This is a genomic window from Streptomyces sp. DSM 116795, assembly GCF_055792905.1.
This window is the reverse complement of record NZ_CM147707.1, coordinates 4,348,237-4,405,538: the sequence shown is the minus strand read 5'-3', so window position 1 is coordinate 4,405,538 and position 57,302 is coordinate 4,348,237. Positions and strand designations below refer to the sequence as shown.

Genomic DNA, 57,302 nt, shown 5'->3' with positions numbered 1-57,302 from the left:
CGCCGGGCGGACGATCAGGTCGTGGCCGATCCTGCGGCGTCCCTCCAGAGCCTGCTCGACGGCTGCCAGCAGCTCCGCTCCGGGCTCGGCCGAGCCGTAGCCGTCGACTGCGACGTGCGCCTCCGACAGGCTGCCCGTCCAGCGGATCTCGGCCGCCGCGCGCTGCACGCCGCGTACCTGCGCCGCGAGGTGGGCGTAGTCGTCGGCGGTGACGGCGCGCAGCCGGCTGCGCTTGAGCGTCAGCGGCGCCAACTGCCGTACCTGGTCGACCGCTTCGGGATCCGTCCCGCCCGTGGCGGGCAGCGGATTGCGGACGCCCGCGACGGGCGGCGGCTCGGCCGCGTCCGCCGCGTCAGGGTCGCGGCAGAGGACGAGGTGGCCGATCGCCTCCGCACCGACGTTGCCCGCCGGACCGCCGCCCGTGCGGTAGTGCAGGGCGAGCCTGCTGCCCGGTTCCGGCACGGCTCCGTACAGACCGTCGCCGAAGCGGAGGGCCAGGCGTCCGTCGTCCTCCAGCTCGCCGGTGAAGTGCCGGTCGTACGGGCCGCTGTCGAGCAGGTCCCGGCGCGGTTGCCACACCTCCGCACGGCGGTCATCGTCGCCTGCGTCCGCGCCGGCAGCGTCCGCCACGGCGGCCACGGCGGGGAGCGCGGAGCGCGGGTCCTGCACGGACGCCGCCGCGGGGCCGTGCAGCACCGGGTCGTCCGGGTGGAGTCCGGTCGCGTACGCGGACCCCCAGGTCTGGGCGATCTCCCAGGCGATGCGCCCGTCGAGCACCGTGCCGGCGCGTGCCCGTGCGGTGAGGACGGCCAGCCGCCGCAGCTTGGCACCGAGGTACTGCTCGCTGCCGTGCAGCAGTTCGCGCAGGGCCGCCTCCGGGTGCTCTTGCAGCGCGAGCTGTTCCAGGACGCGCAGCCCGAACAGGACGGTCAGCTCGGCGACTTCGTCGTCCGAGAGGCCGTCGTGGTCGCGGGCCGACCGCCACAGTCCGGTGAGCCGCTCCCGTACGGCCTCCGGGATGGCGGCGAGCCGCCGGGCCTGACCGCCGGCGATGTGACGGGGCTCGGGATAGGGCACGGCCTGCACGACCGGGGTGTTCTCCAGTACGGGCCGAGGACGCGGCACGATGCCCGGGTAGACGGACCGGGCGAGCAGCGTCCGCAGGGCCGCCGCCTGTCCGTGCACGGTGGCGGGGAGAACGCTCCCCCAGCCTCCGGCCGGGGGTGCCCCCACCCCCCGCAGCCCGGCGTTCTCCAGGCCGATTCCGGCGCGTGCCGTGTCCTCGGCGCCGAGGAGCGAGTACAGCTCGCGTACCGCGTCCGGGGTGAGCCGGTGGCCGTGATCGGCCTTCCGCAGCAGGGAGTTGACCAGCCGCGCGGGCGGGTTGCCGGCCTGCCGGTCCGCGCAGCCCGGCTCAGGCTCGCAGGACGGCAGCACGGCGGGCTCGGTGGGCAGCACCACCGTCTCGGGCTGCGCGCCGCCCCAGGTGAGGGAGCGGCCGTGGTCGGCGAGGACGGTGTTGCCGCGGGCCACGGTGACGTCGCCGACGGGCTCGCAGTCCGGGCCGGCGACGGTGGAGAGCACCAGCGGGAAGCCGGGCGCGTCCTCGGGCGCCCAGGTGACCTCCAGCACGGGCTGGCCCACGAGTTCGTCGACGGCCTCGGTGACGGAGGTCAGCCGCACCGGCTGCCGGTGGGCCGGGTCGGCGTCCCCGGGGGTGCCGGTGCGCGGGCCGCGTACCTCCTCCAGGACGAGCAGGTCGCCGGGGCGCAACCGGAGTGTGCGGCAGGTGTGTTCGGCGTCGGCCCACTCGTCGCGCAGGGTCGCGGAGGTGGCGCCCCTGGGCAGGAAGCACTGCTCGTCGCCCCAGGTCCACAGCCGGATCGCGTTGTGCGCGGGGTGCAGGTGCAGGGACCGGTCGCCGAGGGGTTCGAAGATCTCGGCGGCGCCGCGCTCGTCGAGGGCCGCCAGCTGGTCCTCGTCGAGGACGGTGCCGGGAGCGGGCGGCTCGTGAAGTCCCGGCGTACGCACGTCGATCGCGGCGAAGCGGTAGCTGTCCGGGGGCAGCACGAGCGGCTCGGCGACCTCCAGGGTCACGAAGGCGCGCGCGTTGCAGCCGTCGTGCATCGGGTAGTCGATGAGCCGCACGTGGCGGCGTACGGAGACGCGGCGGCGCGCCGTATCCAGGTAGGCCTCCGTCGCGACCGCGTCCTGCTGGTAGCCGATCCGGTCCGCGGTGTGGGCGAGCAGCTCGACGAGGGTGGTGCCGAGGTCGGCCGCGTGCCGCTCGCGCCAGTCGGGCGCGGTCAGCGCAAGCCGGTCGAGCACGACCTGGCGGAGCGTGTCGAAGTCGCGGGCCGTGTAGTCGATGACGGGAGCCGGTGCGCCACCGGGTGTCCCCGTGTCCTCGGGTGCGCACTCCGCGTCGTCGTCGGCGCAGTCGAAGGGCGACGGGCAGTCGGCGCCGAAGCGGAACTCGGCGCTGTGGTAGCGCTGGTCGAAGCCGGGATACGGCTCGCTGCCCGGGCGTCCACCGGGGCCCTCGGCGACGAGGGAGAGCCGGTAGTGGGACGTGTCGCCGGTGCGGTCGAGGACGACCAGCAGCCGGTCGTCGAGCTCGGGGTCGGGCTCCCGCTCGACCGTGACGCTCTCGGCGGTCAGGCCCGTGATGCGGCGTCCGCCGTCGATGCGGACGTTGCCGGGGCGGATGCCGTGCGGTGCCTTGCCGAGGAAGGTGACGGTGAGGGTGCGTCCGTCGTCGCCGACCTCGACCCCGTCCACGCCGCCGAGCCGGGCGGCACGGATCTTGCCGCGGCGGGTGTCGGTGCGGCAAGTCAGTTGTCGCTGGGGGCCGTTCATGCGGCTGCCCTCCCTTCGAAGGTGTCGTCGCGACGTGTGCCGCCGGCGCCGCCCGCCGTGCCCGCGCGGATGACATAGCGCAGCCGGACCCGCACGGTCTCCTCCTCGCTGGTGACGTCGATGCCCTCGACCTCGATCAGGTCGCCGAGCCAGCGCTGCAGCGCGCCCTGCACGGACATCTCGACGGTGGCGGCGAGTTCGGGGCTGTTGGGCGCGAACGCCAGGTCGAGCAGCCCGCATCCGAAGTCGGGGCGCATGACGCGCTCGCCGGGGCTGGTGAAGAGCAACTGCTCGATCAGGTCGCGCACATGCTCGTCGTACGGGGCGTGCGCGGTGCGGCCACGCCTGTCCGTACGGAACGGGAAGGCGATGTCCGTACGCGGCCTGCGCGTGCTCCGGTTGAACATGCCCGGGTCGTGCATGCTCATCGGCAGCTCACTCCCTGCGGTGCGTCGCCTGCGACGGGCGGACCGTGCGGCACGAGAGCGGCGGAGAAACACTGCGCGGCCGTCGTGCTCAGCAGCACCGGCCGTCCGCCGGCGAGGATCCGGGCGCCGCCTCCCGTGTCCGCGGTGAACCGGACCGTCGTGCACGGCTGGGGGCGTCCGCCTTCGGTGTGGGGACAGCCCGTCACCGTGAACATGTCCGCGGCGGTGGCCACTTGGGCTCCGGCGACGCGGACCGTTCCGCGGCTGCCCGCCTCGGCGCGGACGCTGCCGCCGTGCGGGCAGCGCAGCGCGGACGCCGTGGTGAGGGGGCTCGCTGAGCCCCCGGTGTCGTAGGACACGGTCTTTCCTCCCCCTGCGCGGCCGGCCCGCGCACTGTGCGGCAGTTGCTGTCGGACGGCACGGATCAGCGATTCCGGAACACCGTCAGCCCGCCCTCGTTGATGTCGACCTCGCTGCCGGTCACCGAAATGGACGCCCCGTGGCCGCTGTTGATGACCACGCCCTTCTCGTCGATCTGCACGTACGCACCACCCGGCGCCTTCAGCAGAATCCCCGTACCGCCCGGCACGTCCGACATGACGATCTTGTGCTTGCCCTCGGTCTCGATGACGACCGGATGGCTGCCCGGCAGCTCCTTGCGTACGTCCGGCGGCAGTTCCTCGGCCTCGCCGTACCAGCAGCCCGTCCAGACCGGGAAGCTCGGATCGCCCTGCTCGAACTCCACCCACACGCCCGAGCCGGCCTGCGGCAGCACGAACTGCCCCGCCGCCTGGCCCGTGAACGGCAGACACGGCAGTGCCCACGTCGACGCCTCGTCCCCGAGCACGTCCGGCACCTGCGCGGTGATCCTGCCGATGCGCAGCGGGTCCTCGTTGTCGACGACCCGGCCCCGGTACTTGCCGAGGAAGCGGTTGTTCTGTGCGGGTGGCATGCGGAGCGCTCCTTGGGTGGCTCGGTGGTGCTGCTGTCTCAGGGACGGACGCGGTCGCTGCGGGCGATGAGCCCCTCCCGGGACAGCGTGAAGTTCTGCCGGAAGGACCCCGGTTTGAGGTGGTGGGTGACGCTCTTGACGTAGTAGTCGCCGTCGTACGTACGTCCCGCGCCGCGCACCCCGACCAGCTCGCGCGGGCGCAGCACATAGCCGTGACGGTTGACGTCGAGGTGCCCCGAACCGGAGATCGCGTCGGCGGACGTGGCGGCACGGGCGAGGGCTTCCGCCTCCGCCTGCGCGGGGTCCTTCTTCGCCGTGCCGGAGAGGGTCTTGCGCTTCAGCGCGGGCGTGGGCCGCAGCCCGAGCGGCGGACGCAGCGGGTCGATGGGCCGCTGCGGCAGCAGCCGCGACTCCCGGTTGCGCGGGTCCTGCACCCGGGCCTGCGGCTCCTCGCGAGCGGTCCCGTCGTAGGCGAACGTCAGCTGGTCGACGGTGGATTCGGTGTCCATGTTGACGTTCAGCGCGTGCTGACGCTGCCCGAGGCGCTGTTCGGGACCCCAGTAGGCGGTGGACCGGCCGGGACGCGGGCCGGGATCGAGGTAGAAGGTGTAACCGTTCGCGCGGGCAAGGTCGTTGACGTAACTGAGGTCGGTGCCTGTCTGGTAGTCGACACGCAGTTCGCGGCGGGGCTGCTGCGGGATCTGCTCGCGGACGATGCGCGGGTCGATGCCGTAGTCGGCGTAGTGGCCGAGGATGCGGGCCACCCGCTGCGACGGGGCGAGGTTGGGGAAGCGGTCGGTGCGCTCCTCCAGGTCCATCAGCAGCGTGAGGTCCTCGCCGGTGACCGTCAACGTCGACTGGCCCGGCCGGTTGCTCGCGCCGACCTCGTGCCGCACGATCAGCCCGTCCAGCAGCACGGACGGCGTGCCCTTCACGGTGACGGTGACGATCACGCGCGTACGGGGGCTGAAGAACCCCTCGGGCAGCAGCCGCTGGATGATCGAGCCGCCCTTCGTCAGGTCGAACGCCATCTGGAATCCGCTGCGTTCGCCCGACGTCATCGTGATCTGCGCCGACAGCAGCGCGTCGGTGACCTCCGGCGGTACGGGCTTGGTCAGCTTCGGCCCCATCAGCAGCCCCAGATGGACCGGACCGCGGCCGATCGGCTCGTCAGCCATGCGGCGACCCGCTTCCCGGGAAGCCGCCCGACAGCGGGATGCGTATCTCCCGGCCCGGCTCCTCCGTCAACTCGGCAGGGTCGAAGACGGGGTTGGCGTCGGCGATGCGCCACCACTGGCCGGGGTCGCCGAAGTACCGCTGCGCGAGGTGGTCCGGCCGCTCCCCCGCGGCGACGGTGTGCACCGCGTAGTCGTCGTGCTCGGCCGACTGGGCGTCCAGGGGCGGCAGTAACCGCCGCTTGGTGTACCGCACTTCGGTGCCGTCCGGCATGCGGTGCACGCCGATCTCCGCGTCGTGGTAGCGGCTGTCACTCGGATACGGGTGCGCTCCGGGTATCCGGTCCAGCGCACTCTCGTACGGCTCGATCCCCGCCATGGTTCCTCCCCCTCAGCTTCCGTTAGCCCCTGCTCGTCCCGCTCGCGGTGAACGCACTGCCGCCGAGCCCGAGCGCGCCGATGCCGCCGCGGGGCGCGATGCCCGCCAGCCGCTCCTTCTGGGCCAGGTGCGCCATGTACAGCTCGGCACCCCGGTGCCCAGCCGGCAGATCGCTGACCGACAGCACCTTCATCCCGATGCTGAGCGCGGCCCGCATCGGATTGAGATTCACGTCGAACGCCGACTCGTTGACGGACAGCTCCGTCAGCCGCACCGGCATCACGCGCTTGCTGCCCCAGGTGAACAGCGTGAGGGGCTTCTCGATCGGACTGATCTCGATCGCCCCCTTCTTCGACAGCCTGCTGTTCTCCCTGATCTGCGCGGTCGTGGGATGCACGAGCATCTCCAGCGCGGCCAGTTGGGGATGGATCCCGTCGGGCGCCGCGATCTCCAACTGATCGGTCGAGTCGATCTCGGCCGTGAACTTCCACGTCTCCTGGGCCGGCCCCTTGAGCCGCATCGCCTCGTTCTTGTCCCCCTCGCCCTGTCCGTCACCCCCACCCCCGGCGGACTGCGGCTGCAGCGACCGCTCAAGGGTGTCGGGATTGAACTGCATCACGATCACGCGCTGCGGCGTGCCCCGCTCGGGGTCGACGATGACGATTCCCGAGCGGATGGGGCGGGGTATGTCTGCGAATCGGGTCATGACGATCTCCGTTCACTCGAAAACAATCAGAATGCCCGATCCATTTTCTGCAGCAGCCTCATGGAACTGCACTACATCCATAAACGCAGATCGCATTTTCTCTCCCCGCTCAGGATCCAGCGACCATCCATCCGGGGGGATATTCATGCTGTCCAGAAATTCCGGATCAAAGAATTCCATGAACTCATCGACAGTTATATCGGACAGGTTCTCATGATTCTCCTCCGTCTCATTCGGACTCTGGTACCGAATCGGCCCGAACTCAGATTGAACCATCGTGGGCGAGCCTCCCATGAGGACATTCTCGTAAGGACTGGCCGGGAACGTGACCCCTTTGGCCAGAGCCTCCTCCTTCGGGATCGGCGGCTCCCCGGCGAGGGTGAAATGAAACCCCGGCCAGGTGTCACGCAAGGTGATCTCCCTCAACTTCCCTTCTGCCGCAGAATCCAGAATCTCATGAACAGCTGATGGGCTCTCAAGCACGCCGGACCCTGCAACTTGCAGCGGAACCTCGACAAAGCGAACGTTCAACATGCCAGCACCAATCACAACCACGGCTCAGCCGCACAGACGGCTTCGCGAACATCCAAATACAGCGCGGCAGCCGAACGAACCGCGATAGCGAGATCATCTTTGTCAGAAAACCGCAGTGCCAACTCCTGCGAGGGAAATTCGACGGGATCGCTCCGGCCTTCATCCACCATGTCTGCCAGCATGGAGAAGGTTGCTCCCACGACCCCTGATTTCGCCCGCAGGTACGTGTGTGCTTCGAGCAGCGACCCGCGCACCTCGAAGCTCAGCGTGAGCGCATATCCGTCCCGCTGCTCCCTGTGCCGGAAAAAATTCTCCGACTTCATATAGTCGAAAGACAGAGAGATCCCGTTCAGCGCCTCGCCCAGCTCGCGCTGCCCGACGCTGTCTTCGCCCGGCGCCACGCGCCCCACGCGTTCCCGGCACAGTTCGACGTATCGTTGATCAAAGTCAATGTCACGAAGCAGATCGAGAAACCTGTCCTCGTTGTCATCGGGGTTCATTTCGACGACCTCTCCCTTCCGTCAGACCGAGCGAACCCGTGCATCCTCATCGTTCCCGCCGATAGCGTATATGAATCGGTGGCTTACGCCGGCTTGCCAACTCTTCAAATTCCCGAGCCTGGGGAAGGTTCCTATTGGATTCTGGAACTTCCAAGTATAGATCACCTTCCAGCTTCTTACCGTCCAAGCTCTCATGCTTATCGCTACGGATCTCGGTGCCGGGACTGTATTTTATTTCAATCTCATCCAAATGCTTCTGCATATCCTTCTCGGTCATGACATCAAAATCAATGGCCTTACGAGATATGATCTCTCCCGGCTTTCCGTTCCGCGGAGGCCGATAGGAATCCACACGGAACCTCTTCGCATCCTCTTGTTTCTTCCTGAGGGCCCTGTCCTCTCTCGGATTGGTTTTCCGGGAGACCTTCGCGTCCAAGTTAGGGCGGACATTCACCTCGTGCGCGTGCCGCCTCATGTCTTCTTCCGCGGTCTTATTGAACCTGTTCCCCCGCGCCGTCGGGCCAGTCTCCTGCATGTGATCGCTGGCGACCTTCCAGTCCGCGCGGTCCCGAGTAACGATCTTCTTGTCCTTGTTCCTCGGGGCGTTGCGTTCCTTATCCTTACGCGCCACATAGTCTTGATATCTCTTCTCAGTGGCCGCATTACGGAAGGCGCCCTTCTCATCAAGCTCGTTGGCCCTGACCTCGGCCACCTGAGCGTCGCGGTCCGAACCGTCCTTGGCGGTCTTCGGGTCTACCCCTTCCTTCGCTTCATCCTGCTCCTTGTGACCGCCCTTCTTCGTGCCTTTTTCCTTCCCCGAGGGCTTTCCTGTCCTCCCCTCGGCACCCTCATCCTCTTTTTCTTCCTCGGAGATCTGCTTGTCCTTGATCTCTCCTGGCGTCTTCTTCGACTTGTCCCAGGGGTTGAAGTCCTCGTCGGGGTTGAGCCGCGCATGAATGTCCCCCGCGTCTCGGCCTCGCAGTTCAAGGGCGGTCAGGCGGTACCAAGCCCGCATCCCGGCAAGGGTGCTGTTCATGACCGTGCGGAAGATGCCCTTGATGAGCATGGCCCGGAGCGGGGGCCGGATGCGGGCGACGATCTTGGCCAGGCGCTGGCTCTTCGACTCCTGGGAGTTCTCCTTCTTGCGGGTCTTCTCGCGTTTGCGTTCCTTCTCCTGCCGCTTCTGCTCCGCACGCCGCTGGTGCTGCTTCTTCAGCAGGTCGCGGCGGCGCTTGTACGCGTCGCGCATGCGGCGGGCCCTGTCGTTCAGCTTGCGGCCCAGGTTGCGGCCCTTGCCTGCGAGTCGGCGGCCCGCCCGACGGGTCCTGTTCAGGGCCGACTTGACGGTCTGGCGGGCGCGGCGCATGGCGCGGCCCGGGCGGGATTCGCCGTCGCGGCGGGGCTGGCGCTTGCTGCCCTCGGTCTCCTTGCGGCGGTTGTCCCCGTCCCGGTCGTCGCGCCGACGGTCGCGGTCGGGACCGCGGCCGTCGTCACGGCGCTGGTCCCGGTCGCGATCCGGGCCGCCGTCCCGGTCCGGGCGCTCGTCGCGGTCCGGGCGGCGGTTGCCGTCACGCCCCGGTGACCCCGGGCGGTTGTCGCTCGGGCGGCGGGAGTCCGTGCGGCCGCCAGGGCGCCTCGTGTCGCGGTCCGTGCGGTCGCGGCGGTCCGCGTCACTGTCCGTACGGCCGCGCGCCCGGCGGCGGTCCGGGTGCCGGAGCGTGTCGCGGGCGGCGCCCCTGCGAGGGCCGTCACCGTCGCGACCCCGCAGCTTGCGGTTGGCGTCGCGCATCCGCCGCCGCGCGAGGTTGACGTCCTTGCCCTCCTCGCGGCGCTCCTCCCGGCGGTCCTTCTTCTCGTCCTCCTTCGCCCGGTCCCGCTGCTCCCCACGGCGGGGCTTCTTCTCCGGAGCGGGCCGCTTCTCCGGGCGGGCCTCCTTCTCCGGGCGGGAGGACTTCTTGGGCGGCGCCGGCTTCTTGCGGGGCGAGCGGGGCTTGTTGGCCCGGGGTGCGGGCCTCTTCTTCTTGCCCATGTTCTTCGCCATGCCGCTCAGCGACCTGCTGACCTTGCCCATGTACTTGCCGACGCCGCTGATCAGTGCCTCGTAGATGAGTTCCAGCAGCGCGACGACGCCCGCGGCGACGGTCTTGGCGAAGAGGATCGCGGCCTTCGCGCCGCCGCCCTTCACGGCCTTCAGGTACTCCATGAACGTGCCGAAGGCGCGCAGGATTTCGCTGAGCGCGCCGTATGCCGTCTTCAGCGCGTCGATGACGGCCATGACCCACCCGGCGCCCGGAATGAGCTTCGCGACGACCTTGGTGACGATCAGTTCGCCGATGATGAGCGGGAGTTGGGGGACGGCGGCGTCCCAGGCCATCTTGGCCATCTCCTCCTTGCTCACGCCGCCCTTGGTGAGGGTGTTGAAAGTCTCCAGAGGGATGCCGATGATCTCCTGGACCTTCTGGTTGAACCACTCCTTCACCGCGGCCTTCACCTCGTTGAAGAGGTGGTTGCGGGCGCCGCTCTCCGCCGAGGCCTTCGCGTTGCCGAGCCAGCCGCCCGGGTCGGTGACGATGTCGCTCGCGATCTGCGCCCATTCGCCGAGGCCCTTCAGCAGAGCGCCGCCGTACTCCATCGCCTTGGTCGTCACGGTCTCGGCGACGTCGACCGCGGCCAGCATCCCCTTCTCGAAGAGGTCGAGGCCGGCGAGCAGGACCTTCCCGAGTCCGTCGAGGAGCTTGCCGATGCCCTTCTTCAGCGCGTCCGCGGCCTCGTTGACCTTCTTGACGGCGGCGTCGCGGTAACCGTCGATGGTGTTGCGCCACTTGTCGCGCATCGCCGGGTAGTCCTTGAGGAGTTCGTCCCCGAGGGCGATGAGCGCGTCGGCGAAGTCGTTGATCTGTTTGACGACCCAGTCACGAGCCTTGTCGATGAACTCGAAGACCTTCTTCTTGAACTCGTCGATGATGCCGGTGACGAGCTTGCGCGCTGCCGCGAAGATGCCCTTGATGGCGTTCTTGAGCTTGGCGAACTGCTCCTTGACCCAGTCGATGCCCTGTTCGACCCAGCTCTTGGAGTCGTCTTTGTCCTTGTCGCGCTTGTTCTCGGCGTCCTTCTCCGCACCCTGGCGCTTCTTGTCGATCTCCTTGTTGTCGTCCTCGGTGCGCTTGTGGACCTTCTCGTCCGTGTCCTCCTTCTTCTCCTTGATGTCTTTGCGGGCCTTGTCGTATTTCTTGCCCTTCTTGTCGTCGATGTCCTTGGTCTTGTCGTCCTGCTCCTTCCTCCACTTCTCACGCGAGTCGGACACCTCGGAACGGCCCTTGTTCCTGGCGTCCTCCTGCGTCCTGCTGTTGGCGGAGACCTCCCGCCGTACGTTCTTGTCGTGACGCTGCTTGTCCTCGCGGGCCTTCTTCTCCTTGTCGGTCCGCTCCTTGGACATCTGCTTCTGACCCTGCGCGAAGCCCCGCTTGATCTGCGGACCGCGGTCGTGTGCGGCCACCGCGGACACCGCTTCCACGGTCACCGGTCCACCGGCGCCCGGTGCCTTTCCGCCGCCCGGGGCGCCGCCCTTCGCGTCCTTGTCGCCGCCCTTGCCGCCGTCGACCTTGGCCTCGAGGGTCTCCTTCGGGACGTCCGGGTAGATCTGGTCCTCGCCCATCGGACGGGCGGCGTCCTCCCGGCCGGCCTTGTGCAGCTCCTCGTTCTTCTCATCGAGCTTCTTCTGCTGCTTGTCGGTACGTTCGGGGTCGGCGTCGGCGTCCGTCGGCAACTTCGGTGCGTCACCTACGCGGGTGCCCTGGAGGCCCTCGTCGGTCGTCTCCACCCCGTCGATGGAGTCGACGACCTTCCCGGCAAGCCCCTTCAGCAGCTCCCAGCCGATGTCCCACCAACTCGGCTCCTCCGCCTCGGCCTCGGGCAGCTCTCCCTTGGGCTTCTGCTCCCCGTTGATCTCCGGGGTCTTGCCCTTCGCCGCGTCGGTCTTGGCGACCTTCTGGTTGGTGTACTGGCCGGGTGCCGCCGGTTTCGGGCCGCCGCGCAGCGTCTTGGGCGAGCCGGAGGGACGCTCCATCTTCGGAGGGGCCTTCTTCAGGCTTGCCCGCTCCTTGCCGACCGACTTGTCGACCGCGCCGTCGACGCCCTTGATGGTCTGCAGCGCCTGGTGCGGCTTCAGCTTCCCGGCGGCCGCGAGACCCGCCTCGGGCGTGGAGTTGGAGACGTCGGGTGCCGGGCCGTCCTTCTTGCCCTTCAACGGCGCGGGACCGCCGCCGCCTCCGCCCTTGGGGGCCTTCGGCGCCGGGCCGCCGCCCTTGCCCGCCTTCGCCGACGCCGCCTTGGACGCATCGGCCTTGGGCGCTGACGGCTTCGACGGGGCGGACTTCGCGGCCGCGGGCTGCGCGGACTGCTTCGGGGCGGGCTTCGCCGCCTTCGCCGCCTTGGCCGCCTTCTTCGCCTCCGGTTTCGGCTTCTCCTGCTTGGCCGGCGCGTCCGCCTTGGGCTCGGCGGCCGCCTTCGGCGCGGACGACTTGCCCGCGGCCTGCGATACGGCCGGGACGCCGCCGCCCGGCTGCGAGCCGCCGTCTGCGCCTGCTCCGGGTCCTGCGCTTTCGGGCACCTTGGGGGCGGCCTGCGCGGAAGCGGACTCCTCGCCCGCGGCCTTGTCCTCCTCGGTGGCCTGGCCCTTGCCCGCCGAGGCCTCCTTCGTGGCCCCGTCGTCCTCGGCCTTCTCCCCGGACTTCCCCTCCGGCTTCTCCCCGGAGGACGAACTGTCCGAGGATTCCGGCTCCTTGGTGCCGGAGTCCTTGCTCGCGGAGTCCTTGCTCGCGGAGTCCTTGCTCCCGGACACCTTCTCCCCGGACTCGGCAGACTCCGTACTGCTCTTGTCGCCGGACTTCTCCCCAGGCTCCTCCCCGGACTTCTCCGCTGAGGAACCGGAATCCTTGCCGCCTTCGGCGGTCCTGCCCTCCTGCGGGCCGCTCTTCGCACCGTCCTGCTTCTCGCCCGGCTCCTTGCCGGAGCCGCCGGACCCGGTGGCCTGGCCGCGCTTGTCCTCGTCGGCCTTGGCGAGTTCCTCGGAGGAGCCGTCCTTGGAGACCCCGCCCTCGCCCCGCTCGCCGGACCCCTCTGCGGAGTCCTCCTCGGCGCGGCGGGACCCGTCGTCGCGTTCGCGGTCCTCGGCGCGGTTCCCGGCCCGTTCCTGCTTCGCCTCCGCGTCGCCGCCCGGGCCGCCGGGCTCGCCGTCCTTGTCGTCCTTGCCGTCCTTGTCGTCCTTGCCGTCCTCGGTGTGCTTCCCGTCCGGCCTGCCGGTCTCGTCGCCGTCCTTCTCGCCCTCGCCGTCCTTGTCCGCGCCGGCCTCGGGGTCGGGACCCACCTCCTGGTCGGCGGTCCTGCCGGGCTGCAGGTCCTTATCGGCCTCGGCGTCTGCCTCGTTCTGCTCGGCGGGGCCCTTCGCGACCTCTTCGGCGTCCTCCTCCTGGCGGGCGTCCTCGACGGCGTCGGCCTTCGTCGGCGGGGGCTTCGGCACGCTCGGGACGCCGTGCTTCCCCGCGACGCCCTGTGCCGCGCCGGGCTCCTTACGGTCAGCGTCCACGGGCTTTCCATCGACGGGCTTCCCGGAATCCGCACCGGCCCGACTGCCTTGCTGCTGAACGGAGTTCGTACCCGTGGCGGAGGCGTCCTGTCCGCCGCGCCCAGATGAGGCCGAGCCGCCCGCGGGGGCGGTGGCCGGTGTCATCCGGTCCGCGGTCTGCACGCCGGATACGTCCAAGTCGTCCTCGGGAACGTGGTCCTGAGGCTTGATCTCGGTGTCCCAGGCGCTCTTCTCGTCCTTGTCGCCGTCCTGCTCGTCGCCTTGCTCGTCGTCCTTGTCCGCGGCGTCGTCGCCGAGACCGGCCGTCTCGTCCTCGCCGTCCTGTTCCAGGCCGAGAGGTCCGTCGTCCTCGGAACCGTCCTCCTCGGCGGCGCGTTCGTCGTCCTTGCCGCCGCCCTTGGGGTGCTTCTCGCCGGGTTCCGCGTCGCTGCGGTCGAGGCCGCCCGCGGTCTTCGCGCTCTGCTTGCGGTTCTCCTCGTCGGCCTTGTCTTCCTTCTCGTCCTCGCCGCCCGCGCCGTCACGTTCCCGTTCGGCGGTGGACTCGGCCTCCTTCTTGCCGGCTTCGCGCTCCTCCTCCGCACGGCCGCCCGAGTCCTTCTCGTCCTCCTTCTTCTGCTCCTCCTCGTCCTTCTGCCCGGACTCCTCCTGCTCCTTCTTCTCTTCCTTCGCCTCGGAGTCCTGGCCGTCCGTCTTCTCCTGCTCGTCCTTCTCCCGGGCGGCGTCCTTCTGTGACTTCTCCTCGTCCTCCTTCTTCTGCTCCTCCTTCTCCTGTTTCTGCTGCTTCTGCTCGTCCGCCTCTTCGGCGTTCTGCTCGTTCTCCCGCTGCTTGCCGTCCTGTTCGCGGGCGCTGCGACCGTCGACGGACTCCTGCTCGCCGGACTCGGTGCCGGTGCCCTTGCCGGAGCCGTTGGAGCCCTTCGGACCGCTGGACTTGCCGCTGCCGCCGCCCGCGTCGCGTCCGGGCACGTTCTCCCGGTCGGGGGCCTCGGCCTTGCGGCGCTGCGTGCGCTTGCGGCGCTCGTCCTTGGCCTTCTCCTTGTTCTCCTGAGCGGCCTGTACGTCGGCACGCTTGCGCTCGCGCTCCTGCTCGACCCCTTCGACGGCGTCGGGTATCGCCTCCGGGACGAGGGCCCCGTCCATCGGCAGCGGCCCGTCCTGCTCCAGCTCGTCGGCCAGGTCCAGCAGCCGCCCGTAGTCCGGCGACGTGAGGCGCACTTCGAGCCGGTCCAGCACCGAGTCCTGCAACTCGGGTGCCATGCGGGCCAGTTGGAGGCGTACGCGTCCGGAGGCGTCCGACGGGTCGCCGCGCAGCGACCGCAGTACGTTGCCGACGAGGCGCTCCACCAGCCCCGCCGGGTCAAGCTTCTCGGCGCGCATGCGGTCCGCGTCGACCGTGGCGTAGCGCATCCAGGCGGGGGTGACCTCGCCCTTCTCGACGTCCACGGGCCGCGCCGGCTGCGGGGCGTCCGCCGCCGCGGTCTCCTCGCGCATCAGCCGCTGCGCCGCCGACTCTGCCTCCTGCTCGGCGGCCTCCTGCGGCAGGCTGACGGCGCCGAGGTCGCGGCCGGCCGCCAACGGGCCCGCGCCGTAAGGGTTCTGGACGGTGTGCATCAGCTCGTGCGCAAGCAGCCGCTGCCCCTCCGCCGTGCCGGGCGCGTAGGCGCCCTCGCGGAAGAAGATGTCCTGGCCGACGGCGACGGCGTCCGCGCCGAGCATGCCTGTCAGCGCGTCTGCGTCCCGGTCGGTGTGCAGCCGCACGCTGCCGAGGTCGTGGCCGAGCTGCTCCTCCAACTCCCGCCGCACGCCCACGTCCAGGGGCTGCCCGGCGCCGCTGACGATGTCCTTCGGCTCTGGCGTACGGGACTTGGCGGCGCGCTCTCTGCGTTTGCGCCGCCGGGCCTCGTTCGCGCTGCGCTGCTCCTCGGCGGAGACGTGAGTGCTGCTCACCGGCGCCGCCCCCCGTCCGGTCCCGGCCTCCGCGCGGGTGCGCGCCCGGGCGCTTCGCCCTCGCCCGCGAGTCCCGCGTGTACGGAACGGGCGAGCGCCTCGCCGAGCCGCCCCGCCGAGACGGTCGCGGGCAGCGGCGGCAGCCCGGCGAGAGCGTCGAGGGCCGGTGGCTGCCCGCCGCCGTCCGCCAGCGGCACGCCGTGCTCCCGTACGAGGCGGGCCAGCTCGGCCTCGAAGGAGGCGAGGACCAGGTCGGGGTCGCCCTGGAAGCCGTCGAGCGCCAACTCGCCTATCTCGATGCGTACTTCACGCGGCGTCCCGGCCGTTCCCCCATCCGCGCCGCCACCGCCGTGCACGCCGTTCAGACCCATCCGCGCACCTCCGAAGGCGTCAGCGAGCGTTCGAGCTTCTGGTACTCGGTGCGGGCCGCGGCGAGCATGTGCCGCATCTGGAGCGCGTCGCCCTCCTCCGCCGCCAGGAAGGCGCCGGACAAGGCGATGTTGCGGATGGAGCCGCCCGCGACGGTGAGCTGCGCGAGGGCCTCGGCGTCCACGTCCTTCACCGGGGCCTGCGAGGGCAGCACCCGGCGCCAGATCTCGGCGCGCTCCGAGTGGCCGGGGAAGGGGAAGTCGGCGACGAAGCGGATGCGCCGCATGAAGGCCGTGTCGAGGGCCTTCTTCATGTTGGTGGTGAGGACGGCGAGGCCGCGATAGGCCTCCATGCGCATCAGCAGATAGCTGACTTCGAGGTTGGCGTACCGGTCGTGGCTGTCCTTGACCTCGCTGCGCTTGCCGAACAGGGCGTCCGCCTCGTCGAACAGCAGGAGCGCGCCGCCCAGTTCGGCCGCGTCGAAGACCTTCCGCAAGTTCTTCTCGGTCTCACCGATGTATTTGCTGACCACTTGGGACAGGTCGATGATGAACAGGTCGAGGCCCAGCTCCTTCGCCATCACCTCGGCCGCCAGGGTCTTTCCGGTGCCGGAGCTGCCCGCGAAGAGCGCGGTGACGCCAAGTCCGCGGCGCAGCGTCCGCGCGAAGCCCCACTCCTGGTGCACGCGGGCCCGCTGGCGCACGTGCGCGACGATCTCGCGGAGAATCTTCAACTGCCGCTCGGCGAGGACGAGATCGTCCCAGCCCGCTTCCGGCTCGATGCGGCGGCCGAGGCCCTCCAGGCCGATCCGCGCCTCGGCCAGCCCGGCCTGCCAGGCCAGCGCTCCGGCCTCGGGCACGTCGGCGCCGGTCCCGGGTGCGTCCGCGCCGGTGCCCTCGCCCCTTTCACCGGGCAGATCACGGCGTACCGCGACCGCCGCCGACCGTACGGTGTGCGGCGGCAGCTGGAACTGCGCGGCCAGCGAGTGCAACTGCCCCTCGTCCAGGCCCGGTACGCCCTCGAAGGCGTCCCGCCACAGCCGCTGCGACTCCGCGTCGTCGAGCTGGGGCACGGCGACGCGTTCGCCGCGCGGCCGGTCCGTGCGGCGTGGTTCCGCGCCCGCCACGGCGAGCGGCACGGCGGCGGAGGCGATGAACGCCTCGGTCGCCGCGGCCTGTTCACGTGTCTGTTCGGCCGTCTCCAGCAGCAGGGCGGCGGGCAGCAGTACGGCCTCGCGCTGCCACAGGCGGGCGAAGGCGTCGCGTGCCGCGGGCTCGGTGGGGACGTCCTCGGCGGACATCGCGTACAGCCCGAGTCCGGCCCGGGCCGCGGCCGTGGCTGCGATGTCCTCACGGGTACGCAGGTCTCCGCCGACCAGCTCCACCCGGAACGGCGCGTCGGGACGGCGGACGCTCCAGCCCGCCGCGACCCGCTCCGCGGCCCGCTCGTGCGGTGCGGGCAGGTCGTCGGGCGGGGCGGCACGGCGGAGCATGCCGTGCAGCCGGGGATCGAGATACGGCGAGCCGGTGAGGAAGTGCAGGATGCGCTCGTCGAGCCGCAGCCGGGAGGTGGTCAGCCGGGTCTCGTCCGCGAGTTCGACGATGCGCCAGCGGCGCAGCGGCGCGACGGGAGTGAGCGCGCTCCAGTGGGCGTCCGCGAGCGCGGCGAGGGCGAGGGAGAACGTGGGGTGGGCGCGGTCCGGGTCGCCGCAGGCCGCGGCGCACCGGGCGGCGGTGGTCGCGTCGAGTTCGGCGGCGGCGCAGAGCAGGACGACGTCCTGCTCGAAGGAGCTGAGTCCGAAGGCGGATGCGAGCGCGGCGAGCGGAGCGGGCACGGCGGGCTGCGGGCCCGGGTGCTCGTGCGGCTGTCCCGCGCCGCCGCCGGACCCCGCTCCCCCGCCGGTACGCGGGCTCCCGCCCGTACCCGCGGCTCCGCCGGCCGCTCCGGTCGCGCCGGCCGGTCCTGTGGCACCGGCACCGGCGTCGACACCGTCACCACCGCCGCCGGGAGTACGGACGCGCCCGGCGTGCGCGTCGACGCGTGCGAGGACGCCGGCCACAGCCGCGGACAGCTCCGCCGCGTCGGCCGTCTTCCCGTTCCCGCCCCCCGTGTCGCGCACTGCGCCTCAGCTCTCCCTGCCGTCGGAGTCGTCGTTCGTGGTGCCGCTGTTCCCCGCGCCGCCGCCCGGGCGGGTCTCCGAACTTCCCGTGCGGGACTGCTTCTTGGCGGCGGAGTTCTTCGCCGCCGGACTCTCGGCGGACGTCTTCCGCGCCGCCGGTTCCCTGGCCGGCTTCCCGGCAGCCTTCTTGGCGGCGGCTTTCACCGCGGGCTTCTGCGCCGTCGCCCGGGCCGTGCTCTTCTTCGCGGCGGGCTTCTTCGCGGTGGGCTCCTTCGCGGCGGGCTTCTTCGCCGCACTCACCTCGGGCTTCTCAGCCGCGCTCCGGCGGCCCGGGGCCGCCCGCCGTGCCGCGGTCCCGTCCGCGGAACCCGTACCGGACACGTCCGCCCGTGCTCCGGCCGCGCGTGCTCCGGCCGCGCGTGCTCCGGCCGCGCGTCCGGCTTCGCCCTCGCCACCGCCGTCCGGCGCCACGGACACGCCGGGCGCTCCCGCCCCGCCCGTACCGCTGCCCGAACGGCCGCCCCCCGCAAGCGGATCGGGCCCGCTCTCCGGTACGCCGGAGGCGCCGACCGTGACCTCTGTCCGCCGCACCGGGCGGCTCCGCTCCGGCTCCTCGCGGCCCTCGACCAGGACCAGCGACGCCTGGTAGGTCATCGACAGCGCGTACGGCGTCTGGTGGAGCATCCCCCACAGCTTCGAGGTCTCGTCGATGTCCATCTGCAGCGGCGTGAAGCGCACCTTCTGCTCCGCGGCGGCAAGGTCGCTGCCCTCCAAGTACGGCCGCTCGCCCGCCTCTTGGATGACGTCGGCCGGCAGGACGGGGAACTCGCGCATGATCCGGGCGACACAGCCGATGAGCCGCTGCCCGACCAGCTCGCTCTCCTCCCCGTACGCGCTGATCACGTAGTGCAGATCGAGCGCCGCCACAGGCTTGTTGACCAGCGTGCCGTCCGACGAGCGGGTGGGCAGGTCGTGGTTGCGCATCGACGGGTTGTGGGTGACCTGGTACAGGAAGACTGTGATCGTCGGCTCGGTCGGCGGATCGGCCGGGGGCTTGCGGCTCTCGACGGAGACGGCCATGTCGATCTCGGGACGCAGATTGCTCTCGATCAGCAGCGCCAGTGCCTGCGTCACATGGGCGACCGCAAGTGCGTTGCTCATGGGTTCAGTTGCTCCTCTCCCCGTTCCGGCCGCGTGCGAGATAGTCGTCGAGGCTCACAGTGGGTGCCGCGCGGCCGGTCTGCGGCCGCCCCGGTTCGCCGGCACCGCCGCGGCCCGCGCCGGGCGGGGTCGCGGCGCTCACTTCGAGGCGGCCGATCTGCACGTGTACGACGCGTTCCGCCGGGCGCTGTGCGCCGCGTCGCGCCGCCGCGGCCTGCTGCCGGACGCTCCGCGCGGCCGCGTTGTCGCCGCTTCCAGGACGTACGGACGGCGGGCGCCCGGCCGGTTCCCCGCCGCGGGCGACGAGCGCCGGCGCGGCGCCCTGCGTCCGTGCGCCGGACTCGTCCTGGCCTGCGTCACGCCCGCCGGACCGCGCCGCCCGCCGCGCCTGTGCGTCGGCGACGGGCCGCAGCGGACGGGGAGCGGGCCGCAACGGAGCGGTCTCCGGCGGCCGTCGGTCCCGTTCCGGCTCCCGGGGTTCCCCGGAGGGTGCCGGTGTGTCCCGGATGACGGTGTGCCGTTCCGTGCGGATCTCCCGCACCCCGCGCGGCACCGTGCCCTCGTCCGTACGCACCGGAAGTGCCGCCGGAGCGGGCGCGGCCGAGTCCGTGAGTCCGTCGTCCAGGGGCTGCCGTTCGCGCAGCGCTTCGACGCGCTCGTACGGACCGGCCAGCCGGGGCCGTACCCGTACGGGCCGCGTGGTGCCCTGCGGAGAGCCGGCAGCGGCATCGCCGTCACGGGCGCCCGGCGGCGCCGGGGGCGCGGCGCGCACGACCGGCGCGTGCCGGGCCAGCAGCCGGTCGAAGTAGTCAGACATCAGCGCACAGCTCCAGGTAGTAGCGGCGCCGCGCCGGGCTGAGCGCCAGGACGTCCGGCTCGGTCCAGCCGTAGGCGGTGGCGAGCAGATGGACGTCGAGGAGCAAGTCGCGGGCCCAGGCGTCCAGTTCGGTCCACAGGTAGGAGGTGATGTCGAGTTCGGCGGGGTTGCGGACGCCGCACTCGGGACAGGAGATGTCGAGGGTGATCTCGGCCGACGGGTCGGCCTCCTCCGCCGCGGCGGCGATCCGGTCCCGTACCGGTTCGGGCAGCAGGCCCGGCAGGCGCTCCGCGGGCACCTCCGTACCGTCCCTGCGTGCGGTGACGGTGCAGGACGCGACGAGCAGACCGCGCGCGGCCGCTGCCGGGTCGTCCGCACCCTCCGCCCCGGCGGCCGCGGCCTCGAGGTCGGCGACGGCGGGCAGCCGGAAGTCGATCTCCCAGCCGTCCGCCGTCACCCGCAGCGGTTCCCGCGACCGCGGGGGCCGCGCCGCCAACTCGCCCGCGTCGAGGTCGAATTCCATGGCCTCGCCGCACGAGGCGCACTCCAGCAGCACCTGCATCCGGTCGCCGAACAGCCCGCGCCGCAGCGCGTACAGATCGGCTTCGCGCTCGCCCACCGGGACCCGCGGCAGTTCGCCGGGACCGGCCTGCGGGCGCGCCGCCCGGTGCAGGATCCGCGCACGCTCCGCGCCGGGCCGTGTGAGTGCTTCCTCCCAGACCGACAGCAGCCGTGCGGCTTCCGGGTGCGCCATCGCCGTTGCTCCCCCCCGTCCGGCGTTCAGGCGGGGTGGGTGAAGGAGGGCTCGGCGGGTTCGGGGACCTCGTAGTCCCGCTCCCATCCTTCGCACTCCAGCTTGAGGCTCTGGATCGCGACCGCGTTGGCGTTGGCGTCCATCTCGCCCAGCACCTGGTATTCGCTCGGCCAGGACCGGTAGAGCTTGTGCGAGACGGCCACCTGGCCCGCTTCGTTCAGGACCTGGATGACGATGTCCTTGCGGAAGTCGGCCAGTGACACCTCGGAGCCGAGCCCTGCTCCGACCTGCCACACCTTGTTGGCCCAGCGGTCGAACTCGGGGTCGTGCGTGACTCCGCGCTCCAGGGTGACGCCCTCGAACTCGGAGCGGCCCGGGGACTTGCGCGGGGTGCTGGGGTCGCCGCCGTGCCGGTGCTTGACGACCTCGGTGGTCCGCTTCATCGGGCTGATCTTGCTGATGCCCGCGACCGTACGTCCGTCCCACAGGACGAGGAACTTGAAGTTCTTGTACGGGTCGAAGCGATGGGCGTTTATCTGGAACTCTGCCATCGGATTCCTTCGGTTCCTCGGTTACTCGTCTGCTCGGCCGCCTGATCACCTGCATGCCGGCTTGCCCGCGTGCAGGGCCGGGCGGCCTGCCCGTCAGGCCGTGAACTGCCCTGCCATCTGCTGGACCTTGACGATCACGAACTCCGCCGGGCGCACCGGTGCGATGCCGACCACGGCATTGACCACGCCGTTCTCGATGTCCTCGTCCGTCGTCGTGTCGTGGTCGCACTTGACGAAATAGGCCTCGCGCGGGGTGCCTCCCTTGAAGGCGCCCTGCTGGAAGAGCGTGTGCAGATACGAGGAGACGTTCATCCGGATCTGCTGCCACAGCTGCTCGTTGTTGGGCTCGAAGACGGCCCAGCGCAGCCCGCGGTGGAGGCTCTCCTCGATGTGCAGCGCGAGCCGCCGCACCGGGGTGTACTTCCATTCGCTCTCGCGCGCGTCCGAGCCCTCCAGCGTGCGGGCGCCCCAGACCACGGGGCCGACCAGCGGGAAGGTCCGCAGGCAGTTGACGCCGAGCGGGTTGAGCAGCCCGTTCTCGCGGTCGGTGAGCCGCACCGACAGCGAGTGCACGTCGGCGAGGCGCGCCTCCGTGCCCGCGGGCGCCTTCCAGACCCCGCGTTCGGCGTCCGTACGGGCGATGACGCCGGCGACGGCGCCGGAGGGCGGGAAGGACCGCAGCCGCCCGGTGAGCGGGTCGGTCATCTGCAGATGCGGGAAGTACAGACCGGCGTGGCTGCCGCGTACGGGCTCGAAGGCACCGATGCCGGTGCGCACGGAGTCCACCGACGACCAGGCGGCGGGCGCGTCGGCGAGGAGGTAGACGCGCTCCTCGCGGCACAGCCGCTGGGCCGCCGCCAGGACGGTGACCATGTCCTCGGTGGATTCGTACGCCGCGAGTTCGGGCAGCGCGAGCAGATTGACGTCGTCGACGTCGCGCAGCGCGTGCAGTCCGGACTTGCGGGCCTCGCTGCCGATGAGATCGCGCGGCCCGGGGGCCTCACCGTCCTCGCCGCCCTCCAGTGCGAACACGGGCGGGTTGACGGAGGCTTCCAGGCCCAGGTCGTTGGCGCATTCGCCGACGAAGCGGACCACGGCCTCCTGGTCGATGCTCCCGGCGACGGTCTGCAGCCTGTTCCCGAACGGCGTGACCTCCGCCGCGGCGAAGTCCTGACGTCCGGGTGCGTCGGGCAGGGCCCGCAGCTTCCGCTCCAGGAGCAGGGCGAGTTCGGCGACGCTGCAAGGGGCCTCGCCGTCCTCGTCCGGGTCGTGGAGGACGAACTCCCGCTCGGTCTCGCCGATTTTCACGGTGAGTTCGACGCCGAGGTCGGGCAGATCTCCGGAGAAGGGCTTGGAGACCGTGCCGGACGGGTCGGGACGTCCCTCGCCGACGGCCTCGGCGCGCACGAGCGTGGAGCCGGAGTTGACGACGGTCTGGACGTAGCGGCTGTGGCAGGGATCCATGGACAGCCCGCCGAAGAACTCGCGGGCCCCTCCCCGTGCGTCGAAGACGCGCAGGTTGAACGTCTCCTCGGGCGCGGGTGTGTCGTAGTCCACGGCCACGCGCAGCCCGCAGCCCCACACGCCCGGTTCCCTGGCGGTGATTTCGAGCACCGGGCACTCGCTGCGGCCCTCGGTCGAGTCGAGGGTGACGCAGGCCGCCTTGCCCGAACCGGCTTTCGCCACGCGCACGATGACGGCTATGGAGCCGCCGTTGCGGAAGAACTGGTGCACGGCGTAGGCGACGGCGCTCTGCGAGGTCAGACCCCCGAAGCGGCGTTCGAACTCCGCGTAACTGGTGACCCGCACCGGCTTGTTGAGGGGGCCGCGCCGGGTGTGGCCCACAAAGGCGGTCGCCGCGGTGGTGACCTGGGTGATGGTACGTACGCTGCTGGGAATCTCTTCGACGTAAACACCGGGGTAGGTCGGCTTCGTCGGCATTCCCCCTCCAATCCCTACGAGCGCCTGGACTACGGCATTCAGGGGGAAGGGGGGCACAGGGCCGCGATGGAACGCGGACCGGGCGCGCGACGACGCACTCGCGAGCTTCCCCCCGTGCCTCACCGGCGGCCCGGTCCCTTTCGTACTCATGCGGTACGTACGGAACACGGCCCTGTGGCGCGACTCCTGATGCCCGAGTGCAGTCAACATTGTTAACGGCGATGACGACGTGTCACATCCATGAGATCAAGCCACCGGGGGCGGATGCGCCAACTCCGCTGCTGTTCGGGGGAGTTGGCGTGCCGACGGAGCAGCAGGTCAACGCCCTGCGCACGGCTGCCCCGCACTGTGCACCGGGACGAAGGGCGAAATCACGTCACGTGATGGGCATCGCCGCAGCTCAGCGCGGTGCCGGCCCGGGGCGTGGAGGGGTGGGAAACAGGCGGAAGGCGACGATCCGCTCCGGACATCCATCGGCCGCCTGACGCCCTGCACACCACCCTTCACCTGCAACGACGCCGTCCGCGGCGGGGCCGCCCGGTGAACAGGCCCGGCGGGTGCGCCGGGAGCGGTCGGCCGATCATGCCCGGATTACGCCCCCGGAGCTGGGTATTCCGGTGGGTGAACATTTCGGGACCGCTCATGACTGCTTCGTGAAGAAGCGAACAAACGCGGCAATCGATGCCAGGGGCGGAGCCGCACCGAGGCGTTCCCCGCCGCTCCCCCGGCGGTCCCCAGCCGGTCCCCGAGCGGCCCGGGAATTCTTGCGCCGGAAAGGCTCCCCGTCAGGCGGCCAAGGTGACGCGCTCGCCTTCTGCGACGTACTCGTACTGCTCCCAGATGCGGTTCATCTCATTCTGGTAGTACAGCGGAGTCAGATGGAAGACGAATACGAGAGCAAGCCCGACCCACCCGTTGCAGGTCGGCTCCAGTCCGGCCGAGCGCTGCATTTGTTCAATGCGCCTGCCCGTCCTGTAGACCGATACGAAGGGGGGCACGATCAGCACCCAGCCGACGCCTATGGCCAGGACGGACAGCCAGGGATTCACCTCGATGCGTTCGTCCAGGGAATGCGCCTCGCGGTTCGCCTTGTAATACCAGACCAAGTGGTAGACGCCCAAGGTGAGCAACGGCCAGACGAGCCACACCAGGAACACGTTCTTGGTCTTTCCCACGCGGCCGGTCATAAGCACCTCCGCTCCAGTGGAGGCGGCACACAGCAGCCATGACAGAAGGCCCGAAAAAGGGGCTGTCGCCGCTGTCCACTCGTTTCTTGTGCGATTCGCAGGGGGCACAACAAACCACCCCTGTTACCCAGTGCACCATTCCGCGTCCGGTCTCGCATGTCGGGCGACGTGTTCCCCCTGGCTGCGGGGCCGGGGGCGGGGACGAGGGCCGGGACGAGGGCCGGAGCCGGGCCGGGCCCGCGGGCTCTCCCGCCGACTACGCACGACAGCCACGGTCCCGCCACACCGCGCCGCTCATTGCATATGGTCTCCCGTTCGACCGGTACCCCCCACGCCGAACAGGAGACCGCATGGCACTGAACACCCAGCCCGGGAGCGACGGTGATCACCGGATGGACGGCGAGCCGGCAGGCCGCACGCCGGTGGAGCGCCGCATTGCCGAACTCTTCGCCGGTGACCGGCAGTTCCGTGAAGCGAAACCGCTGGACGAGGTCACCGCGGCGGTACGGGAGCCGGGCATCGGGCTCGCGCGGATCATGGCGACGGTCATGGAGGGCTATGCCGCACGGCCCGCCTTCGGCGAGCGCGTGAAGAATCTGGTGACGGACCCGCGGACGGGCCGCACCACGGTGGAGGCGCTCCCGGAGTTCCGGACCATCACCTACCGCGAGGTGCGGGCAAGGGTCCAGGCGCTCGCGAGCGAGTTAGCCGGCGGCCCGAAGTCCCCTGTCAGCGCGGGGGACTTCGTCTGCACGCTGGGCTTCACCAGCGGCGACTACGCGACGGTCGACCTGGCATGCGTCCACCTCGGCCTCGTCTCCGTACCGCTGCACGCCGGCGCCACCGTCGCCGAACTGAGACCGGTCGTCGCGGAGACAAACCCGCGAGTTCTTGCGACGAGCCTCGAACTCCTCGACAACGCCGTCGAGTTGGCCCTCGGCAGCCGGTCGCTGCGGCGTCTGGTCGTCCTGGACTGCGAAATGGGCGCGGACGAGCACCGCGAGCGCTTCGAGGCGGCGGCCGGGCGGCTGGCGGCCGCCGGCTCCCCGGTGACGCTCGACCCGCTGGCCGCGATGATCGAACGCGGAAGCACCCTCCCGCCCGCGCCGCTGCGCACCGACGCGGACCAGGACTCGCTGAACTCGCTCCTCTACACCTCCGGCAGCACCGGCGCGCCCAAGGGGGCCATGTACACACAGCGGCTGGCGACCTACCTCTGGGGCGCTTCGTGGCGTACCACCGACACGCCCGTGATCACCCTCAACTTCCTTCCCATGAGCCATCTCGCCGGGCGCTACATGCTCTTCAGCACGCTGAGCGCGGGCGGCACCGTCCACTTCACCGCGAAGAGCGACCTTTCCGCCCTGTTCGAGGACCTGTCGCTCGCGCGTCCCACCGACCTGATGCTGGTGCCGCGCGTCTCGGAGATGATCTTCCAGCAGTACCGGAGGGAAGTGGACCGCCTGGTCGCCGCAGGCGGCGAACCGGCCGCCGTCGAGGCGGAGTTGCTCACGGAGATGCGGGAGGAGGTCCTCGGCGGCCGGATCGTGCGCGTCATGAGCGGCAGCGCGCCACTGGACGCCGAGACGGCGGCCTTCCTTGAGGCCTGTCTGGAGCTGAAGCCGCTGAACGGCTACGGCGCGACGGAGGCCGGGATGATCACCACCGGCCACAAGCTTGCTCCCCCGGTGATCGACCACAAGCTCGTCGACGTACCCGAGCTGGGCTACTTCGGGACCGATTCGCCGTACCCACGGGGCGAGTTGAGAGTCAAGACCGAAATGATCATGGCTGGCTACTACAACCGTCCCGAGGCCACGGCGGAGGCCTTCGACGAGGACGGCTTCTACAAGACAGGCGACATCATGGCCCGCACCGGCCCTGACGAACTCGTCTACGTGGACCGCACGAAGAACGTACTGAAGCTGTCCCAGGGCGAGTTGGTGGCCCTGTCGCGCCTGGAGACCGTGTTCGCCGCCAGCCCGCTCGTCGGACAGATCTTCGTGCACGGAAGCAGCGAACAGTCCTGCGTCCTCGCCGTTGTCGTGCCCACGCCGGACGCGGCCGCACAGGCGCGCGGCAGCGCCGGCGCGCTCAAGGCGTCGCTGAGCACCGCACTCCGGCAGGCCGCGAAGGAGGCCGGCCTCAAGTCCTATGAGATTCCACGGGACTTCGTCGTCGAGACCGAACCCTTCAGCGTCGGCAACGGCCTCCTCTCGGACGCGGGCAAGCTGGCCCGCCCCAGGGCGAGGGAACGCTACGGCGAGCGCCTGGAGCAGATGTACGCGGACCTCGCCTCGCAGCAGCAGGACGAACTGCGTGCCCTGCGCCGCGACGGCCGGGACCGGCCGGTGCTGGAGACGGTCGCCCGTGCCGCCGGCAGCCTGCTGGGCTGCCCGCACACGGAACTCGACCCGGATGTCCACTTCACCGGGCTCGGCGGCGACTCGCTCTCCGCGCTCTCCTTCTCCCGGCTGCTCAACGAGATCTACGAGGTCGACGTCCCGGTCGCGGTCGTCACCAGCCCTGCCACCGGCCTGCGGAAGATCGCGCAGTACGTCGGGACCCGGCTCGTCTCCGGCTCGGACCGGCCCGGCTTCGCCTCCGTGCACGGGCAGGACGCCAAGGAGGTCCGCGCCGAGGACCTGCGTCTCGGGGCGTTCATCGACGCCGGGGTCCTCGACGAGGCGAAGCGGCTACCGCGGCACAGCGGCCCCGCACGCACGGTCCTGCTCACGGGGGCCAACGGCTACCTCGGCCGGTTCCTGTGCCTCGAATGGCTCCAGCGGCTTGCCGGGACCGGAGGCACCCTGGTCTGCCTGGTCCGCGGCGGCAGCGCCGAGGCCGCCCGCCGCCGCCTGGACGCGGCCTTCGACAGCGGCGACGCGGAACTCCTCGCCCGCTACCGGGAGTCGGCATCCGGTCCGCGGCTGCAAGTGCTGGCCGGTGACATCGGCGAGCCCAACCTGGGCCTGGACGAGGAGACTTGGGACCGGCTCGCCGCCGGCGTCGACCTCGTCGTCCATCCGGCCGCCCTGGTCAACCACGTCCTGCCCTACGACCAGCTCTTCGGCCCCAACGTGGCGGGCACCGCCGAGCTGGTGCGGATGGCCCTCACCACCCGGATCAAGCGCTTCGTCCTCCTCTCCAGCGTGGCCGTGGGCACCGGGCAACCGGCAACGGCCCTCGCCGAGGAGGGCGACATCCGTACGGCCGTGCCGGTGCGCGGTCTCGACGGGGCGTACGCCGGCGGATACGGCACGAGCAAGTGGGCGGCGGAGGTGCTGCTCCGGGAGGCCCACGACCTGTGCGGGCTGCCCTGCGCGGTCTTCCGCTCCGACATGATCCTCGCGCACAGCCGGTACCGCGGGCAGCTCAACGTGCCCGACATGTTCACGCGCCTGCTGCTCAGCCTCGTAGCCACCGGGGTCGCGCCACGCTCCTTCTACCGCGCCGACGCCGAAGGCGGGCGCCGTCGGGCGCACTTCGACGGGCTGCCGGCCGACTTCACCGCCGAGGCCGTCACCACGATCGGCGAGCGCACGACGGACGGTTTCCACACCTACAACGTCGTCAACCCGCACGACGACGGCGTCTCGCTCGACACCTTCGTGGACTGGCTGATCGAGAGCGGACAGCGCATCCAGCACATCGACGGGCACGACGAGTGGTTCGCACGCTTCGAGACCGCCCTGCGGGGTCTGCCCGAGGAGCAGCGGCAGCACTCACTGCTCCCGCTGCTGGACGCCTTCCGTGAACCGATTCCGCCCGTCGCGGGAACGGGCGTACCCGCCGGCCGGTTCGGCGCCGCGGTGCGGGACGCGGGGGTGGGCGGGGACGGCGGCATCCCCGCCCTCCCGCCGTCGCTGATCACCAAGTACACAGAGGATCTGCGGCACTTCGGGCTCCTGTAACCCGCGGCAGCGGCACTGACGGCGGTACCGGCCCTACTTGAAGCCCTGCGCTCGGGCGTTCTTCAGCAGGGCCCTGATCCCGTCGAGGTCGTAGCCGGTGAGCCGTCCCTTGTTCGCGGCCGTTTTGTAGCCGCCGTTCGGGGAGCACATGACCGGCTTGTTGCCGTAGCCGGTGGCCACGCACTCGTGGGCCTCGACGCGGCCGTCCTTGTCGAGGTCGGCGTTGGGGTGATCGAGGCCGAGTGCGTGGAGCATCTCGTGCACGACCGTGTTGCGCAGCACATGGTCCGCGATGACCCAACTGCCGTCCCAGTACTCGGAGTCGATCGCGACGAGCCCGCCGCGGCCCAGTCCGCCGGGCTGGTCGGGACAGGGCATGCCCTGCGACCAGCCCGGCGTGCCCAGCGGCCGGTACAGCTCCACGAACTGGATGTGGTACGCCGGGCCGCACCTGGAGGGGTCGTTGGGCTCGGCACCGCCGATCCTGAGACGCAGACCGGCGGCCTCGACCTGCCGCACCGCCGCCTTCAGATAGGGGGTGTATCGCTTGCGCAGGGCCTCCGTCCCGAAGGTCACGGTGTACGTCCTGCTCGGGCTGGCGGAAGTGACCCCCAGGTCGGACGTGAGCTTCCAGCCGGTGCCCTTCGTGGCCACGGCGGTGGCACTCGCGGGAATCACCGACCAGGCGACGGCGGCCACCAGTGCGGCAGCGGCGACAGCGGCTCTCCGGAACATGTCTCTCCTTATGAAGTTGTGGGGGGGCGCACCGCCTCCGGCTCCCGCTTCGGGCAGGAGACGGCCCAACAGCCTTCACAATTCAGACACTTCCGGAACACATTTGGTTACAAGCTCAACGACACGTTCGCGTAACAGAGCGGCCGGAGTCAGTGCGCTCGGCGAAGCCCCGTGACGAGGACCTCGACCAGCCGGCGTGCGTCGTAGCGGGGATCGCTGTCCGCGCCGACGCAGAGGTTCCCGACGCCGCGCATGAGCTCGTAGGCCTCCAGGTCGGACCGGATCTCCCCAGAGGCGGCCGCCGCTTCGAGCAGCTGGGCGCACACGGGCACGAGGCGGTCGAGGAAGTAGGCGTGCAGCGCGTCGGAGCCGGCGCCGGCACCGGCGGACTGCAGTACGGCGGCGAGTCCGTGCTTGGTGACCAGGAAATCGACGAAGAGGTCGATCCATTGCGCCAGAGCGGCGTGCGGAGTCGCGCCGGCCGCCAGCAGGGCCGGACCGGCCTCGGCACAGGCGTCCACCTGGTGCCGGTAGACGGCGACGATGAGGTCCGCCCGGGTCGGGAAGTGGCGGTAGATCGTGCCCAACCCGACGCCTGCCTCGGCCGCGATGTCGCGTACCGGTGCTTCCACGCCCGATGCGACGAAGACCGCTGCGGCCGCGTCGAGCAGGGCCTCCTTGTTGCGCCGGGCGTCCTTCCGCTTGGACTGGGCCGCGCACCCTGCACCCTCGTCGCCGTCCTTCACCGCGCGACTCCCTCCGCTGCCGGTCTTGCCAAAGCGGAACAACGTTCCGTATTGTTTCCGGAACAAGGTTCCGTTTGCTCATGGTGTCAGAGCAGGGATCCGGCAACCAAGCCATTGCCATCACGCTTCATCTGCCATGGAGGGACACGGTCATGCAGTACCGCACCTTGGGACGTACCGGTGTGCAGGTCAGCACCCTCGCGCTCGGCGCGATGAACTTCGGCCAGATCGGACGCACCACCCAGGACGAGGCCACCGCCATCGTCGACGCCGCCCTCGAGGCCGGGATCAACCTCATCGACACGGCCGACATGTACAGCGGCGGTGTGTCGGAGGAGATGGTCGGCAAAGCCATCGCCGGCCGCCGCGACGACGTCGTGCTCGCCACCAAGGCGGGCATGCCCATGGGCGAGGAGCCCAACCACCGGGGCAGCTCGCGCCGCTGGCTGGTCACCGAGCTGGACAACAGCCTGCGCCGTCTCGGTGTCGACCACGTCGACCTCTACCAGATCCACCGGTGGGACCCGAGCACGAGTGACGAGGAGACGCTGTCGGCGCTGACCGACCTTCAACGGGCGGGAAAGATCCGCTACTTCGGCTCCTCGACCTTCCCCGCGTACCGCATCGTGGAGGCCCAGTGGGCCGCCCGCGAGCACCGCCTCAGCCGTTACGTCACCGAACAGCCCAGCTACTCGATCCTGCAGCGCGGGATCGAGGCCCACGTGCTGCCGGTCACCGAGCAGTACGGGCTCGGTGCGCTGGTGTGGAGTCCGCTGGCCTCGGGCTGGCTCACGGGCGCGGTGCGTGAGGGCCGGGAAGTCACCACCAGCCGCTCGACGTTCATGCCGGAACGCTTCGACATGACCATCCCCTCCAACCGGGCCAGGCTCGACGCCGTCGAACAGCTGGCCAAGGTCGCCGACGGGGCGGGCCTGACCATGATCCAGCTCGCGCTCGGATTCGTGACCGCGCATCCCGCTGTGACCAGCGCGCTCGTCGGCCCACGCACGCTGAACCACCTGCACTCGCAACTCAGCGCCGTGGACACCGTGCTCGGCGCCGACGTACTCGACGCGATCGATGCGATCGTCGCCCCCGGTACCGACATGGCCGCCCACGAGAAGCACGACACTCCGCCCGCACTCCTCGACGCGTCACTGCGGCGCCGCTGAACACGCTGCCGGGCCGTGGGGGCGCGAGACGGCCGCTGCCGACTGCCGGCCCCGGCCCAACGCCCGGTCGAGGTCGGTCGCGTGCTCAGTCGCGTGCGGCCGGGCTCGTCCAGTCCTCCGGTACGCGGGCGATGCGGACGCGCTGCGGATGGTCTCCGACAGGCACGGAGACCGTCTTCTCTCCCGTGGCGAAGTCGATGGCGGTGACCTGGTCGCTGCCTGCCTCCGAGATGACGCAGGACTTGCCGTCGCCGCTGACCGTCGCCCAGTAGGGCTTGGAGGCGGTGACCAGCGGGCCCTCCTTCAGGGTTTCGCGGTCGACGACGGTGGCGTAGTCGTCCATGGTCCCGGCGACGCAGAGCTTGTCGCCCTCCGGGCTCATCGACATTCCGTGGTGGCGGGAGTCGTTGACCCAGGTGGTGCGGTCCTCGCTGGTGTCGGGGTTCTTCGGCAGGACCTTCTCGCGGGTGATCTTGTCGGCTGCCACGTCGTACTCGAAGAAGCCGTTGAAGAAGGAGACCTGGAAGTAGAGCTTGGACTCATCCGGCGTGAAGGCCACCGGGCGCACCGCATCGGAGAAGTCCTTGCGGCCGAAGGCATCGAGCCTGTCGCGCATGTCGATGACCTTGACCTCTTCGAAGGTCTCCGTATCGACGACTGTGATCTTGCGGTCGCCCTTCGTCCAGTCCAGCCAGGGGTCGTCGGTGTCGGTCTGCACATCGCCGATGGACATGTTCCACAGGTGCTTGCCTCCGTCGGTGAAGACGTTCTCGTGCGGCTTGTCGCCGGTCTTGAAGTTTCCGGCTTCCTCTCCCGTCTCGATGTCGAGGACGTGGACGGTGTTGGAGGTGGAAGCGGAGACGGCCACGCGCTCACCGTCGGGCGAGACGGCCATGTGGTCGGAACGGAAACCGGACACGGGGAAGCGCCAGTTGAGCTTCCCGGTCTCGACGTCGATGGAGACGACGTCGGCGAAGCTCGGACGGGAGACCACCATCGCCGAACCGTCGGGGGTGGAGTACATGTCGTCGACGAGCTGGTCGTGCCCCTCCCCCGGACCGTTCCGGATGACGAGGAAGAACGCGAGCTTGACGGGGTTGGCGTAGATCTCCCGGAGGCGCTCCTCCTTGTCGGGGACGACGTTGATGCGCCCGAGCTTCTCGAAGGAGCCGCTGGACTCGATCACGTCTGCGGTGCCGTCCCAGTTGTTGCCGACGAACATCACTTCCCGCAGGCCCGGTGCGTCTCTGCCGCCGGAACCCGGAGCGTCGTCACCGCCGAAGCCCGGCGCGGCGGCAGCCGCGCCCGTGGCGGCGGCCACCGCCACCAGTGCCGTGGCGACGGCGAGCGGCAGCCGGCGCGTCCGGGTCCGGGTCCAGGTGCGGGTCCAGATGCGCGGTCCGTGCGGCGCACGTCTGGACGCAGGGATCCCCTCGTCCGCCTCGTTCTTCATGGGTACGGGCATGGCTCTCCTTCGCGTAGCGGCTCTGCGTCCGCCGGCTGCGAGCGGAACTGACGCGGGCACGGGAGTGCCTGACCCTCTCCGCAGGGTTCGGCGGGGCTCTGCGGAGAGGGCCGGCGGCTGGGCTGCGACTTCCCGTGCAAGGTCGGCGCCGCATGCTGTCTGAGCGGGTGTTTTCATGCGAGGCGCCCAGCCGTCCCAATGTGAAAAGGACCCTCTTCACATTGGGACTACCGAAGGTAACGTCGGCCCCGGGGTTCTTCAACCCCCCGGGCGGGAGAAGATGACCCGCACCCGAGCGAGGGAGAACGGTGGTGGAACAGCTCAGGCGGCCGACCGGCCGCTATGCGGGCAAGGCGGCCGGCGAACGGCAGGCCGAGCGGCGAGCGAGATTTCTCGACGCGGCACTGCAGCTCTTCGGAGCGGGCCCCGGCTACCGGTCGACGTCCGTCGCCGCCCTCTGCGAGGCGGCCGGGCTGTCGACCCGTCAGTTCTACGAGGAGTTCCGCACCCTCGAAGACGTGCTCGCGGTGCTGCACCTGCAGGTCAACGACTGGTCCGAGAAGGCCGTGGTCGACGCCCTCGCCGCCACCGAGGGCCTGCCCTACGCCGAACGCTACGGCTCCGTCTTCCGCGCGTACGCGGCGAGCCTCGCCGAGGACCGGCGCCGGATGCGGATCACCTTCACCGAGATCGTCGGCGTGAGCGCACGCATGGACGAGCAACGGCTCGCCCGCCGGGCACGGTGGGTCGACCTGATACGCACCGAGGCGGCGGCCGCGGTCGAGCGCGGCGAGGCCGTCGACCGTGACTACCGCATCGCCGCGGCCGCCTTCATCGGCAGCGTGAACGGGCTCCTGCACGACTGGGGCGCCGGCTGGGTGGACGCCACACTCGACGAGGTCGTGGACGAACTCGTCCGTCTGCTGCTGGCGTTGCTGCGGGCCGGGGACTGACGCCGCGCCGGCGGCGGCCTGTGCCCGGAGCCCGCCGGCCGACCGGTGCCCGGAGCCCCCGGTGCTCCGTGCTCCGTGCCCCGTGCCCCGTGCTCCGTGCTCCGTGCTCCGTGCTCCGTGCTCCGGCCACGGTCAGGACGTGCGCGGGCTCGTCGCGCGGGCGACCGCCTCAGGTCATCCCGCGGAAGAACGCGCGGACGTCGTCGGTGAGCAGATCCGGCGCCTCCATCGCGAGGAAATGGCCGCCCCTGCTCGACTCCGTCCAGCGCACCACGTTGTGGTCGCGCTCAGCCCAGCGGCGGATGGTCACGTCGCGATTGGAGACCAGCACACCGGTCGGCGTTCCCCGCCCGGCTTCCGCGCCCCCGTCTCCGTTCCCGCCCCGGTCCGTGCTCCCGGCGGTGCCGCCGCCCGGGTCGGCGGCGTTCCAGTCCTCGACGGTGGCGCTCCAGTCCTCGGACGCGTCACCCCAGGTGCTCGCTGCCATCTCCTCGTAGTAGATCTGCGCCGCAGTCCCGGCCGTGCCCGTCAGCCAGTAGAGGGAGACATCCGTCAGCATCCGGTCACGGTCGACGCTGTCCTCGGGGAGCCCGTCCTCCGGGTCGGTGAATTCCTTGAACTTCTCGGTGATCCAGGCGAGTTGACCCACGGGCGAGTCGTGCAGCCCGTACGTCACCGTCTGCGGCCGCTTGGAGTTGCACTGCAGATAGCCGTCGTTGAAGGTCTGCATCGCCTGCCAGCGCCGCTGCTCGGCATCGCTGAGACCGTCCATCTCCCCCGGCACGCCGGCCGGGAAGGTGAGCAGCGCGTTCACATGGACGCCGATGACGCGGCCCGGGTTCTGCCTGCCGATCTCGGGGGCGACCAGTGCACCCGTGTCATACCCCTGGGCTCCGTACCGTTCGTACCCGAGCCGGGACATCAGCACCGCCAGCACCTCCGCCATCCGGGCCGAGCCCATGCCCGGCCCGGCCAGTGGCGTGGAGAACCCGAACCCGGGCAGCGACGGGACGACCAGATGGAAGGCGTCGGCCCGGTCGCCGCCGTGCGCCGCCGGATCCGACAAGGGGCCGATGACGTCGAGGAAGTCGGTGAAACCGCCCGGCCAGCCGTGCAGAAGCAGCAGCGGCGTGGCATCGGGCTCGGGTGAACGGACGTGCAGGAAGTGGATGTTCTGCCCGTCGACCGTGGTGGTGTACTGCGGGTGCTCATTGAGCGCGGCCTCGTGCTCACGCCAGTCGTAGACCGTTCGCCAGTGCTCGGCGAGCTCCTGCAGATACTTCAGGGGCACGCCGCGGCTCCAGCCGACGCCCGGCAGTTCGTCAGGCCAGCGGGTGCCGGCGAGCCGTGCGTGAAGGTCGTCGAGCTGGGCTTGCGGTATGCCGATACGGAAGGGGCGGATGTCCTGCTGCGAGTCCGTCATGGAGACGACGCTATGGACCCTTCAGGACGGTTCCGGTCCTGAAGGCCGGGGAGGTTCCGGGGCACCGCGTCACGGGATCACCGCGGTCACGGGATCACCGCGTCAGGCGCTCGGTGAACCGCGGTGAGTGCGCCGGCCGGCGGCCAGGGCGGCCTCACCCCACGGTGGGGCGCCGCGAAGCCCACTCGGGTGGCAGGCGCCCGACGCGCGCCCGCTTCCGTGGCGGAGCGGGAAGAGCCACCGCGTGCCGGCTGTTCCCGAACCCCTCGCCGAACTCGTCCGGCGCCGCAACGAACCCGCGGTCGTCCAGACGCTCCGGTCCACGGCGGCGGCCGTGCTCAGCTACCTGGCCGCTCTCTGGCTGAGCAAGGCCCAGGTTCCGCTGCTCGCTCCGCTGACCACGCTCCTCGTCGTCCAGGTCACCCTCTACGCCACGCTCACCCGCGGCGTCCGGAGGGTGAACGCGGTGGTTGCGGGGGTGCTGGTCGCCGTCGGCTTCAGCACTCTGGTCGGGCTGAGCTGGTGGTCGCTGGGTGTGCTGATCCTCGCCTCCCTGACCGTCGGTCATCTCGTACGCGTCAACGAGTTCGTGCCCGAGGTCGCGATCAGCGCCATGCTCGTCCTCGGTGTGAGCGTGGGCCGTGTCGCGGAGACCGCCCTGGACCGGGTGGTGGAGACGCTCATCGGCGCGGCGGTGGGCCTGTTGTTCAACGTGGTCTTCGTGCCGCCGGTCTGGACGCGCTCCGCGAGCGAGTCCATCGAGGACCTCGCCGGCCGCCTCCGGCACCTGCTCCGGCGGATCGGCGAAGAGCTCGGCGGCCACACCCCGGTGGAGGACGCGGCGGCGCGGCTGGAGGAGGCGCGCCGCCTCGACCACGACATCGTGGAGGTGGACGCCTCGCTCGCGCAGGCCGAGGAGAGCCTCAAGCTCAACCCCCGGGTCAAGGAGGGCCTGCTCTCCCGGGTCGTCCTGCGGACGGGTCTGGACACCCTGGAGATCTGCGTGGTGGTGCTCCGCGTCACCGCCCGTACGCTAACGGACCTCGCCAGGAGCCGGCGGAACGAGCCGCTCTTCCCGCCCCAGGAGGCCGCCGCGCTGGAGGAACTCTTCGCACATCTGGCCGGAGCGGTGAAGGCGTTCGCCGTCCTCATCACCAGTGACGTCAGCTCCGACGCGGACACGGCAGAGGCCCGGCTGGTGGAGGAGCTCGCGGGGGCCCGCGACGCCCGCGACCGGATCGCTCACCTTCTCCTCACCGGCGTGCAGCGTCACCCGCGCCAGTGGCAGCTGCACGGCGCCCTGCTCGCCGAGATCGACAGGATGCTCGACGAACTGGACGTGGAGAAGCGCTCGACGCGGCTGGCGGAGGAGCTCGACCGCTACACGCACGCGTCGTCGGAACACCATCCGCTGCTGGCCAGGGTCGCCGAGCGCGTCCACGTCTCCCTGCCGAGCAGACCGCGCAGACGCCGCGAAGAAGCCCGGTAGCCGTGAAGACGGCCGGGGGCCGCGAAGACGCCCCGTAGCCGCGCAGGCGCCCGGCGGCTACCGCGCCGGGTCCGCCGCCGCCAGCGCCGGGATGATGCCGCCCGCCCGTACGGCCTCGCACTGCCGGGCGGAGAGCCGGTGCCGCACGGCGTACTCCTCGTCGCGGGTGACGTTCCGCAGCCGCAGCTCCGTGCCTCGCGCGTCCCCCTCGGCGCCGAAGGCTTCGTGCAGCCCGTCGAGGCGCAGCACGTCGCCCGTGCTGATCCGCTCGATGTCGCCGCCGTCCTCGAACTCCAGTGGCAGCACACCGAAGTTGACGAGATTCTGCCAGTGGATGCGTGCGAAGGACTTGGCGACGACGGCACGCAGCCCCAGGTACCGCGGCGTGATCGCGGCGTGTTCGCGTGAGGACCCCTGCCCGTAGTTGTCACCGCCGACGACGAAGTGCCCGCCCCCCGTGTCCGCTGCAGCCGTGTCCGCAGCCCGCCTCGGGTAGTCCGGGTCGATGCGGGTGAAGGTGAACTCGGCGAGCATGGGGATGTTCGAGCGGTACGGCAGCGCCCGCGCGCCCGCCGGGGAGATCTCGTCGGTGGAGACGTCGTCGCCCGTCTTCAGCAGCACCGGACCCTCCAGCGTGTCCGGCAGCGGGTCGAGTACGGGCAGCGCCGAGACGTTGGGCCCGCGCTCGAGCTCGACGTTCACGGCCTCCTCGAAGGGAAGGGGCGCCTCCAGCATCTGCCGGTTCACACTCGCGAGCTCCGGCAGCGTGATCTGCGGCGCTCGGGCCCCGGCGTCGGCCGCCCAGTCGCGGGGGTCGGTGATGACGCCGGTGAGTGCGGACGCGGTCGCGGTCTCCGGGGAGCACAGCCACACGGAGTCCTCCTCCGTACCCGAGCGCCCCGGGAAGTTGCGGGGGAAGGTGCGCAGCGAGTTGCGCCCCACCGCCGGCGCCTGGCCCATGCCGATGCAGCCGAGGCAGCCGCTCTGGTGCAGCCGCGCACCGGCGGTGATGAGGTCGAAGGTGCCGCCCCCGCGGGTGAGGTCCTGGAGGATCTCGCGTGACGTCGGGTTGATGTCGAGGCTGACGCCGTCGGCCGTGCGCCGCCCGGCGACCATGGCGGCGGTGACGGCGAAGTCGCGCAGCCCCGGGTTGGCGGAGGAGCCGATCACGCACTGGTCGACGGGCCGGCCCGCCACCTCCCGTACGGGCACCACGTTGCCCGGCGAGGACGGACGGGCGATCAGCGGTTCGAGAGACGAGAGGTCGATCTCCTCGTCCAGGTCGTAGACGGCGCCGGGTTCGGCCGCGAGCGGGGTGAAGTCCTCTTCGCGTCCCTCGGCACGCAGGAACGTCCGTACTGCGTCGTCGGAAGGGAAGACGCTCGCGGTGGCGCCCAGCTCCGCACCCATGTTGGCGATCACGTGCCGGTCCATCGCGGTCAGCGAATCGAGCCCCGGGCCGTGGTATTCGAGGACGCGGTTGACGGCGCCCTTCACGCCGTGCCGCCGCAGCAGCTCCAGGATCACGTCCTTCGCACTCACCCACGGCGCCAGTTCCCCCGTCAGCCGCACGCCCCAGATCTGCGGCATCCGTACGTACAGGGGCCGTCCGGCCATGGCCAGCGCCACCTCGAGGCCGCCGACCCCGATGGCGAGCATGCCGAGCGAACCCGCCGCGCACGTATGGGAGTCGGAGCCGGCGAGGGTCTTGCCGGGCACGCCGAAGCGCTGCATGTGCGTGGGGTGCGAGACGCCGTTGCCGGGCTTGGAGTACCAGAGGCCGAAGCGCCGGGCGGCGGAGCGCAGGAAGGCGTGGTCCTCGGCGTTGCGCTCGTCGGCCTGGAGGATGTTGTGGTCCACGTACTGGACGCTGACCTCGGTACGGACCCGGTCCAGGCCCAGCGATTCCAGTTCCTGCATCACCAGCGTGCCGGTGGCGTCCTGCGTCAGGGTCTGGTCGATGCGCAGACCGATCTCGCGGCCCGGCTCCGCCTCGCCCTCCACCAGGTGGTCGTCGATGAGACGCTGCGCCACGGTTCCCCGGGCGCCGCGGCCCGTGACCGTCGTGACCGCCTCCTCGTCCGCGCTGGCCATGCCGGCTCCCTCCTGCTGTGGTGCTGTGTGCACCCGTACGCGCTCATGCTGGGAGCACCCGTGTACCCGGCGGACGGTGATGTACCTGCGGAGGGGCGGAGTTCGCCCCGTTCGGGGAGGGACCAGGCTCGTAGAAGTGGCGCGCTCACTCCGTCCCTCCTAGCGCACCGGACGCAGCCCGGCGGGCACATCGCACCCCGCGACGTCGGCAAACGGGGCTCCCGGGCCGGAGCCGTCCGTCACCGGTTCCGGGCCGCCGCCGCGTCGAAGTCGGACACCGAGAGCGGCTCTCCGGGCAGCGACGTGTTCCCCGTGCGGGCGCGCAGGCCGTCGAGCATGAGGCCCATCGCCCGCTCCGCGGCGGCACCGGCCGAGTCCTCGGGTGGAGCGGGGGTGCGGCGCAGCAAGAGGGAGAGCAGGGCCGCCACGTCGCCGGTGCCGATGTCGGAGCGGAGTGTTCCCTCGTCCTGAGCGGCCCGTACCACCTCGTCGAGCGTGCCGAGCAGGTCGTTGCGCAGCCGGCCGGTCTCGGGATCGGCCCGGATGGTCGTGCGGGCCAGTTCGGAGTGGACGACGAGCTGGACGCTCAGCTGCAACTCACGCGAGCTGCGCAGTATCCGTACGAGCGCATCCCACGCGCTCTCCTCTTCCGCGAGTGCCGCGCCGGACTCCTCAAGCACCCGGGCGAAGGTGTCCTGCGCGACCGCGCGGATCAGCGCCTCCCTGTCGGGGAAGCGGCGGTAGAGCGTGGCGACGCCGACCCCGGCCCGGCGGGCGATGTCCTCCATGGGGACGTCCGGGCCCCGCAGGGCGAAAATCTCCTCGGCGGCGGCGAGGATCTTCCGGCGATTGCGCAGCGCGTCGGCTCGCAGTGGCGTGCCCGGGCCCGCCACGGAACTCGCTTCCGTCACGGAACTCGCGTCCGCCACGGAGCCCGAGCCGGAGCCCATTACCGGGCCGGAACTGGAGCCCGTCACCGGGCCGGAGCTGGAGCCGGCTGCCATGTCCCCGCCCTTCAAAGGAAGTTGGCTGATTCTTTCACCTCATCTATGTGGACGAAAATCATCCACATAACTACCGTGAAGGTGCGCGCCGCCGAAGATCCGCCACGGAAGTCCATGTCCCGGATTGGGGTCCCATGACGAGCGATCAGCCCACGGTGACACTCCCCGCACAGCGCACATGCCCCTTCTCGCCGCCGGCGGAGTACGAGCGGATGCGCGAGAACGCGCCGGTCTCCCGCGTCGCCCTGCCCGGCGGCGGCAGTGCATGGGCGCTGACCCGGCACGAGGACGTACGGGCGATGCTGGCCGACCCGCGGTTCAGTTCGGACCGGTCGCGTCCCGGCTTCCCCGTACTCACCGAGGGACAGCAGCAGCTCACGGCACGGTTCAAGCTGTCGCTGATCTCGATGGATCCGCCGGAGCACGGGCCCGCCCGGCGGGCGGTGGTCGGGGAGTTCACCGTCAAGCGGATGGCGGCGCTGCGGCCGCGCATCCAGCAGATCGTGGACGAGCATGTGGACGCCATGCTGGCCGGGCCCCGGCCGGCGGACCTGGTGCGTGCTCTGTCGCTGCCGGTTCCTTCGCTGGTGATCTGCGAGTTGCTGGGTGTGCCGTACGCCGATCACGAGTTCTTCCAGGCCCGTTCGGCTCGGCTGCTGCGCCGTACGGAGCCGCTCGCGGCGCGCGCGCAGGCGCGCGACGAACTCCGGGCGTATCTGGATGAGTTGGTGGCCGCGAAGGAAGAGGACCCCACCGACGATCTGCTGGGCAGGCAGGTCCTCAAGCAGCGGGAGACGGGCCGGGGCGACCACGCGGATCTGGTGAGCCTCGCGGTGCTGCTGCTCATCGCGGGCCACGAGACGACTGCGAACATGATCTCGCTCGGCACCCTCGCACTCCTGGAACACCCGGACGAGCGGACCAGGATCGGCGAGGACCCGGACGCGATGCCGGGCGCCGTCGAGGAGTTGCTGCGCTACTTCAGCATCGCGGACTTCGCCACCTCCCGTGTGGCCACGGAGGACGTCGAGATCGGCGGCGTCCTGGTCCGCGCCGGCGAAGGGGTGCTCGGGCTCGGCAACTCGGCGAACCACGACCCCGGCGTCTTCGAACGGCCCGGCGAACTCGACACCGGGCGCGGCGACAGGCACCACGTGGCCTTCGGGTACGGCGCGCATCAGTGCCTCGGCCAGAACCTGGCCCGTATGGAGCTGCAGATGGTCTTCGAGACGCTCTTCCGGCGCGTTCCCGGACTCCGCCTCGCCGCACCGGTCGACGAGCTGCCCTTCAAGGACGACAGCAACATCTACGGGCTCTACGAACTGCCCGTCACCTGGTAGGGAGCACGGCACCCGCCAGGCAGGGCCTGGGAGAGAGGAGGACGGATGCGCATCGTCGCGGACACGGCGCGTTGCGTCGGCGCCGGCCAGTGCGTGCTCAGCGAGCCCGCGGTCTTCGACCAGGACGAGGAGGACGGCACGGTCGTCGTCCTGGCCGAGCGGCCCGCAGAACCCGAACTCGCAGGCGTGCGGGAGGCGGTGGACATCTGCCCCAGCGGGGCGCTCTCCCTGTCGGGGGACTGACGGGCGGGCGGGGTTCCGCCCGCCGGTACGTCAGCCCGCCTGGCCGCTGTCCTTCATCGACCCCCAGCCGTGCCACCGGTCGATCTCGATCCAGGCGCTCACCCGGCGGCGGTCCCGCCGCGGATACTCCTTGCCGAGGTAGTGCCGGGCGAGCCGGTCGATGTCGGCCAGGCCCTCGTCGTCACGGAGTTCGGCGACGCGGCCGATGAGGCTGAGGTGCGTGTACCAGTTGCTCTCGTCGAGCACCGTGAGCGTGACACGGGGGTCGCCCCGCAGGTGCTCCAGCCGCTTGCGGCCCTCGTCCATGTTGACCAGCACGCGGCCCTGCTCCCACAGGTACCAGGTGGCCGCGGAGACGGGCTGGCCGTCGGAGCGGAGCGTCGTGACGACGGCCGGGTTGGCCTTCTTCAGCACATCCACTGCGGCGTCGGGAAGCGGTGGTTTCGACATGCGGTGGCACTCCTCGAGGTGTCGCGTCGCTGGTCCGGTTACGTGTGACGCGTACCCGCTCCCCGGCACCTCACCGTCCCCTGTCACAGCAGAACGAGCGCCGTGGCGAGCACGAACGTGTACCACCACTCCACCACCCGCTGCGTGCGGTGATCCTGCGCCGGTGTGCGCAGGAGCAGCACCCGGGCCGCCAGCAGAAGGTTCAGCCCGGCCAGTGCGGCGTCTATGGCGAGCGTCCACCAGTGGAACCCGGCGGGCGCCACCATCACGAGGTGTGTGACGGGCAGCAGCCCCACGAAGCTCGCGGCGAAGTAGACGCGGCAGGGCAGATCGCCCAGGACGATCGGCATCGTACGGCGGTCCAGGGCCCGGTCGCCCTCCACGTCCCGCAGGTCCTGCACGCCGATGATCAGGAACGTCATGACAGCCATGGTGACAATCCACTGCCATACGGGAGCCGTCACGGGCGCCGCCATCTGCCAGGCCGCCGCGAGCTGGGAGACGACACCGAGCGCGATCAGCAGGTTCTTGGCGAACCAGTGACGGTGCCCGCCCCACGCGTAGTGAAGCATGAAGAGCAACTGCCACAGCAGCGCCCACTCCAGTACGCCCAGGAGCCAGCCCAGCGCCGGGAAGAGGACGTGGACGGCGGCGAGCCGGAGCTTCGCCCCGCGCAAGCTGCTGTCGCCGGTGACCAGGGGGCGGAAGGGCTTGTTGAGGCGGTCCTCCTCGACTCCGGTGATCTGGTTGATGAGGCTCGATCCGTAGATGAAGAGCCAGAAGTAGGGCACGGCGCCCACGAGGACCGACGCGGCGTCGTACGGCCCGAGTCCCGCGTGCCGGACGGCGGCGGCGGCGAAGCAGGAGGCCGGCACGACGGTCGACCACAGGTCGTTGCTGTTGAAGCGGTAGCTGATGAAGATCTCGCGCCAGACCCGGCGCGGCAGCAGCCGCAGGACGGCGCCCGCGGTGACCGGTTCCGTCTTCGCGGACGGGCGCGTGGTCGTCGTCATCGCCCCGCCCCCTCGTCTCCGGCCTGCCCGCGGCTGTCGCACTGGCCGGCCAGCGTGGCCAGACGTTGCCGGTGCGGGCTGGGCGGCAGGGTTTCGAGCGCCTCGTGGCAGCGGTCCAGATGGATGTCCGCGGTGTGCTGTGCGGCCTTCAACGCACCGGTGCTTTCGAGGAGTTGATGCAGGCGTTCCTGCCGCGACTCCTCGTCCGCCCCGGCCCCCGCCGAGGCGCCCGTCTCCGCCGATGCGCCCGTCCGGTCCGTACCGGCGGCGAGCAGCTCGGCGAGGAGCGCCCGCTCGGCGCCGCTGCCGTACCGGTGGGCGAGCAGGAGCGGCAGGGCGGGGCGGCCGTTGCGCAGGTCGCTGGTGCGCGGCTTTCCGGCGGCTCCCGTCGCGGTGTGCGTCCCCGGCCGGCGTTCGTACGGCAGAAGGTCGTCCCGTATCTGGAACGCGATGCCCAGCGCCTCCCCGAACTCCGTGAGCGCGGCTGCCTGTTCGGCGGTGCCGCCGGCCAGCACGGCACCCGTGCGGCATGCCGCGCGAAGCAGGGCGGCGGTCTTCAGCCGGGCCACTTCCAGATACGCGTCGGTGTCGTCGTGGAGCGTGCCGCTGAGATCCAGCTCCAGCGTGGCACCGCGGGTGATCCTGAGTCCGGCTTCGGCGATGACGGCAGTCGCGTCCGTGATCAGCCGGTCGGGGACGCCGCGCAGCCGGCACTCCCCCAGCGTCGCGAAGACGGCGAAGAAGAGGGCGTCGGCACCGACGACGGCGCGGTCCACGCCGTAGCGGCAGTGGGTCGCCTCGCGCCCGCGCCGCACCTCGTCCCCGTCGATGATGTCGTCGTGTATGAGGCTGCCGGCGTGCATCAGCTCGAACCCCGTTGCCACGGGCTCGACTTGCTCGGTGCTGCCGCCCACGGCCGCCGCCGACTCCAGCAGCAGCACAGGCCTCAGCAGCTTGCCGGGCGGCAGCAGCGCCCATCGGTGCTGTTCGGCCAGCGGGTCGTGGCCCCGCAGGGCCAGCCAGCCTTCGAGGCTCTCCCGCGCGGCCTCGCGGGACCCCGTGACCGTTCGCCCGTATCCGTTCGGCCTGCTGCGGCCTCCCGCCGGGCCCCGGCTCGGGGCAGGTCCGGGCGGTGCGGTCGTGTCCGGGTGATTCTGTCCGTCGAGCATGGTCGTCGCGCCCTCCGTGAAGTACCTGGGGTGGTGCTTCTGGCAGCTGCTACGTGCGGACGTGCGTTCTTCGGTCCGTACGCGGGGCAGGTGCGCGAGCGGCCCTGCTCCCCCTCCACGTACGACCTGGGCCGGCGGACCGGCCCCGTTCCCGGGACACCCCGGGCCGATGGCCCGGGGAGAGGGAGACGGCGGACGGCGCGGGTCACCCGCCCCCCCCCGTCCGCCGCTCCCGTCCCGGTCAGCCGGCGGGCCTGCCGAGCCGTACGGGCAGCGTCGTGACGCTGTTGGAGAACATCGAGGGCACCGGCCCGAGGGTGCCCGGGACGGCCCCGAGGATCATGTCCGGGTAGCGCGCGAAGAGTTCACGCAGCGCGATGGTGGCCTCCAGCCGTGCGAGCGGTGCCCCGAGGCAGGCGTGTGCGCCGTGCCCGAAGGAGAGATGCCGTGCCTGCTCACGGGCGATGTCGAAGGAGTCCGCGTCCGGGCCGTGCTGCTGCGGGTCCCTGCCGACCGCGCTGTACGGGGCCATGATCGGGTCGCCCGCGGGGATGGTGACGCCGGCGACGTCGATGTCCTCCGTCGCGTAGCGGAAGGGAAAGTTGCCGATGGGCGCCTCCCAGCGCAGCGTCTCCTCGACGACCGCGGGCCACATGTCCTCCTCGCCCCGGGTGAGGGCCAGTTGGTCCGGGTGCGTGAGCAGGGCCCGTACGGCGTTGACGATGAGGCTGAGCGTGGTCTCGTGTCCCGCCGAGAGCATCACGAGGAGGGTGCCGACGAGTTCTTCCTGCGTCAGGGCGTCCGGCTCCGCCTCACGTGCGGAGATGAGCGCACTGGTCAGGTCGTCCCCGCGTTCCCTGCCGCGGAGTTCGACGACGCGGGCGAGCAGCTGGTAGACGGCGATCTGGTTGGCGCCGACCACCTCCGGCGAGAGATCGGAGCGGAAGATCTTGTCCACCGCGTCGCGCAGCTCCGGCCGTTCGTGGTCGGGGATGCCGAAGAGGTCGCTGATGACCTGCATCGGCACGGGGTACGCGAAGTGCTTGCGCAGGTCGACGGTGCCGTCGGCCTCGGCGTGCGAGGGCAGTGCGTCCAGCAGGTTCTCGACGATCTCGGTCGTGCCCGGACGCAGGTCCTCGACACGGCGTGCCGTGAAGGTCTGGCTCACGAGCTTGCGCAGCCTGCGGTGCTCGGCGCCGTCCGCCGTGACCATGTTGGTGACCTTGACCATGCCGATCAGCGGCCAGTCGTCTGGGATCTCGCCACGCTCCATGGCTCCCCAGTTGTGCCAGTCCTTGGAGATGCGCGGGTCCATCACCAGCTTGTTGAGCAGGTCGTGGCGCGTGACGCTCCACGCCTCCACGTCGCCCGGCAGCTTGACGCGCACCACCGGCCCCAGCCCGCGCAGTCTCGCGGCCTCTCCCATGTGGTCGCGGCCGTGCGGGTCGAGTTCGAGGGTCGGTACGCCGGACGTCGGCGATGCCTGGTCTGCCGTCATGCGGTCTCTCCAATGTGGCGGGCGGCTGCGGGCGGCGCGGTGATCTCGTGGGGAACGGCGAATGCGACGGGCAGTTGGGTCGGACAGCGGGTCCAGGGCGAGGGGTTCCAGCTGATCTCGCCGGGCGTGACGGTCAGCCGCAGGCCGGGCAGCAGGTGCAGCGCGGTGTCCACGGCGGTACGGGTGATCACGCGCGAGGTGTCCTGTGCGGGGCACATGTGCGGCCCCGCCGAATAGGCCATGTGCGCACGGTTGTTGGGCGGACGGCGTCCGCCGGGCGCGAGCGCCGGGTCCGCGTTGGCGGCCGAGAGCCCGAGGATAAGCACGTCGCCGTGGCGGATGGTCTGGCCGCCGAGTTCGATGTCCCGCAGCGCGTACCGTGCGGGCATGTGCGTCATCGGCGGTTCGCGCCACAGCACCTCGTCGAGCGCGTCGTCGACGCCGAGCTGGCCGCTGCGAAGACGGTCGTCGAACGAGGTGTCCGTGATCATCCGGTAGAGGGTGTGGGCGATCCAGCACGTGGTGGTCTCGTTCCCGGCGGAGATCATCACCACCATGGACTGGAGCACTTCGGGATCGTCCTGAAGGTTCGGGTGGTTCATCAGCGCGGTCGTCAGATCCTCCGTGGGGTTCTGCTGCCGCTCCCGCAGCGTGTCGAAGAGGATCTGCTCGAAGCTGCGGTTGCCGACCTGGGAGTCGGTCTGGCTGCTGAACAGCGCGATCAGGGCGGCGCGCAGCTCGTGGCCCTGACGGGTGTCGAGCCCGAAGAGGCTCGCGACGGCCAGCATCGGCACGTACGCCGCGTAGTCCGCGACAAGGTCGGCCCTGCCCAACTGGGCGAAGCTGGCGATGAGTTCACTGCAGATCCGCTGCACCTGGCGGCGCAGCGCGCGGTGGTTGATGCGTCCGACTCCGTCGTCCAGCGGCTGGCGCAGACGCCGGTGCTCCTGCTGGTCGGCGCCGATGACGTTGGGCCGGTAGGCCATCATCGGCAGCAGCCCCGAGTCGGGCGAGACGATGCCGTCGTTGAGGTCGCGCCAGTTGCGGGCGTCCCGCGAGAAGAGCGCCTCGCGTTCGGTGATGATGCGCAGCTGGTCCACACCCATCACCAGCCACCCGGGCACTCCGGGTTCCAGTTCCACGGGTGCCACGGGGCCGTGCTGCAGCCGGAGTTGGTGGTAGATGCCGTGCGGGTCTCTGGACTGGGTTATCTCCGTCAGCGAGACGAGCTTCTCCGAGCCGTGCGGGCGCGTCGGTGCCGGTGTGGTCACGCAACCTTCTCCTGGGCCTTGATGCGGGCGGCGTACTCGACGAGGGTGATCAGCGCCTGCGTCGACGAATGGTGGCTACGGGCGTCGATGTGTACGAGTGGGGTCTCCGGAAGCAGATCGAGGGCCTCACGCAGGTCCGCTTCGTCATAGCGGACGGAGTCCGGGAACTGATTGATGGCGACGGCGAACGGAAGGCTGCGCACGTCGAGTTGGTCGAGGATCTCGAAGCTGTCCTCGATCCTGCGCGTGTCGATGAGGACCAGCAGGCCGATCGAGCCGATGACCAGCCCCTCCCACAGGTCCCAGAATCTCCGCTGCCCAGGTGTGCCGAAGAGGTACAGGACCATCCTGGAGTTGAGCGTGATGCGCCCGAAGTCCATGGCGACGGTCGTGGCGGTCTTCCCCGAAAGGCCGGAGAGGTCGTCCACGCCCGTGCTGGCCTGCGTGATGGTCTCCTCGGTGCGCAGCGGGTCTATCTCGCTGACACTCCCCACGAGCGTCGTCTTGCCGACCCCGAACGATCCGACGACCAGGATCTTCAGCGCCTGGTCGACGGTGGGGGCCAGATAGCGCCCGTCAGGCGCTGAGTTGTCTGCGGAGTCCATCCAGTACCTCTTGGAGTATGTGCACGTCGGGAAGCTGCGCCTTGGGGACCTGAGAACGTGTGACGAGGTAGCCGGCGTCGATCAGGTCGCAGGCGAGGATCGTGACGACGCTGACCGACAGGCCCAGGTGCGCGGCGGACTCCGCCACGGAGAGTCTGTGCCGGCACATCCGCCACAGCATCCGTTCCTGCCTGCTCGCGGTCACCGGGAGGCCGCTGCCCTCGGGGTCGACGGTCTCCAGCAGTGTCTCCACGGCCAGCCGTTGACGGGGACGGGCGCGCCCGCCGGTCAGCACGTAGGGGCGTACAGGTCCCCTTCTCGGTCCTCTCGGTCCTCTCGGTCCGGTCACGTTACGGAGTGCCTCCTCGGCGGACTGCCCTGGTGGTCGCCGAACCGCTGCACCTGGAGCACCATCTGCGAGGCGATCACTCCTGGATCGACCCTGTTGCTGGTGATCACCGCGAGCCTCGATCCGTCGCCGGCGCCGCGCAGGAAGAGAAAACCGCCTTTCCACTCGACCATGTGCTGCTTCAGTCCCCCTTCGCCGAAGCGCCCCGCCAGGCTGATGCCCAGCGACTGCAGCCCCGCCGCCGCCGCGGCCAGGGTGTCGGCTTCGTCGATGCCCAGCTCGCTGGTGCGGGCGCGGACCAGACCGTCGGCGCTGAGGACCACCGCGTGCTGGACACCGGGGACGTCAGCTACGTCACTGAGCATCCAGGACTGGTCGTGCGTAGCTGCTTCGTGACTCATCGGTCGTCGTCCCCCTGGGGCGAATCGGTTTCATCATCGGGCGAAGAGGTCCGGCCCCCCAGTACGAAGGAGCTCATGAACGAAGCGGCGGCTTCCGGGTCGTCCTCGCTGCCGATGCTGTTCTGCTGTGCTTCCGCGGGAGCCTCCGGGCGCTGGTTGCGCGGTGAGCGCCGCCGCGGCAGTCCCACCGCGGGGGGCTCGGAGTCCGAGGGGGGTTCGCCGGTCCCGGCCGGTTCGGGGGCGAGCGAGGGAGCGGGCTCCGGGGCCGGTGTGGGGGCGAAGGTCTCCCGCTGCTCCCGCTGCTCCCGCTGCTCCCGGTTGCGGACCGGGAGGGGGGTCTGCCGTTCCCGCTCGGAGCGCTCGGCCTGCTCTTCCTCCACCGCCGGGCCTGCGGTGCCTTCCGGTACGGGCATCGTGTACACCGGATCGATCGCTTCGAGCAGGTCCATGGGCACCAGTACGACGGCACGGATGCCTCCGTACGGCGAACGTCCCAGGCTCACGCGGAGCTTCAGGCGTCGCGCGATGTTGCCGACCACCGCGAGGCCGACCTGCGGCGTCTGCAGATCGCGGATGCTGACGTCGCGCTGCCCGGCGACCAGTTCCAGGGCCTTCTGGAGGCGTGCCTCCGTCATGCCCGTACCGCGGTCGTCGATCTGGATGACGGCTCCCGACGGCACGGCCTCCAGCTGTGCGGTGACCTCCTTGCTGCTGGGGCTGTAGGTCGTCGCGTTCCCGAGGAGTTCGGCGACGAGGTGGATGAGCCATTCGGCTGCGAAGTCCTTGACGCCCAGGTCGGGTTCGCCGCCGATCACCACGCGCTGGTAGTCGGTGATCTGGCCGCCCGCGGCCCGGACGATGTCCGTGAGGGGGACCGTCTCCTGCCACTGCTGCCCGGTCCACGAGCCGCCGAGGATGCGGAGGCTCTGCGCGTGGTGGGCGAACGTGGTCGCCAAGTGGTCGATCTCGATGCCGAGTTCGGGCAGTCCCGGCTCGGGCCGGTCCATCAGGCCGCCGGCCTTCTCCTGGATCTGCAGGCCGCCCGTCTGCAGACGCTGCGCCAGGAAGACGATCGCGTGCTCGCAGGCGTCCTGTACGTCGACGAGTTCCTCGTCGACCTCATCGAGAGCGCCGCTGAGCAGCTTGGCCGTCTGCGGGCTGAGGTTGGGGAGTGAGGTCTCGGGCTTTCGCCGCTCGTTCAGCACGGTGTGCAGATCGCGGCACCATGTGTCCACGGACTCGTGGAACGCCTCGAACTGCGACTGCGACCAGGTCTGCCACTGTTCCGTCAAGTGCGCCCTCTCCGAGGCGACTTGGGCGTCGGCGGCGCGCTGTGCCTGCTCGGCCTGCCCGGCGGAGCGGTCGGCGTGGTCTATGTCCTCGCGGTGCAGGCGCCACAGGTGCGGCAGACATGCCAGCAGTGCCACGGCCGCGACTGATCCGCTCGCCATTACGGCGGGAGACCGTGTCCACCAGCTGACCATCTGCGCGATGACCGCGACGGCCGCCAGTAAAAGGGCGGCGGGCCACACCGTTTGGCGTCTGAACCCTGTCCGGCCAGTTAAAGATTCGGTACTCAATAGGTTGACCGCAGCTTTCGCATATCGATGAGAAGTGGAGCCGGTTGACGCGGCGTCAGTGTAGATGCCGTCACCCTGCGTGGGAAGCTCGGGCAGAAGGAAGTTGAGAACCTGCGGCAAGTGCCGGCGCCTGGACCGCCGGCGCTGATTCCGTACGCCTGTGACCTGCGGATTATCCCGATGTACGCGCCAGGCGATTCGTTCATGCGGCAATGGCGGGAGCGGGCACCATCCGGGCGGCATGTGGTCGTCTTCCGGCCCCGTTCTTCGGCACTCGCATTCTGTCGCCGCTGGTGAGCGGAACTTGAAGGATGTCGCCGGGCATTGCCCGCGAATGTTCCGGGCACGGCATATCGCAGCGCGACTTCGCCGCCGGATTCGCAGATCAAAAGGAACAATTCTGTCCACCTCGGCGACAGCGGACCACCGAGAGAAAAACGAGGAAAGACAGATACAAACGGAAACCAGGAATACCTCGGAACAGCCTCTGTTCGGGCGGATCGGCCCTAACAGGGGCCATCCGGCCTCGTCCTCGCCGCCACGCGCCGGCCCGTGCGGCGCCCCGCCGGACGAGGAAGCCACGTACAGCGGACGCGGTCACGCCGCAAACTCCCTCATCGGCAGGGCAGTTGGCCTCTACGATCGTGACGGCGCAGAGCCCTGCCCACTCCGAGAAGAGGTACTCCATGTCGGACGAGCCCATCGCCCGCGACCCGGAAGTCCAGGCCAAGATCGACGTCACCGTGCCGCACTCGGCCCGCATCTGGAACTACTGGCTGGGCGGCAAGGACAACTACGAGGTCGACCAGCGCGCCGGTGACGAGTTCCGCCAGATCTACCCGGACATCGAGGACGGAGCCCGCGCCGCCCGCTACTTCCTCGCCCGCGCGGTGCGCCATCTGGCAGGCGAAGCGGGAGTGACCCAGTTCCTCGACATCGGCACCGGCCTGCCCAACGTCGACAACACCCACCAGATCGCCCAGTCGGTCAACCCGCGGGCCCGGATCGTCTACGTCGACAACGACCCCCTCGTACTGGCACACGCCCGCGCCCTGCTCACCAGCACCCCCGAGGGCGTCACCCAGTACGTGGACGCCGACCTGCACGACCCGGACACCATCGTGCGGGAGGCCGCGGACACCCTGGACTTCTCACGGCCCGTGGCCCTCATGCTCATGGGAATCCTGGGCCACATCGAGGACTACGACGAGGCACGTTCGATCGTGCGCCGCCTGGTGAACGCCCTGCCCTCCGGCAGCTACCTCGTCCAGTACGACAGCACCAACACCAGCGAGGCGTACGTGGAGGCACTGCGGCTCTACAACGAAGGCGGCTCGGTCCCCTACATCCTGCGCAGCCCGGAACAGATCACCCGCTTCTTCGAGGGCCTGGAGATGCTGGAGCCGGGCGTGGTCTCCTGCCCGCGCTGGCGCCCGGAGACGGAGCCCGTCGGAGGGCCCGAGGAGGTCGACCAGTACGGGGGCGTGGCGAGGAAGCCGTAGCGGGTCCGGCGGCGCGGCGGGCCCGTCAGGGCCTCCCGCGCCGACGCCGCCGGGTGTTCGGGATCCGCCACGTGCGCTGCTTTCTCCGCGGGCCCCACACTGGCTGCTCCTGATGATGCGGGACCTGCGATGGAGCGGCCCTCGCTTCCTCGTACGGGGTCAAGTCCTCCAGGAAGGACCTGCCTGTCCTGTCGACGGCGCGAGTCACGGGCTCCTGCAGAATCCCGAACGCGGCGGCCCACGCGATGATCTGCGCACTCGCGTCAAGGCTGGTCAAGCCAGGGAAGAAGGCCCCGCTGACGAGAAGGATCCCCAGTACCGCGGTCATCGCGCCGGCGGGGAGACGCAGCAGGAGCAACAGCATGGAGACCTGGTACGGCGAGGAGTTTCCGCGCATCTTGCTCAGCGAGGCCGCGCCCGCCAGAGCGGCTGCGAACATCCCCATGAACTCGATCAGGAAGACGTCGCTGCCTCGGGCCCGGCCTCCCCCGAGGGGGCAGATCCGGGTCAGGGTCCCGCTCTGGTCGGCGAAACAGAAGAGGGCGGCCACATCGGGATTCACAGTCGCCCAGACGCCGAATCCGATCGCGATGAAAGCCATGCCCGTGATGGAACAGATCAGGATCTGCGTGAAGCTGCGGACTCTGATCCGGTTCTCTTCCTGGGCCTTGTGCGCCGCATGCAGCGTCTCGACCGCCAGGCCCTTCGCCTCCGAGGGAAGCCGTCGGCCCTCCCTGGCCCCGCCCCATTCCTCTTCGAGCAGGTTCCGCTGCGGATCGTCCGGACTCAGCTGCTCACGGGCCTGGGTGAGGATCTGCGGAAACCTGCTCTTCAACTCGTCCTCGTCGAGCAGCTTCGTGAGCTCGACCTCCGCCTCGTGGACGTTGCACAGCGCAGCGACGACATCGGTCCTGGTGATCCTGCGCCACAGCCCCTTGTGCCATCCCCGGCCCTTGATCTCGGACCGTGCGGCGTCGAGGTGCCCGTTCGCCTTGTCCCTGATCTCGGAGTCGGCGTCCGACAGGGTGCCCAGGGCGTTGAGCTGGGACTGCACGTAGGCGATATGCGCTCCGATACCGGCGCACAGTGCGGACCGCGAGCGTCCCTTGACGTCTCCGTCCGACTTCTGGGCCCGCACCGTGGCCTTCTCGTCTCCCTCGTCGGAACTCTCGTGAGCCATCGCGGATCCTCCACGGTGGACGGCCGAGCCTCCGTCCAGTAGAACCCCGGCCCTGACGGGCCGCAAACGCATCCTCAGGGCGCCTTCCCCGGGTCCTGGGCAGGCCTGTGCCAGAAGGCGGCCAGGAGCCGGTCGCGGTCCTGGGCCACCAGGAAGAGGCAGAGGAGCGTGTAGGCGAGGGAGAAGTACTTCACCATCGGGTAGCCGTACGCGAAGTCCATCACCGTGATGTTCAGTGAGACCGCGAAGAGCCCCAGCGCTCCGAGCGTGGCCGTTCTGCGCGAGAGCAACAGCAGGGCTGGGACGAGTTCGTAGAGGCCCGTGAACCGGCCGTAGACCTCGGAGTAGCCGTAGAAGGCCCACACCACGCTCGTGCCGTCCGCCGTGTGGTTGGAGATCTCCCAGTCCCCGTAGTCGTACTGTCCGCCGAGCAGCTTGACGGTGCCGTATCCGGCGAAGACGACGAAGAGCAGCAGCCGGACGGCCGTGGTCAGGCGGGGTGGCGGCTTCCTGGATTTCATGTGCTCCGAGTCCTTCCGTTCCGCCCGTCCGAGGGCCGGACGGGCGCCGCAAGTCTCGGTCCGGTGCGGGCGCACGGGCTTCGTGCTCCAGGTCCGGCCCGCGGCCAGAAGTAGGAGGTCCGTCCCCTCCTCCGGTAGGACGCCGGCCTGCCGGGGCCGGGGCTACGTTCGCGGTGTGCGGCTGAGAAGAGAGTCCTTGCGCGCCTGCGCCGCGGATTACGGATGGGTACGACTGCTGCCGATGGCCGGAGCCGTCGGCTTCGTCGGGCTGCTGCACGTACCGCAGACCGAGCCGTCGGGCTGGGACTGGCTGGTCGCTGTGGCCTCGGCGGCGCTGGTTCCGGCGGGAGGTCGCCGTCCGGTCACCGTGCTGCTGGCCCAGTGCGTGCTGCTTGCCGTCGCGGTGCCCACGTCCGCCGAGATCGGGGGCGGGGTCGCACAGATCCTCGCCTGCGTGGCGCTCGGCGAAGTGGCGCTGCGGGGCCGGAGACCGGAGATGTGGTGGTGTGCCGCGGCGCTCGGCGGCGCCGGCGCCGCGAGTTTCTTCCCGCACTACTCGCTCGCCGCCAACGTGCTGATCGTGCTGCTGAATACGGGACTGCCGTTGCTGCTGGGCTCGTTCCTGCGCTCACAGCGTGAACTGGCCTCGCATGCCGAGCGGCGCGCGCGGGAGGCCGAACAGCGCAGGGCATGGGAGGCCAAGGTCGCCCGTGCCGACGAACGGGCTGCTGTGGCACGCGAGTTGCACGACGTGGTCGCCCATCATGTGGCATCCGTCGTGCTGCGCGTAGGCGTCGTACGGCATGTGGTGCCGTCCATCGATCCGCGGGTCGACGAGGCACTGGGCGACGTGCACACCATCGGCGGCCAGGCGCTCACGGACCTGCGCAGGCTCGTGTCCGTACTGCGCGATCCCGCGACCGCCGGCGAACCGGCACTCCTCACGTCCTCCGCCCTCTCGGCGGAGCTGGCAACCGTCGTCGAACGGACACAGCAAGCCGGGGCAGGCGTGGAGACGGCCTTGGACTCGGAGACGGTCGACGGGCTCGACACCGCACACCGGCATGCCGTGCTGCGTCTCGTACAGGAGGGTTTGACGAACGTGCTCAGACACGCGAATCCCGGTGTGCGGGCACGACTGGTGATCCAGCGCGACGGCCAGGGCCGGGTACGGGTCGAGGTGTACGACGACGGTGGGAACGCCACGCCTGCTGCGACTCCTGTGCCTCCCACGACGGCGAAGGCTCCCGGTCACGGACTGCTCGTGATGCGTGAGCGTCTCGAACTGCTCGGCGGAGAACTGCACGTCGGTCCGGACGGCGACGGATGGGCGCTGCGAGCCACGCTGCCGGACGCGCCCGCGGAGGCCGGTGTCCGGGAGGCGTCGTGATCCGCACGCTCGTGGTCGACGACCAGCAGCTCGTACGGGCCGGACTGCGCATGCTCTGCACCGCCGCGGACGGCATAGAGGTGGTGGGTGAGGCGGAGGACGGCCGGCAAGCGGTCTCACTCGTGGAGCGGTTGGTGCCGCACGTCGTGCTCATGGACCTCCGCATGCCCGGCGTCGACGGAATCACCGCCACGCGCCGGATTCTGGCGGCTCGCCCGTCGGTCCGCGTCCTGGTGCTGACCACCTTCGACGACGACGAGCATCTCTACCCCGCGCTCGAGGCGGGAGCATGCGGATTCCTCGCCAAGGACACCGCGCCCGCGGAGCTGCTGGACGGGATACGCGGGGCCGCCGACGGGCGGAGCCCCTTCAGCCCGCACGTCCTGCGCCGTCTCGTCCGCAGGGCCGTCGCGGTCGAGAGTCCCCAACCCGGGCAGACGGCTCCTGTCACCCTGACCGGCCGCGAACGCCAAGTCCTCGAATCCGTCGTCGCCGGCCACTCCAACGCCGAGATCGCCGAGCGGCTCTTCATCGGCGTCACGACCGTGAAGACTCACATCGCCGGTCTGATGACGAAGACCGGCAGCCGCAATCGCGTCCAACTCGCCGTCGCCGCCTGCCGTTTCGGCCTGGGCCGGTCCGGGCCGCACCGGCTGGCCGGGGACCGGCCGTCCGCTGACCCGGAGACTCACCGGTAGCCCGGGCCTGGCCGGTGGCCGGCGGCCCGGGCTCGCCTTCGGTGCGGGTCGATGCACTGCCGTGAGGTCGTGGGGCGTGGGTCAGTGGGTCAGTGGCCCATGCGGAGCCCCTGTTTCGCCGCGCCCCTGCTGAGGACCGCCTCGCGGATCGTGCGGTACGCGTCGGCGCGGCCGGCACCCGCGTCGCGGGCGTTCCCCTGGCTGAGGTCGACGACGCTGATCCGCGGCGTCGTCTGGACGAAGAAGGGCATGAACTCGGCCTTCTTCACGGCCCATTCGCCCTGGCGTCCCCGGCCGTCCGCGGCTTTCCCGGACTTGGCGTCCCTGCCCGTGGCCTGCGCCGACGACTTCGCCCTCGCCTTCGGCGGTACGAACGTGAAGCGGGCCGCCGAACTCATCGCTCCGCGCTTGTCGTTCATCTTCCCCGCGAGCTGGTCGCCCATCCCGTAGACGACCCAGGTGCCGTTGACCTTCTCGTACGGCTGCGGCACATGTGCGTGGGTGCCGATGATGAGGTCGATGTCCTTGCGGCCGCTGCCGTCGCGGGAGCGCGTGAGCTGCTTCGCCAGTCTCTTCTGGTCGCTGTCCGGGGCCTGCTGCCACTCGGTGCCCCAGTGCATGCTCGTCACCACGATGTCGGCCCCGGCCCGGCGCGCGGCGCGGGCGTCGGCGATGATCCGCTTCGGGTCGATGAGGTTGACGGCCCACGACTTGTTCTTCGGAACGGGTATGTCGTTCGTTCCGTAGGTGTATGCGAGCTGGGCGACCTTCGCGCCGCCCGCCTTCATCATCGTCGTACGGCTGCCGGCGCGGCGGGACGCGGCGGACCCGGCGTGCTTCAGGCCTGCCTCGTCCATGGCGGTGATGGTGCGGCGCACACCGTCCATGCCGTCGTCCATGGTGTGGTTCGAGGCGGACGAGCAGCTCTCGTAGCCCGTGTCCTTGATCGACCGGGCCACGTCCGGAGGCGTCTTGAAGGCCGGGTAACCGGTGAAGGGCCCGCCTGAGCGGCCGTAGACCGTCTCCATGTGGCATATCGCCAAGTCGGCGCCCGAAGCGAGGGACTTGGCGCCCGCGAGCATCTTGCGGAAGTCGTAGCCGGAGCCGCCGGCGTCCGCACGGGCCTGACGTATGACGGAGTCGTGGGAGAGGACGTCACCGGTGGCGACGAGCGTGAACGGCCGCTGTGAGGCCCCGGCGGACGCCTCACTCTTCGCGGCGGCGTCGTCGCGGCGGTCGTCCCCCTCATGACGCGGGTTCCGCTGGGTGCCGCAGCCGGCGACGATTCCCAGCAGCACGGTCGTGGCGGTAACCAGGGCGGCCTGGCGTATGTACGTGCTCATGGTGGGCTCTCGCTTTCTCAGGGAAAGTCGACAAACCCACATATATGGGGCCCCGGCGGCCCCCGCGCGGTCTCGCCGCCATACGGCTCAACCCGGGCGCCCACCCGGGTCCCGGGTCCGCTGCTCGCCGGTGGCGGGTGCCGGCTGTCGCCGCCAACGCCGACGCCGACGCCTGGACGATCAGCCCGCAGGCGGGGCCCATGACCCTGACATAGCCTGAAATCGCTGGTGAAACGGCGAGGGCAGGCACTGGGAGAAGGTGACGCGCCATGCTGAGAGAACGGCAGGCCAGGTCGTCGGCCGCCGAGGAGCGGGCGATCGCGGAACGGCTGCGCTCGACGCTGCACGGCAGGGTGATCGACCGCGGGCATCCCGCATACGACGAGGCGCGCTCCGTATGGAACGGACTCATCGACCGGCACCCCGCGGTGATCGCCCAGTGCAGCGGTACGGCCGACGTGGTCGAGGCGGTGAACGCGGCGCGTGAGCACCGGCCGGTCGTGAGCATCCGCGGCGGCGGTCACCAGGTCGCGGGCAGCGCGGTCTGCGACGACGGGCTGGTCATCGATCTCTCCCCCATGAAGGGCGTGCACGTCGACCCCGTGAACCGCACCGTACGCGCTCAGGCGGGTGTGACCTGGGGCGAACTCGACCGGGAGACGCAGGTGTTCGGGCTCGCCACACCCGGCGGTGAGGTGTCGATGACCGGGATCTCGGGGCTCACCCTGGGCGGCGGGCTCGGCCTGCTGATGCGCGCACACGGGCTCAGTTGCGACAACCTGCGGTCGGTCGAGATCGTCACCGCCGACGGCACGGTGCGCACCGCGAGCAGGGACCAGGAACCCGACTTGTTCTGGGCCGTGCGCGGCGGGGGACGCGGCCTCGGCGTCGTCACCTCCTTCGACTTCAGCCTCCACCCGGTGGGGCCCGAGGTCGCCACGGCGCAGGTCCTCTACCCGTACGAGGACGCGGAAGCGGTGCTGCGCGCCTTCCGCGACGCCGTCGTCACCATGCCGGACAGCGTCTCTCCCGAATTCGCCCTGTGGAGCATCCCTCCCGACCCGTCGATCCCGCAGGAGCTGCACGGATCGAAAGTCGTCGTGGCGGCGGGCGTTCACGCCGGACCGGCGAGCGACGCCGCCGCCGAGGCCGCGCTGGCACCGCTGAAGCGACTGGGTACGCCGCTCGCCGACCTGAGCGGTTCCGTGCCGTACGTCGCGGCGCAGAGCGCGCTGGACGAGATGTTCCCCGACGGCAAGCGCTACTACATGAAGTCGCACTTCATGGACGAACTGAGCGATGAGGCCGTACGGACCCTGCTCGCCCAGGACGCCCGGCGACCGACCCCGGAAACCTTGACCGTGATCCGTACGCTCGGCGGCGCCGTCGCCGAACTCCCCACCGACGACAGCGCGTTCGCACACCGGTCGGCCCGTTTCAACCTGAGTGTCGACGCCGTCTGGAGCGAACCCTCGCTCGACGACGACGCCATCGGCTGGGCACGCTCGGCATGGGACGCCATGCTGCCGTTCTCGACCGGCGGCACATACCTCAACTTCGCGGGGCTCGACGACGAATCCGGGGAGCTGCGCCCCGCCGCCTTCGGCTCCCACGAGCACCGCCTGGAGCGGATCCGCGTCCACTACGATCCGGACGGTCTCTTCACCGCCGCCGCGGGCCGTCCCTGAAACCCGGCTGCCTGCCCGGTGGTTACGCCTTCCGGCCGACACCCCCGAACATCGCCACTTCCTCCGCGTCGATCCGCGTACCCGGAAGCCAGCGTGAGCAGGA

The 57,302-nt window shown here is 70.5% G+C and carries 47 protein-coding genes (2 of these 47 only partly in view); 10 read left to right on the top strand and 37 right to left on the bottom strand.

Annotation, left to right across the window (positions count from 1 at the left end):
• The 18 genes from ACSMXX_RS19045 to ACSMXX_RS18960 form a co-directional block, all read right to left on the bottom strand.
• Positions 1–2,859: the 5' portion of a putative baseplate assembly protein gene (locus tag ACSMXX_RS19045; RefSeq protein WP_473179900.1), read on the bottom strand. The gene continues 381 nt to the left of window position 1, outside the view; only the first 2,859 of its 3,240 coding nucleotides appear in the window; the start codon lies at positions 2,857–2,859; the stop codon falls past the left edge of the window.
• Entirely contained in the window at positions 2,856–3,287 is a 432-nt protein-coding gene (locus ACSMXX_RS19040; RefSeq protein WP_473179899.1) for a GPW/gp25 family protein, read from the bottom strand. Before ACSMXX_RS19040 ends, ACSMXX_RS19045 begins: the two co-directional genes overlap by 4 nt.
• The gene (locus ACSMXX_RS19035) at positions 3,284–3,646 is read right to left on the bottom strand and encodes a hypothetical protein (protein ID WP_473179898.1); all 363 of its coding nucleotides are present in this window, start codon (positions 3,644–3,646) and stop codon (positions 3,284–3,286) included. Before ACSMXX_RS19035 ends, ACSMXX_RS19040 begins: the two co-directional genes overlap by 4 nt.
• 65 nt (positions 3,647–3,711) lie before the next feature.
• Complete coding sequence (locus ACSMXX_RS19030; RefSeq protein ID WP_473179897.1) at positions 3,712–4,239, bottom strand: phage baseplate assembly protein V; 528 nt, start codon at positions 4,237–4,239, stop codon at positions 3,712–3,714.
• Between the two features lie 38 nt (positions 4,240–4,277).
• Entirely contained in the window at positions 4,278–5,417 is a 1,140-nt protein-coding gene (locus tag ACSMXX_RS19025; RefSeq protein ID WP_473179896.1) for a hypothetical protein, read from the bottom strand.
• Entirely contained in the window at positions 5,410–5,793 is a 384-nt protein-coding gene (locus ACSMXX_RS19020; protein WP_473179895.1) for a LysM peptidoglycan-binding domain-containing protein, read from the bottom strand. Before ACSMXX_RS19020 ends, ACSMXX_RS19025 begins: the two co-directional genes overlap by 8 nt.
• A gap of 22 nt (positions 5,794–5,815) precedes the next feature.
• Positions 5,816–6,499, bottom strand: coding sequence for a CIS tube protein (locus ACSMXX_RS19015; RefSeq protein ID WP_473179894.1), 684 nt, complete (start codon positions 6,497–6,499; stop codon positions 5,816–5,818).
• A gap of 12 nt (positions 6,500–6,511) precedes the next feature.
• Positions 6,512–7,054: a DUF1877 family protein gene (locus ACSMXX_RS19010; RefSeq protein WP_473179893.1), complete on the bottom strand. Its 543-nt coding sequence runs from the start codon at positions 7,052–7,054 to the stop codon at positions 6,512–6,514.
• Entirely contained in the window at positions 7,045–7,533 is a 489-nt protein-coding gene (locus tag ACSMXX_RS19005) for a hypothetical protein (RefSeq protein WP_473179892.1), read from the bottom strand. Before ACSMXX_RS19005 ends, ACSMXX_RS19010 begins: the two co-directional genes overlap by 10 nt.
• Positions 7,534–7,579: 46 nt before the next feature.
• Positions 7,580–15,064 (bottom strand): eCIS core domain-containing protein, encoded by a 7,485-nt coding sequence (locus ACSMXX_RS19000; RefSeq protein ID WP_473179891.1) that lies wholly within the window; start codon positions 15,062–15,064, stop codon positions 7,580–7,582.
• A complete protein-coding gene (locus ACSMXX_RS18995) occupies positions 15,061–15,435 on the bottom strand; it encodes a hypothetical protein (protein WP_473179890.1) in 375 nt (124 codons plus the stop codon). Before ACSMXX_RS18995 ends, ACSMXX_RS19000 begins: the two co-directional genes overlap by 4 nt.
• Positions 15,426–17,552 (bottom strand): ATP-binding protein, encoded by a 2,127-nt coding sequence (locus ACSMXX_RS18990; RefSeq protein ID WP_473179889.1) that lies wholly within the window; start codon positions 17,550–17,552, stop codon positions 15,426–15,428. Before ACSMXX_RS18990 ends, ACSMXX_RS18995 begins: the two co-directional genes overlap by 10 nt.
• A 6-nt stretch (positions 17,553–17,558) precedes the next feature.
• A complete protein-coding gene (locus tag ACSMXX_RS18985; protein ID WP_473179888.1) occupies positions 17,559–18,713 on the bottom strand; it encodes a Pvc16 family protein in 1,155 nt (384 codons plus the stop codon).
• Positions 18,714–18,717: 4 nt separating this feature from the next.
• Positions 18,718–19,530 (bottom strand): hypothetical protein, encoded by an 813-nt coding sequence (locus ACSMXX_RS18980; RefSeq protein WP_473179887.1) that lies wholly within the window; start codon positions 19,528–19,530, stop codon positions 18,718–18,720.
• On the bottom strand, positions 19,523–20,284 hold the full coding sequence (locus ACSMXX_RS18975) for a T4 family baseplate hub assembly chaperone (protein ID WP_473179886.1): 762 nt from the start codon (positions 20,282–20,284) through the stop codon (positions 19,523–19,525). Before ACSMXX_RS18975 ends, ACSMXX_RS18980 begins: the two co-directional genes overlap by 8 nt.
• Positions 20,285–20,310: 26 nt before the next feature.
• The gene (locus tag ACSMXX_RS18970; protein WP_473179885.1) at positions 20,311–20,835 is read right to left on the bottom strand and encodes a phage tail protein; all 525 of its coding nucleotides are present in this window, start codon (positions 20,833–20,835) and stop codon (positions 20,311–20,313) included.
• A 93-nt stretch (positions 20,836–20,928) separates the two neighbouring features.
• Entirely contained in the window at positions 20,929–22,776 is a 1,848-nt protein-coding gene (locus ACSMXX_RS18965) for a phage tail sheath C-terminal domain-containing protein (RefSeq protein WP_473179884.1), read from the bottom strand.
• 785 nt (positions 22,777–23,561) lie between these two features.
• Positions 23,562–23,951, bottom strand: coding sequence for a DUF4234 domain-containing protein (locus ACSMXX_RS18960; RefSeq protein WP_473179883.1), 390 nt, complete (start codon positions 23,949–23,951; stop codon positions 23,562–23,564).
• Positions 23,952–24,313: 362 nt separating this feature from the next.
• On the opposite strand from ACSMXX_RS18960, the gene car reads away from it, so the two are divergent.
• Positions 24,314–27,877 carry a carboxylic acid reductase gene (gene car, locus ACSMXX_RS18955; protein WP_473179882.1) on the top strand — a complete coding sequence of 1,188 codons (3,564 nt, stop codon included), beginning with the start codon at positions 24,314–24,316 and terminating at the stop codon, positions 27,875–27,877.
• Between the two features lie 33 nt (positions 27,878–27,910).
• Here the strand turns inward: car and ACSMXX_RS18950 are convergent, their stop codons facing one another.
• On the bottom strand, positions 27,911–28,612 hold the full coding sequence (locus ACSMXX_RS18950; RefSeq protein WP_473179881.1) for a zinc metalloprotease: 702 nt from the start codon (positions 28,610–28,612) through the stop codon (positions 27,911–27,913).
• A gap of 149 nt (positions 28,613–28,761) precedes the next feature.
• Positions 28,762–29,358, bottom strand: a complete 597-nt coding sequence (locus ACSMXX_RS18945; RefSeq protein ID WP_473179880.1) for a TetR/AcrR family transcriptional regulator — start codon at positions 29,356–29,358, stop codon at positions 28,762–28,764.
• A 152-nt stretch (positions 29,359–29,510) separates the two neighbouring features.
• Between ACSMXX_RS18945 and ACSMXX_RS18940 the strand changes: the two genes are divergently transcribed.
• On the top strand, positions 29,511–30,530 hold the full coding sequence (locus ACSMXX_RS18940; protein ID WP_473179879.1) for an aldo/keto reductase: 1,020 nt from the start codon (positions 29,511–29,513) through the stop codon (positions 30,528–30,530).
• An 85-nt stretch (positions 30,531–30,615) separates the two neighbouring features.
• On the opposite strand, the gene ACSMXX_RS18935 is transcribed toward ACSMXX_RS18940, so the two are convergent.
• The gene (locus tag ACSMXX_RS18935; RefSeq protein WP_473179878.1) at positions 30,616–31,995 is read right to left on the bottom strand and encodes a YncE family protein; all 1,380 of its coding nucleotides are present in this window, start codon (positions 31,993–31,995) and stop codon (positions 30,616–30,618) included.
• 308 nt (positions 31,996–32,303) lie between these two features.
• Between ACSMXX_RS18935 and ACSMXX_RS18930 the strand changes: the two genes are divergently transcribed.
• Positions 32,304–32,948, top strand: a complete 645-nt coding sequence (locus ACSMXX_RS18930; RefSeq protein WP_473179877.1) for a TetR/AcrR family transcriptional regulator — start codon at positions 32,304–32,306, stop codon at positions 32,946–32,948.
• 169 nt (positions 32,949–33,117) lie between these two features.
• Here ACSMXX_RS18930 and ACSMXX_RS18925 read toward each other — a convergent pair whose 3' ends face one another.
• Positions 33,118–34,371, bottom strand: coding sequence for an epoxide hydrolase family protein (locus ACSMXX_RS18925; protein ID WP_473179876.1), 1,254 nt, complete (start codon positions 34,369–34,371; stop codon positions 33,118–33,120).
• 244 nt (positions 34,372–34,615) lie between these two features.
• Between ACSMXX_RS18925 and ACSMXX_RS18920 the strand changes: the two genes are divergently transcribed.
• Entirely contained in the window at positions 34,616–35,860 is a 1,245-nt protein-coding gene (locus tag ACSMXX_RS18920; RefSeq protein ID WP_473179875.1) for an FUSC family protein, read from the top strand.
• A 57-nt stretch (positions 35,861–35,917) separates the two neighbouring features.
• On the opposite strand, the gene ACSMXX_RS18915 is transcribed toward ACSMXX_RS18920, so the two are convergent.
• Together ACSMXX_RS18915 and ACSMXX_RS18910 are read right to left on the bottom strand one after the other, a co-directional pair.
• Positions 35,918–37,954 carry an aconitate hydratase gene (locus ACSMXX_RS18915; protein WP_473179874.1) on the bottom strand — a complete coding sequence of 679 codons (2,037 nt, stop codon included), beginning with the start codon at positions 37,952–37,954 and terminating at the stop codon, positions 35,918–35,920.
• A 239-nt stretch (positions 37,955–38,193) separates the two neighbouring features.
• Complete coding sequence (locus ACSMXX_RS18910) at positions 38,194–38,958, bottom strand: TetR/AcrR family transcriptional regulator (protein WP_473179873.1); 765 nt, start codon at positions 38,956–38,958, stop codon at positions 38,194–38,196.
• A gap of 134 nt (positions 38,959–39,092) precedes the next feature.
• Here ACSMXX_RS18910 and ACSMXX_RS18905 point away from each other — a divergent pair, with 134 nt between their 5' ends.
• Positions 39,093–40,298, top strand: a complete 1,206-nt coding sequence (locus ACSMXX_RS18905; protein ID WP_473179872.1) for a cytochrome P450 — start codon at positions 39,093–39,095, stop codon at positions 40,296–40,298.
• 45 nt (positions 40,299–40,343) lie between these two features.
• Positions 40,344–40,541, top strand: coding sequence for a ferredoxin (locus ACSMXX_RS18900; protein WP_473179871.1), 198 nt, complete (start codon positions 40,344–40,346; stop codon positions 40,539–40,541).
• A 30-nt stretch (positions 40,542–40,571) separates the two neighbouring features.
• Here the strand turns inward: ACSMXX_RS18900 and ACSMXX_RS18895 are convergent, their stop codons facing one another.
• The 9 genes from ACSMXX_RS18895 to ACSMXX_RS18855 all read right to left on the bottom strand — a co-directional run bounded on the left by ACSMXX_RS18895 (position 40,572) and on the right by ACSMXX_RS18855 (position 48,748).
• Positions 40,572–40,991, bottom strand: a complete 420-nt coding sequence (locus ACSMXX_RS18895; RefSeq protein ID WP_473179870.1) for a PPOX class F420-dependent oxidoreductase — start codon at positions 40,989–40,991, stop codon at positions 40,572–40,574.
• A gap of 83 nt (positions 40,992–41,074) precedes the next feature.
• Positions 41,075–42,004 (bottom strand): UbiA family prenyltransferase, encoded by a 930-nt coding sequence (locus tag ACSMXX_RS18890; protein ID WP_473179869.1) that lies wholly within the window; start codon positions 42,002–42,004, stop codon positions 41,075–41,077.
• Positions 42,001–43,173, bottom strand: coding sequence for a polyprenyl synthetase family protein (locus tag ACSMXX_RS18885; RefSeq protein WP_473179868.1), 1,173 nt, complete (start codon positions 43,171–43,173; stop codon positions 42,001–42,003). Before ACSMXX_RS18885 ends, ACSMXX_RS18890 begins: the two co-directional genes overlap by 4 nt.
• Positions 43,174–43,414: 241 nt before the next feature.
• On the bottom strand, positions 43,415–44,671 hold the full coding sequence (locus ACSMXX_RS18880) for a cytochrome P450 family protein (RefSeq protein ID WP_473179867.1): 1,257 nt from the start codon (positions 44,669–44,671) through the stop codon (positions 43,415–43,417).
• Positions 44,668–45,942: a cytochrome P450 family protein gene (locus ACSMXX_RS18875; protein WP_473179866.1), complete on the bottom strand. Its 1,275-nt coding sequence runs from the start codon at positions 45,940–45,942 to the stop codon at positions 44,668–44,670. Before ACSMXX_RS18875 ends, ACSMXX_RS18880 begins: the two co-directional genes overlap by 4 nt.
• Entirely contained in the window at positions 45,939–46,547 is a 609-nt protein-coding gene (locus ACSMXX_RS18870) for a GTP-binding protein (protein WP_473179865.1), read from the bottom strand. Before ACSMXX_RS18870 ends, ACSMXX_RS18875 begins: the two co-directional genes overlap by 4 nt.
• Entirely contained in the window at positions 46,519–46,842 is a 324-nt protein-coding gene (locus ACSMXX_RS18865; protein ID WP_473179864.1) for a DUF742 domain-containing protein, read from the bottom strand. Before ACSMXX_RS18865 ends, ACSMXX_RS18870 begins: the two co-directional genes overlap by 29 nt.
• A gap of 50 nt (positions 46,843–46,892) precedes the next feature.
• Entirely contained in the window at positions 46,893–47,297 is a 405-nt protein-coding gene (locus ACSMXX_RS18860) for a roadblock/LC7 domain-containing protein (protein ID WP_473179863.1), read from the bottom strand.
• Complete coding sequence (locus ACSMXX_RS18855) at positions 47,294–48,748, bottom strand: ATP-binding protein (protein ID WP_473179862.1); 1,455 nt, start codon at positions 48,746–48,748, stop codon at positions 47,294–47,296. The genes ACSMXX_RS18860 and ACSMXX_RS18855 overlap by 4 nt, the downstream gene beginning before the upstream one ends.
• 815 nt (positions 48,749–49,563) lie before the next feature.
• Between ACSMXX_RS18855 and ACSMXX_RS18850 the strand changes: the two genes are divergently transcribed.
• Positions 49,564–50,379, top strand: coding sequence for an SAM-dependent methyltransferase (locus ACSMXX_RS18850; protein WP_473179861.1), 816 nt, complete (start codon positions 49,564–49,566; stop codon positions 50,377–50,379).
• Between the two features lie 25 nt (positions 50,380–50,404).
• Here the strand turns inward: ACSMXX_RS18850 and ACSMXX_RS18845 are convergent, their stop codons facing one another.
• Positions 50,405–51,559 (bottom strand): hypothetical protein, encoded by a 1,155-nt coding sequence (locus tag ACSMXX_RS18845; protein ID WP_473179860.1) that lies wholly within the window; start codon positions 51,557–51,559, stop codon positions 50,405–50,407.
• A 74-nt stretch (positions 51,560–51,633) separates the two neighbouring features.
• Complete coding sequence (locus ACSMXX_RS18840; protein WP_473179859.1) at positions 51,634–52,080, bottom strand: hypothetical protein; 447 nt, start codon at positions 52,078–52,080, stop codon at positions 51,634–51,636.
• A gap of 175 nt (positions 52,081–52,255) precedes the next feature.
• Between ACSMXX_RS18840 and ACSMXX_RS18835 the strand changes: the two genes are divergently transcribed.
• Both ACSMXX_RS18835 and ACSMXX_RS18830 read left to right on the top strand, forming a co-directional pair.
• Complete coding sequence (locus tag ACSMXX_RS18835) at positions 52,256–53,470, top strand: sensor histidine kinase (RefSeq protein WP_473179858.1); 1,215 nt, start codon at positions 52,256–52,258, stop codon at positions 53,468–53,470.
• Positions 53,467–54,168: a response regulator transcription factor gene (locus ACSMXX_RS18830; protein ID WP_473179857.1), complete on the top strand. Its 702-nt coding sequence runs from the start codon at positions 53,467–53,469 to the stop codon at positions 54,166–54,168. Before ACSMXX_RS18835 ends, ACSMXX_RS18830 begins: the two co-directional genes overlap by 4 nt.
• A gap of 89 nt (positions 54,169–54,257) precedes the next feature.
• Here the strand turns inward: ACSMXX_RS18830 and ACSMXX_RS18825 are convergent, their stop codons facing one another.
• Positions 54,258–55,511 (bottom strand): CapA family protein, encoded by a 1,254-nt coding sequence (locus ACSMXX_RS18825; RefSeq protein ID WP_473179856.1) that lies wholly within the window; start codon positions 55,509–55,511, stop codon positions 54,258–54,260.
• Positions 55,512–55,780: 269 nt separating this feature from the next.
• On the opposite strand from ACSMXX_RS18825, the gene ACSMXX_RS18820 reads away from it, so the two are divergent.
• Entirely contained in the window at positions 55,781–57,199 is a 1,419-nt protein-coding gene (locus ACSMXX_RS18820) for an FAD-binding oxidoreductase (protein ID WP_473179855.1), read from the top strand.
• 22 nt (positions 57,200–57,221) lie between these two features.
• Here the strand turns inward: ACSMXX_RS18820 and ACSMXX_RS18815 are convergent, their stop codons facing one another.
• A protein-coding gene (locus tag ACSMXX_RS18815) for an SAM-dependent methyltransferase (protein WP_473179854.1) crosses the window boundary here: on the bottom strand, positions 57,222–57,302 show its 3' end. Its footprint extends 741 nt past the window's final position; the window shows 81 of its 822 coding nt (coding positions 742–822); its start codon lies off the right edge, out of view; the stop codon is at positions 57,222–57,224.

Excerpts from the sequence above, each read along its gene's own strand:
- ACSMXX_RS18845 (WP_473179860.1), bottom strand. The coding sequence starts at position 51,559 with ATGGCTCACGAGAGTTCCGACGAGGGAGACGAGAAGGCCACGGTGCGG.
- ACSMXX_RS19025 (WP_473179896.1), bottom strand. The coding sequence starts at position 5,417 with ATGGCTGACGAGCCGATCGGCCGCGGTCCGGTCCATCTGGGGCTGCTG.
- ACSMXX_RS18900 (WP_473179871.1), top strand. The coding sequence starts at position 40,344 with ATGCGCATCGTCGCGGACACGGCGCGTTGCGTCGGCGCCGGCCAGTGC.
- ACSMXX_RS18825 (WP_473179856.1), bottom strand. The coding sequence starts at position 55,511 with ATGAGCACGTACATACGCCAGGCCGCCCTGGTTACCGCCACGACCGTG.
- ACSMXX_RS18910 (WP_473179873.1), bottom strand. The coding sequence starts at position 38,958 with ATGGCAGCCGGCTCCAGCTCCGGCCCGGTGACGGGCTCCAGTTCCGGC.
- ACSMXX_RS19030 (WP_473179897.1), bottom strand. The coding sequence starts at position 4,239 with ATGCCACCCGCACAGAACAACCGCTTCCTCGGCAAGTACCGGGGCCGG.
- ACSMXX_RS18905 (WP_473179872.1), top strand. The coding sequence starts at position 39,093 with ATGACGAGCGATCAGCCCACGGTGACACTCCCCGCACAGCGCACATGC.
- ACSMXX_RS18985 (WP_473179888.1), bottom strand. The coding sequence starts at position 18,713 with ATGAGCAACGCACTTGCGGTCGCCCATGTGACGCAGGCACTGGCGCTG.
- ACSMXX_RS19005 (WP_473179892.1), bottom strand. The coding sequence starts at position 7,533 with ATGAACCCCGATGACAACGAGGACAGGTTTCTCGATCTGCTTCGTGAC.
- ACSMXX_RS18855 (WP_473179862.1), bottom strand. The coding sequence starts at position 48,748 with ATGGCGAGCGGATCAGTCGCGGCCGTGGCACTGCTGGCATGTCTGCCG.
- ACSMXX_RS18940 (WP_473179879.1), top strand. The coding sequence starts at position 29,511 with ATGCAGTACCGCACCTTGGGACGTACCGGTGTGCAGGTCAGCACCCTC.
- ACSMXX_RS18950 (WP_473179881.1), bottom strand. The coding sequence starts at position 28,612 with ATGTTCCGGAGAGCCGCTGTCGCCGCTGCCGCACTGGTGGCCGCCGTC.
- ACSMXX_RS18925 (WP_473179876.1), bottom strand. The coding sequence starts at position 34,371 with ATGACGGACTCGCAGCAGGACATCCGCCCCTTCCGTATCGGCATACCG.
- ACSMXX_RS18860 (WP_473179863.1), bottom strand. The coding sequence starts at position 47,297 with ATGAGTCACGAAGCAGCTACGCACGACCAGTCCTGGATGCTCAGTGAC.
- ACSMXX_RS18870 (WP_473179865.1), bottom strand. The coding sequence starts at position 46,547 with ATGGACTCCGCAGACAACTCAGCGCCTGACGGGCGCTATCTGGCCCCC.
- ACSMXX_RS18965 (WP_473179884.1), bottom strand. The coding sequence starts at position 22,776 with ATGCCGACGAAGCCGACCTACCCCGGTGTTTACGTCGAAGAGATTCCC.
- ACSMXX_RS18840 (WP_473179859.1), bottom strand. The coding sequence starts at position 52,080 with ATGAAATCCAGGAAGCCGCCACCCCGCCTGACCACGGCCGTCCGGCTG.
- ACSMXX_RS18885 (WP_473179868.1), bottom strand. The coding sequence starts at position 43,173 with ATGCTCGACGGACAGAATCACCCGGACACGACCGCACCGCCCGGACCT.
- ACSMXX_RS18895 (WP_473179870.1), bottom strand. The coding sequence starts at position 40,991 with ATGTCGAAACCACCGCTTCCCGACGCCGCAGTGGATGTGCTGAAGAAG.
- ACSMXX_RS18915 (WP_473179874.1), bottom strand. The coding sequence starts at position 37,954 with ATGGCCAGCGCGGACGAGGAGGCGGTCACGACGGTCACGGGCCGCGGC.
- ACSMXX_RS18935 (WP_473179878.1), bottom strand. The coding sequence starts at position 31,995 with ATGCCCGTACCCATGAAGAACGAGGCGGACGAGGGGATCCCTGCGTCC.
- ACSMXX_RS18975 (WP_473179886.1), bottom strand. The coding sequence starts at position 20,284 with ATGGCGCACCCGGAAGCCGCACGGCTGCTGTCGGTCTGGGAGGAAGCA.
- ACSMXX_RS18820 (WP_473179855.1), top strand. The coding sequence starts at position 55,781 with ATGCTGAGAGAACGGCAGGCCAGGTCGTCGGCCGCCGAGGAGCGGGCG.
- ACSMXX_RS19015 (WP_473179894.1), bottom strand. The coding sequence starts at position 6,499 with ATGACCCGATTCGCAGACATACCCCGCCCCATCCGCTCGGGAATCGTC.
- ACSMXX_RS18995 (WP_473179890.1), bottom strand. The coding sequence starts at position 15,435 with ATGGGTCTGAACGGCGTGCACGGCGGTGGCGGCGCGGATGGGGGAACG.
- ACSMXX_RS18850 (WP_473179861.1), top strand. The coding sequence starts at position 49,564 with ATGTCGGACGAGCCCATCGCCCGCGACCCGGAAGTCCAGGCCAAGATC.
- ACSMXX_RS18890 (WP_473179869.1), bottom strand. The coding sequence starts at position 42,004 with ATGACGACGACCACGCGCCCGTCCGCGAAGACGGAACCGGTCACCGCG.
- ACSMXX_RS18880 (WP_473179867.1), bottom strand. The coding sequence starts at position 44,671 with ATGACGGCAGACCAGGCATCGCCGACGTCCGGCGTACCGACCCTCGAA.
- ACSMXX_RS19040 (WP_473179899.1), bottom strand. The coding sequence starts at position 3,287 with ATGAGCATGCACGACCCGGGCATGTTCAACCGGAGCACGCGCAGGCCG.
- ACSMXX_RS19020 (WP_473179895.1), bottom strand. The coding sequence starts at position 5,793 with ATGGCGGGGATCGAGCCGTACGAGAGTGCGCTGGACCGGATACCCGGA.
- ACSMXX_RS18980 (WP_473179887.1), bottom strand. The coding sequence starts at position 19,530 with ATGTCTGACTACTTCGACCGGCTGCTGGCCCGGCACGCGCCGGTCGTG.
- ACSMXX_RS18970 (WP_473179885.1), bottom strand. The coding sequence starts at position 20,835 with ATGGCAGAGTTCCAGATAAACGCCCATCGCTTCGACCCGTACAAGAAC.
- car (WP_473179882.1), top strand. The coding sequence starts at position 24,314 with ATGGCACTGAACACCCAGCCCGGGAGCGACGGTGATCACCGGATGGAC.